Annotated in this window: 55 protein-coding genes (2 of these 55 cut by a window edge); 26 read left to right on the top strand and 29 right to left on the bottom strand. The window is 57.2% G+C overall.

The features are described 5' to 3' along the window. The 4 genes in view from RLW41_RS05490 to RLW41_RS05475 are tightly spaced (at most 14 nt apart) and all read right to left on the bottom strand, a layout consistent with a single transcriptional unit that may run on beyond the window. Positions 1-684, bottom strand: the 5' portion of a protein-coding gene (locus RLW41_RS05490) for a metal ABC transporter solute-binding protein, Zn/Mn family (protein WP_409560927.1). The gene continues 216 nt to the left of window position 1, outside the view; 684 of the gene's 900 nt are visible here — the first part of the coding sequence; it begins with the start codon at positions 682-684; the stop codon falls past the left edge of the window. Between the two features lie 14 nt (positions 685-698). Continuing rightward, entirely contained in the window at positions 699-1,571 is an 873-nt protein-coding gene (locus RLW41_RS05485; protein ID WP_414463833.1) for a metal ABC transporter permease, read from the bottom strand. Further along, a complete protein-coding gene (locus tag RLW41_RS05480) occupies positions 1,568-2,320 on the bottom strand; it encodes a metal ABC transporter ATP-binding protein (RefSeq protein WP_414463832.1) in 753 nt (250 codons plus the stop codon). Before RLW41_RS05480 ends, RLW41_RS05485 begins: the two co-directional genes overlap by 4 nt. Continuing rightward, positions 2,317-2,442 (bottom strand): hypothetical protein, encoded by a 126-nt coding sequence (locus tag RLW41_RS05475; protein WP_414463831.1) that lies wholly within the window; start codon positions 2,440-2,442, stop codon positions 2,317-2,319. The genes RLW41_RS05480 and RLW41_RS05475 overlap by 4 nt, the downstream gene beginning before the upstream one ends. Positions 2,443-2,836: 394 nt before the next feature. On the opposite strand from RLW41_RS05475, the gene efeU reads away from it, so the two are divergent. The 6 genes from efeU (at position 2,837) to RLW41_RS05445 (ending at position 10,885) form a co-directional block, all read left to right on the top strand. Continuing rightward, complete coding sequence (efeU, locus tag RLW41_RS05470) at positions 2,837-3,694, top strand: iron uptake transporter permease EfeU (protein WP_414463830.1); 858 nt, start codon at positions 2,837-2,839, stop codon at positions 3,692-3,694. Continuing rightward, the gene (gene efeO / locus RLW41_RS05465) at positions 3,681-4,883 is read left to right on the top strand and encodes an iron uptake system protein EfeO (RefSeq protein WP_409560923.1); all 1,203 of its coding nucleotides are present in this window, start codon (positions 3,681-3,683) and stop codon (positions 4,881-4,883) included. Before efeU ends, efeO (RLW41_RS05465) begins: the two co-directional genes overlap by 14 nt. Then, complete coding sequence (efeB, locus tag RLW41_RS05460; protein WP_414463829.1) at positions 4,873-6,204, top strand: iron uptake transporter deferrochelatase/peroxidase subunit; 1,332 nt, start codon at positions 4,873-4,875, stop codon at positions 6,202-6,204. The genes efeO (RLW41_RS05465) and efeB overlap by 11 nt, the downstream gene beginning before the upstream one ends. A 39-nt stretch (positions 6,205-6,243) precedes the next feature. Beyond that, positions 6,244-7,065, top strand: coding sequence for an iron uptake system protein EfeO (gene efeO, locus RLW41_RS05455; RefSeq protein WP_414463828.1), 822 nt, complete (start codon positions 6,244-6,246; stop codon positions 7,063-7,065). Between the two features lie 318 nt (positions 7,066-7,383). Further along, positions 7,384-9,687, top strand: coding sequence for a TonB-dependent receptor domain-containing protein (locus RLW41_RS05450; protein WP_414463827.1), 2,304 nt, complete (start codon positions 7,384-7,386; stop codon positions 9,685-9,687). Positions 9,688-9,793: 106 nt separating this feature from the next. Beyond that, on the top strand, positions 9,794-10,885 hold the full coding sequence (locus RLW41_RS05445; protein WP_414463826.1) for a TonB family protein: 1,092 nt from the start codon (positions 9,794-9,796) through the stop codon (positions 10,883-10,885). On the opposite strand, the gene cydX is transcribed toward RLW41_RS05445, so the two are convergent. The 5 genes from cydX to cydD form a co-directional block, all read right to left on the bottom strand. Beyond that, entirely contained in the window at positions 10,873-11,016 is a 144-nt protein-coding gene (cydX, locus tag RLW41_RS05440; protein WP_081741001.1) for a cytochrome bd-I oxidase subunit CydX, read from the bottom strand. The genes RLW41_RS05445 and cydX overlap by 13 nt on opposite strands. 24 nt (positions 11,017-11,040) lie before the next feature. Continuing rightward, a complete protein-coding gene (gene cydB / locus RLW41_RS05435; protein WP_414463825.1) occupies positions 11,041-12,198 on the bottom strand; it encodes a cytochrome d ubiquinol oxidase subunit II in 1,158 nt (385 codons plus the stop codon). Between the two features lie 4 nt (positions 12,199-12,202). Further along, positions 12,203-13,780, bottom strand: coding sequence for a cytochrome ubiquinol oxidase subunit I (locus tag RLW41_RS05430; protein WP_414463824.1), 1,578 nt, complete (start codon positions 13,778-13,780; stop codon positions 12,203-12,205). A gap of 73 nt (positions 13,781-13,853) precedes the next feature. Then, entirely contained in the window at positions 13,854-15,542 is a 1,689-nt protein-coding gene (cydC, locus tag RLW41_RS05425) for a thiol reductant ABC exporter subunit CydC (protein WP_414463823.1), read from the bottom strand. Then, positions 15,539-17,248 carry a thiol reductant ABC exporter subunit CydD gene (cydD, locus tag RLW41_RS05420; RefSeq protein ID WP_414463822.1) on the bottom strand — a complete coding sequence of 570 codons (1,710 nt, stop codon included), beginning with the start codon at positions 17,246-17,248 and terminating at the stop codon, positions 15,539-15,541. Before cydD ends, cydC begins: the two co-directional genes overlap by 4 nt. 281 nt (positions 17,249-17,529) lie before the next feature. Here cydD and RLW41_RS05415 point away from each other — a divergent pair, with 281 nt between their 5' ends. Both RLW41_RS05415 and RLW41_RS05410 read left to right on the top strand, forming a co-directional pair. Further along, positions 17,530-18,564 carry a hypothetical protein gene (locus RLW41_RS05415; RefSeq protein ID WP_414463821.1) on the top strand — a complete coding sequence of 345 codons (1,035 nt, stop codon included), beginning with the start codon at positions 17,530-17,532 and terminating at the stop codon, positions 18,562-18,564. 215 nt (positions 18,565-18,779) lie between these two features. Continuing rightward, positions 18,780-19,088, top strand: coding sequence for a hypothetical protein (locus RLW41_RS05410; RefSeq protein ID WP_414463820.1), 309 nt, complete (start codon positions 18,780-18,782; stop codon positions 19,086-19,088). A gap of 12 nt (positions 19,089-19,100) precedes the next feature. On the opposite strand, the gene RLW41_RS05405 is transcribed toward RLW41_RS05410, so the two are convergent. From RLW41_RS05405 to RLW41_RS05390, 4 genes are all read right to left on the bottom strand, one after another. Continuing rightward, on the bottom strand, positions 19,101-19,991 hold the full coding sequence (locus RLW41_RS05405; RefSeq protein WP_414463819.1) for a dienelactone hydrolase family protein: 891 nt from the start codon (positions 19,989-19,991) through the stop codon (positions 19,101-19,103). A gap of 102 nt (positions 19,992-20,093) precedes the next feature. Then, positions 20,094-20,996: an efflux RND transporter periplasmic adaptor subunit gene (locus RLW41_RS05400; protein WP_414463818.1), complete on the bottom strand. Its 903-nt coding sequence runs from the start codon at positions 20,994-20,996 to the stop codon at positions 20,094-20,096. After that, positions 20,993-21,202 carry a DUF1656 domain-containing protein gene (locus RLW41_RS05395; protein WP_013949329.1) on the bottom strand — a complete coding sequence of 70 codons (210 nt, stop codon included), beginning with the start codon at positions 21,200-21,202 and terminating at the stop codon, positions 20,993-20,995. Before RLW41_RS05395 ends, RLW41_RS05400 begins: the two co-directional genes overlap by 4 nt. Further along, positions 21,199-23,226: an FUSC family protein gene (locus RLW41_RS05390; RefSeq protein ID WP_414463817.1), complete on the bottom strand. Its 2,028-nt coding sequence runs from the start codon at positions 23,224-23,226 to the stop codon at positions 21,199-21,201. The genes RLW41_RS05395 and RLW41_RS05390 overlap by 4 nt, the downstream gene beginning before the upstream one ends. Positions 23,227-23,423: 197 nt before the next feature. On the opposite strand from RLW41_RS05390, the gene RLW41_RS05385 reads away from it, so the two are divergent. Then, positions 23,424-24,095 (top strand): TetR/AcrR family transcriptional regulator, encoded by a 672-nt coding sequence (locus RLW41_RS05385; protein WP_409560908.1) that lies wholly within the window; start codon positions 23,424-23,426, stop codon positions 24,093-24,095. A gap of 28 nt (positions 24,096-24,123) precedes the next feature. Here the strand turns inward: RLW41_RS05385 and xrtE are convergent, their stop codons facing one another. Both xrtE and RLW41_RS05375 read right to left on the bottom strand, forming a co-directional pair. Next, complete coding sequence (gene xrtE / locus RLW41_RS05380) at positions 24,124-25,785, bottom strand: exosortase E/protease, VPEID-CTERM system (RefSeq protein WP_414463816.1); 1,662 nt, start codon at positions 25,783-25,785, stop codon at positions 24,124-24,126. A gap of 45 nt (positions 25,786-25,830) precedes the next feature. Further along, a complete protein-coding gene (locus RLW41_RS05375; RefSeq protein ID WP_409560906.1) occupies positions 25,831-26,010 on the bottom strand; it encodes a hypothetical protein in 180 nt (59 codons plus the stop codon). 182 nt (positions 26,011-26,192) lie between these two features. Between RLW41_RS05375 and RLW41_RS05370 the strand changes: the two genes are divergently transcribed. Together RLW41_RS05370 and RLW41_RS05365 are read left to right on the top strand one after the other, a co-directional pair. After that, the gene (locus RLW41_RS05370) at positions 26,193-27,230 is read left to right on the top strand and encodes an LLM class flavin-dependent oxidoreductase (RefSeq protein ID WP_414463815.1); all 1,038 of its coding nucleotides are present in this window, start codon (positions 26,193-26,195) and stop codon (positions 27,228-27,230) included. A gap of 72 nt (positions 27,231-27,302) precedes the next feature. Further along, positions 27,303-27,617 (top strand): EthD family reductase, encoded by a 315-nt coding sequence (locus RLW41_RS05365; protein ID WP_414463814.1) that lies wholly within the window; start codon positions 27,303-27,305, stop codon positions 27,615-27,617. Positions 27,618-27,642: 25 nt separating this feature from the next. On the opposite strand, the gene RLW41_RS05360 is transcribed toward RLW41_RS05365, so the two are convergent. Then, positions 27,643-28,821, bottom strand: coding sequence for a hypothetical protein (locus RLW41_RS05360; RefSeq protein WP_414463813.1), 1,179 nt, complete (start codon positions 28,819-28,821; stop codon positions 27,643-27,645). A gap of 671 nt (positions 28,822-29,492) precedes the next feature. Between RLW41_RS05360 and RLW41_RS05355 the strand changes: the two genes are divergently transcribed. Continuing rightward, positions 29,493-30,317 (top strand): ABC transporter permease, encoded by an 825-nt coding sequence (locus RLW41_RS05355; RefSeq protein ID WP_414463812.1) that lies wholly within the window; start codon positions 29,493-29,495, stop codon positions 30,315-30,317. 22 nt (positions 30,318-30,339) lie between these two features. Then, positions 30,340-31,599: an ABC transporter ATP-binding protein gene (locus RLW41_RS05350; protein ID WP_414463811.1), complete on the top strand. Its 1,260-nt coding sequence runs from the start codon at positions 30,340-30,342 to the stop codon at positions 31,597-31,599. A 21-nt stretch (positions 31,600-31,620) separates the two neighbouring features. On the opposite strand, the gene RLW41_RS05345 is transcribed toward RLW41_RS05350, so the two are convergent. Then, positions 31,621-32,736 carry a THUMP domain-containing class I SAM-dependent RNA methyltransferase gene (locus tag RLW41_RS05345; RefSeq protein WP_414463810.1) on the bottom strand — a complete coding sequence of 372 codons (1,116 nt, stop codon included), beginning with the start codon at positions 32,734-32,736 and terminating at the stop codon, positions 31,621-31,623. A 169-nt stretch (positions 32,737-32,905) separates the two neighbouring features. Between RLW41_RS05345 and RLW41_RS05340 the strand changes: the two genes are divergently transcribed. Continuing rightward, entirely contained in the window at positions 32,906-33,358 is a 453-nt protein-coding gene (locus RLW41_RS05340; RefSeq protein WP_414463809.1) for a cupin domain-containing protein, read from the top strand. Between the two features lie 20 nt (positions 33,359-33,378). Here the strand turns inward: RLW41_RS05340 and RLW41_RS05335 are convergent, their stop codons facing one another. The 3 genes from RLW41_RS05335 to RLW41_RS05325 form a co-directional block, all read right to left on the bottom strand. Further along, positions 33,379-33,666, bottom strand: coding sequence for a hypothetical protein (locus RLW41_RS05335; protein ID WP_409560899.1), 288 nt, complete (start codon positions 33,664-33,666; stop codon positions 33,379-33,381). 113 nt (positions 33,667-33,779) lie between these two features. After that, positions 33,780-33,983 (bottom strand): hypothetical protein, encoded by a 204-nt coding sequence (locus RLW41_RS05330; RefSeq protein WP_414463808.1) that lies wholly within the window; start codon positions 33,981-33,983, stop codon positions 33,780-33,782. Positions 33,984-34,001: 18 nt separating this feature from the next. Beyond that, on the bottom strand, positions 34,002-34,133 hold the full coding sequence (locus tag RLW41_RS05325; RefSeq protein WP_256380088.1) for a hypothetical protein: 132 nt from the start codon (positions 34,131-34,133) through the stop codon (positions 34,002-34,004). Between the two features lie 701 nt (positions 34,134-34,834). Here RLW41_RS05325 and RLW41_RS05320 point away from each other — a divergent pair. Both RLW41_RS05320 and RLW41_RS05315 read left to right on the top strand, forming a co-directional pair. Continuing rightward, positions 34,835-35,419, top strand: coding sequence for a c-type cytochrome (locus RLW41_RS05320; protein ID WP_414463807.1), 585 nt, complete (start codon positions 34,835-34,837; stop codon positions 35,417-35,419). A 192-nt stretch (positions 35,420-35,611) separates the two neighbouring features. Beyond that, positions 35,612-36,649: a zinc-dependent alcohol dehydrogenase family protein gene (locus RLW41_RS05315; protein WP_409560896.1), complete on the top strand. Its 1,038-nt coding sequence runs from the start codon at positions 35,612-35,614 to the stop codon at positions 36,647-36,649. Positions 36,650-36,716: 67 nt separating this feature from the next. Here RLW41_RS05315 and RLW41_RS05310 read toward each other — a convergent pair whose 3' ends face one another. The 4 genes from RLW41_RS05310 to RLW41_RS05295 all read right to left on the bottom strand — a co-directional run bounded on the left by RLW41_RS05310 (position 36,717) and on the right by RLW41_RS05295 (position 40,636). Then, on the bottom strand, positions 36,717-37,016 hold the full coding sequence (locus RLW41_RS05310; protein ID WP_409560895.1) for a hypothetical protein: 300 nt from the start codon (positions 37,014-37,016) through the stop codon (positions 36,717-36,719). Between the two features lie 188 nt (positions 37,017-37,204). After that, complete coding sequence (locus tag RLW41_RS05305) at positions 37,205-38,365, bottom strand: HlyD family secretion protein (protein ID WP_414463806.1); 1,161 nt, start codon at positions 38,363-38,365, stop codon at positions 37,205-37,207. A gap of 7 nt (positions 38,366-38,372) precedes the next feature. Beyond that, positions 38,373-38,576: a DUF1656 domain-containing protein gene (locus RLW41_RS05300; protein ID WP_414463805.1), complete on the bottom strand. Its 204-nt coding sequence runs from the start codon at positions 38,574-38,576 to the stop codon at positions 38,373-38,375. Then, positions 38,573-40,636, bottom strand: a complete 2,064-nt coding sequence (locus RLW41_RS05295; RefSeq protein ID WP_414463804.1) for an FUSC family protein — start codon at positions 40,634-40,636, stop codon at positions 38,573-38,575. The genes RLW41_RS05300 and RLW41_RS05295 overlap by 4 nt, the downstream gene beginning before the upstream one ends. A 537-nt stretch (positions 40,637-41,173) precedes the next feature. On the opposite strand from RLW41_RS05295, the gene RLW41_RS05290 reads away from it, so the two are divergent. After that, entirely contained in the window at positions 41,174-42,274 is a 1,101-nt protein-coding gene (locus tag RLW41_RS05290) for a transglutaminase-like domain-containing protein (RefSeq protein ID WP_414463803.1), read from the top strand. A 330-nt stretch (positions 42,275-42,604) separates the two neighbouring features. Here the strand turns inward: RLW41_RS05290 and RLW41_RS05285 are convergent, their stop codons facing one another. Next, the gene (locus tag RLW41_RS05285; protein WP_414463802.1) at positions 42,605-43,099 is read right to left on the bottom strand and encodes a hypothetical protein; all 495 of its coding nucleotides are present in this window, start codon (positions 43,097-43,099) and stop codon (positions 42,605-42,607) included. Between the two features lie 76 nt (positions 43,100-43,175). On the opposite strand from RLW41_RS05285, the gene RLW41_RS05280 reads away from it, so the two are divergent. From RLW41_RS05280 to RLW41_RS05240, 9 genes are all read left to right on the top strand, one after another. After that, positions 43,176-45,509 carry a TonB-dependent receptor gene (locus RLW41_RS05280; RefSeq protein ID WP_414463801.1) on the top strand — a complete coding sequence of 778 codons (2,334 nt, stop codon included), beginning with the start codon at positions 43,176-43,178 and terminating at the stop codon, positions 45,507-45,509. Positions 45,510-46,542: 1,033 nt separating this feature from the next. Continuing rightward, entirely contained in the window at positions 46,543-47,469 is a 927-nt protein-coding gene (locus RLW41_RS05275; RefSeq protein ID WP_409563297.1) for a formylglycine-generating enzyme family protein, read from the top strand. A 15-nt stretch (positions 47,470-47,484) separates the two neighbouring features. Continuing rightward, on the top strand, positions 47,485-48,573 hold the full coding sequence (locus tag RLW41_RS05270) for a DUF3300 domain-containing protein (RefSeq protein WP_409560888.1): 1,089 nt from the start codon (positions 47,485-47,487) through the stop codon (positions 48,571-48,573). A 77-nt stretch (positions 48,574-48,650) separates the two neighbouring features. Beyond that, positions 48,651-49,667, top strand: a complete 1,017-nt coding sequence (locus RLW41_RS05265; RefSeq protein ID WP_414463800.1) for an HAD family hydrolase — start codon at positions 48,651-48,653, stop codon at positions 49,665-49,667. Between the two features lie 400 nt (positions 49,668-50,067). Beyond that, entirely contained in the window at positions 50,068-50,568 is a 501-nt protein-coding gene (locus RLW41_RS05260) for a hypothetical protein (RefSeq protein ID WP_414463799.1), read from the top strand. A 6-nt stretch (positions 50,569-50,574) separates the two neighbouring features. Continuing rightward, positions 50,575-51,048: a YidH family protein gene (locus RLW41_RS05255; protein ID WP_414463798.1), complete on the top strand. Its 474-nt coding sequence runs from the start codon at positions 50,575-50,577 to the stop codon at positions 51,046-51,048. 110 nt (positions 51,049-51,158) lie between these two features. Further along, the gene (locus tag RLW41_RS05250; protein WP_409560885.1) at positions 51,159-52,736 is read left to right on the top strand and encodes an arylsulfatase; all 1,578 of its coding nucleotides are present in this window, start codon (positions 51,159-51,161) and stop codon (positions 52,734-52,736) included. A gap of 76 nt (positions 52,737-52,812) precedes the next feature. Next, positions 52,813-53,184: a hypothetical protein gene (locus RLW41_RS05245; RefSeq protein ID WP_409560884.1), complete on the top strand. Its 372-nt coding sequence runs from the start codon at positions 52,813-52,815 to the stop codon at positions 53,182-53,184. After that, positions 53,168-53,422 carry a hypothetical protein gene (locus RLW41_RS05240; protein WP_414463797.1) on the top strand — a complete coding sequence of 85 codons (255 nt, stop codon included), beginning with the start codon at positions 53,168-53,170 and terminating at the stop codon, positions 53,420-53,422. The genes RLW41_RS05245 and RLW41_RS05240 overlap by 17 nt, the downstream gene beginning before the upstream one ends. Positions 53,423-53,436: 14 nt before the next feature. Here the strand turns inward: RLW41_RS05240 and RLW41_RS05235 are convergent, their stop codons facing one another. The 4 genes from RLW41_RS05235 to ctaD all read right to left on the bottom strand — a co-directional run. After that, a complete protein-coding gene (locus tag RLW41_RS05235; protein WP_414463796.1) occupies positions 53,437-54,696 on the bottom strand; it encodes a cytochrome c oxidase assembly protein in 1,260 nt (419 codons plus the stop codon). Beyond that, positions 54,690-55,058 (bottom strand): hypothetical protein, encoded by a 369-nt coding sequence (locus RLW41_RS05230; RefSeq protein WP_414463795.1) that lies wholly within the window; start codon positions 55,056-55,058, stop codon positions 54,690-54,692. The genes RLW41_RS05235 and RLW41_RS05230 overlap by 7 nt, the downstream gene beginning before the upstream one ends. Positions 55,059-55,133: 75 nt before the next feature. Beyond that, on the bottom strand, positions 55,134-55,733 hold the full coding sequence (locus tag RLW41_RS05225; RefSeq protein ID WP_409560880.1) for a heme-copper oxidase subunit III: 600 nt from the start codon (positions 55,731-55,733) through the stop codon (positions 55,134-55,136). Further along, on the bottom strand, positions 55,726-56,490 hold the 3' portion of the coding sequence (gene ctaD, locus RLW41_RS05220) for a cytochrome c oxidase subunit I (protein ID WP_414463794.1). The gene runs 1,173 nt beyond the window's last position; the window shows 765 of its 1,938 coding nt (coding positions 1,174-1,938); its start codon lies off the right edge, out of view — the gene reads right to left on this strand; the stop codon is at positions 55,726-55,728. The genes RLW41_RS05225 and ctaD overlap by 8 nt, the downstream gene beginning before the upstream one ends.

Raw genomic sequence — 56,490 nt, 5'->3', positions numbered from 1 at the left:
CAGCTTGGCAACGTCGGCGGCAGATGCTTCAGTTTCGGTCGAGAGGCCAATAGGCGAAAGAAACGTCACGCCGTATTCCCGCCCGAAGTAGCCGAATGCATCGTGGCTGGTTAGGATTTTGCGCCGATCCTTCGGCACCGTCTCAAGAACCGATTTAGCGTACGTATTCAACGCATCGAGCTTCTTGGAATAGGCCTTGGCATTGGCCTTGAAGTCGGCAGCGTCGGCCGGGTCGGCCGAGGCAAGCGCCTTCTCAATATTGACGACCCAGATCTTGACGTTGACCGGGCTATTCCAGACGTGCGGATCGGTGACGGTCTTGCCATCCTCTTCCATGGTTCGTGTCTTGATGCCGTTCGATACAACGATTGGCTTGCCATTGTAGCCCGATGCCGTCACCAGCTTTTCGAACCAGCCTTCGAGGCCTTCGCCGCTGATAAAAGTGATGTCCGCTTCTTTCAGAGATTTCGCATCGTCAGGCGAAGGCTCGAATTCATGTGGATCGCCATTCGGCGGGACAAGGCTTTTCACGTTTACGTGGTCGCCGCCGACTTGCTTCACGACGTCGGCGAGCACCGTAAAACTGGCCACGGTATTCAGCGTCTTTGCCGACGCGGCCGCCGAGAAGCCGACGGCGACGCCGGAAGACACCAGTAGTCCGAGGACGAGGTTAGAAACCCTCATGATCAATCTCCTGTCTATGCTTTGAGGTGAGGACGCGAATAGAGACGCCGCGCCATGCCCGAAGGGCTGAGAATGAGCGAGACGCCATAGATGCAGCTTGCGGTAAGGATGATCGTGGGGCCGGAGGCCACGGCGAAATGGAACGACGCGACCAAACCGAGATAGCCTGAGACGACCGCCGTCCCCGCCGCGACCGCGAACATGGCTGGAAGTGATTGTGCCCAAAGACGCGCGACAGCCGCGGGGAGCATCATCAGACCAACGGCCATAAGCGTTCCAAGCGCTTCGAAGCTCGCGACCAGATTGATCACGACGAGCAGCAAAAACAGAAAGTGAAAGAGGGAGCCGTGACCCCCAACGGCCCGCAGAAATCCGGGATCGAAGCATTCGGCGACGAGTGGCCGGTATACGACCGCGAGGATAATGATTGTCAGCGAGGCAATGCCGCCGACGAGATAAAGCGCATTCGAGTCGATCGCCAGGATCGTCCCGAACAAGACATGCAGCAGGTCGATGTTCGAGCCTCGCAGCGAAACGATCAAAACGCCGAGCGCGAGCGATGTCAGATAGAAACTAGCGAAACTCGCATCTTCACGAAGCGAGGTCGTCCTGCTGATAACGCCGGATAGAAGCGCAATGCTCAATCCTGCCACCAGGCCGCCGAAACCCATCGCCGGCAGAGAAAGACCGCCGGCAATCAAGAAGCCGACCGCCGCGCCGGGAAGGATCGCATGGCTCATGGCATCGCCGACAAGGCTCATGCGCCTGAGCATTAAAAGCACGCCGACAGGCCCCGAGCCGAGCGCCAGGGCGAAGCACGCAATGAGCGCGCGGCGCATGAAACCATAATCGATGAACGGCGAGATGAAGATGGCGTGCAGGCTCATGCGGCGGCCGTATCCTTCTCGCAAACCTCAGCGCCTTCGTCCCAGCTTTCCGCCATCGCTCGGGCGCGCAGCAGGTTCCGCGACGACATCGCGACACTTGTTGGCCCCCACCCGATGGCCTCGCGGGCGAGAAGGAGAGTGTCGGGAAAGTGGGCGCGGACCTGATCGAAATCGTGCAAGACGGCGATGATCGTCCGTCCCTCCTTGTGCCAGCGGCAGACGATATCCAAGAGGTCGCGCGTGGTGCGTGCGTCGATCGCCGTAAACGGTTCATCGAGAACGATGATCTTCGCATCCTGAAGCAATAGCCGCGCGAATAGCACGCGCTGGAACTGCCCTGCCGAGAGCGAGCCTATGATGCGGCCGCCAAAGCTGTCCAAGCCAACAGCCGTCAACGCTTTTCGTGCTTTCTCCATCGCACCGGAATCAACGCGTCGGAATGAGCCGCTTCGGTGCCAGGCTCCGAGCATCACCGTATCGGCGACAGACATCGGAAACTGTCGGTCGATCTCGGCGGCTTGCGGCAGATACCCGAAATCGCATGCTGCAAGACCAGGCCGCTCGATGGCGCCTTCCGCTAGAGGCAGCTCACCCATGATCGCCTTTAACAGTGTCGACTTGCCCGCGCCGTTAGGGCCGGTTATCGCCGTCATACTGCCTTCGTCGAACGTCCCCGATACATGATGGAGCGCCGGGTGACGCGCATAGGCCACCGTCACGTCTCGAAGCTTGATCAATGGTTGCCTCATGGAAGAGCCACCGCCCAAAAAATTGCGATCCACAGCACAACCAGGATGCCGCCCGCGCCGATCAGCCGTCGGTAAGCGGGCTGCGCCATCAAGGAGCGCTCGAATGGATCTCTGTTCGACATGGTTGTGATTTATCCGCCTAGTAGAAAATGTATAATATAACATCTAATGTGGAATGACTACGGCGGAATTGTGGGTCGCGGATTTGGTTGGGAGGATATTAGGAGGCGCGGTTGCCGGCATGACGGAGAGGGCGCCGGTCAAGGCGCGTGCGGCCGTGCGAAACTGCCGTCGCGCGATAAGGTCGTGGGGATTTGAGAGCGTGGTGCCGCTCACACGAAAAGGAAAGGCACTGGCTTAGCCAAGTGGCCTATGCCGCCCGTCACGCACGGCAAACATTGCGAAAAATTGATTTTGATCAAGGGCGATTGCGACATATGGAAACTTGATTTTAGAAGTCAAGTTTCCTATTTCAGGCGGCAATACCCTGAGACCAAAAGTGAAGGGAAAGAGAGCGTGCTCGCTCCGTTTCTGATCATGCTTCGCGAAGGCATCGAAGCAGCGCTCATCACCGGCATCGTTGCAACCTATCTCGCTCAGACGGGGCGATCCGAATGGATGCCTGCGGTGTGGATGGGTGTGCTGCTGGCTGTAGCCTTCTCTCTTTTCGCCGGCGCCGCGCTTCTGTTCGTCAGCGCCGAGTTTCCCCAGAAGGCGCAAGAGCTGTTCGAGGCGATCGTTGGCTTCATTGCCGTCGCGGTGCTGATCTCGATGGTGTTCTGGATGCGCAAGGCCGCACGCTCTATCAAGAGCGAGCTGCAGCATTCCGTCGAAGCGGCCTTTCATTCGTCGCACGGCGGGACGTGGGGGCTCATCGGTCTTGTATTCTTCGCCGTCGCTCGCGAAGGGCTCGAGTCGATCTTTTTTCTGCTTGCGATCTTTCAGCAGAGCAACGGCCTGGAAGCTCCGCTTGGCGCTCTTGCGGGTATCGCGGCCGCTGTTGTCGTCGGCTTGATCATCTATGTCGGCGGCGTTCGGCTCGATCTCCGTCGCTTCTTCCAATGGACTGGCGTCTTCATCATTTTTGTCGCCGCCGGCATCCTCTCTTCATCGGTTGGCGCCTTGCATGAAGCCGGACTTTGGAACGGCCTGCAGCAGCCCGCCTACGATATGAGCGCGGTATTGCCGATCTCGAGTGTCCTTGGAACCATTCTTTCTGGCGTTTTCAGCTATCAGGAAAATCCGACAGTCGGCGAGGTCATCGTCTACCTCGGGTTCCTTGCCATCGTTCTCTATCTCTATTTGCGGCCTGTTCGTCCGGGCAGTGTCTCAGTCGAAGCATACCAGGGTAACAATAAAAATGTCCGCGCCTGAGACCCGCCAAGGAAAGCCGAAAGCCCCATCGTCCGGCATTATGTATCTTGGCGTTGCCGGGGCGACGGTTCTCGTACTCGTCGCGGGTGCTGCGTTTTACGCGGCGACCAAGCAAACCCGTCATGACAACGTCGCGGCCGTGCCCGTTGCCGTGACGTCGAAAGCATGTGAGCCCAATTCGCTTTCGGTCCCCGCCGGCGAGCGGACGTTCGAGATTTCGAACAAGTCGGAACGTCCCGTTGAATGGGAAGTCCTTGACGGCGTGATGGTCCTGGCAGAGCGGGAAAATATTGCGCCGGGTTTCAAGCAGACGCTGAAAGTGCGCCTTGCCCCGGGCACCTACGAAGTCACCTGCGGGTTACTGTCGAATCCGCGCGGGACTTTGCTTGTCACCCCATCGCAGGAAGCGAACGCCGAGCCTCCGAAGGCGACGATGCGCGCGCTCCTTGGGCCGATGGGCGAATATAAATTTTATCTCGGCCGTCAGAGTTCGGCGGCATTGCGCGATGCCCAGGAACTTGCCGACGGCATCAAGGCCGGTGATCTCGCCAAAGCCCAGGCTCTCTATATCATAGCGCGGCAGCCCTATAAGCGCATCGAACCGGTCGTGCATCGCTTTGCGGATTTGCAGAATGCGATCGACCCGGTCGCGGACTATTTCGAGAAGCGCGAGAACGATCCGGCATTCGTCGGATATCATCGCATCGAACGTGGGCTCTTCGTCACGAAAAGCCTGGATGGTCTTAGCCCCATTGCCGACCGTCTCGTCGCCGATCTGACGACGCTCAATGAGCGTCTGAAGGCGATGAAAATGACGCCGGGCATTCTCATCGATAGCGCCGGCAATTTCACCACGCAGCTATCGCGTGATCGCCTGCCCGCGAAAAACGACAGCATTGCCGAAACCGACATGACCGATCTCGAAGCCAACCTTGATGGCATCGACAAGATCGTCGGTTTGCTTCGGCCGGTTGTGAAGCCGGTCAATCCGGACCTCGCTCACAAGATCGACGCTACTTTGACCGCCACGAAAGACGAAGTCGCCAAACAGAAGAGCGACGCCGCGACGGCCTCTTCGACGTCTGCCAGCCCGAGTCAACGCAAGGAGCTGACGGCGGCTTTCACAAACCTCGCGGACGCACTCAACGAATTACCGTCCGCTATTGGGATGAATTCCAATGGTACATGATCAAAAAAAACCGGCTGATCGGCACGGATCCGTAAGCACCGACCGCCGGAAAATTCTGCTTGGTCTCGGCGTTGCAGCTGGCGGCGCGTTGACATCGGGCCTCGCCGTTCAGGAAGCACGCGCGAACGACAAGCAGGTGACGGACGCGCCCGAAAGCCATCGCACAGACGTCGAGCAGAGAGTTCCGTTCTACGGCCTCCACCAGGCTGGCGTGGTTACGCCGCGGCCGGCCAATGGCATGTTGGTTTCACTCGACGTCATCGCCGATACCCCGGCCGACTTCGAGAAAATGATGCGTAAGCTGACCGAACGCATCGTGTTCCTGACACAAGGCGGCACCCCACCGGAATTAGACCCCAAACTGCCGCCGGCCGATTCAGGCATTCTTGGTCCTGAAATTCAGCCCGACAATTTGACGATTACGGTCGGCCTAGGCAACTCAATGTTCGAGACGCGCCCCTGGCTCAGACGACTGAAGCCGCGTCATCTCCAGCAGATGACGCAATTCAAGAATGACGCTCTCGACGCTGAGCTGTGCCACGGCGATCTCTCACTGCAGTTCTGCTCGAACACGGCCGATACGAACATTCATGCGCTGCGCGACATTCTGAAAAACATGCCCGAATACCTCGTACCGCGCTGGAAGCAGGAAGGCAGCGTTCCAACCGTACTGCCCGAAGCTGACGGCTCAGTGCCGAGCGCGCGCAACTTCTTGGGTTTCCGGGACGGCTCGGCCAACCCGAATTCCAATGACAAGCCGATGATGGACGAGATCGTCTGGGTCGGCCAAGGTCACGACGAGCCTGCGTGGGCTGTCGGCGGGACATATCAAGCCGTCCGCATCATCCGTAACTTCGTGGAACGCTGGGATCGCACCCCACTTGGCGAGCAGCAGCGCATCTTCGGTCGCAAGAAGATGTCCGGTGCGCCGATGGATGGCGTCAAGGAGATCGACGTCCCCAATTACACGAAAGATCCGGATGGAAAAATCACGCGCCTTGATGCGCACATCCGGCTTGCCAATCCACGAACTTCCGAAGCGCGAAAGAACCTTATATTACGCCGGCCGTTCAACTATTCGAACGGCATCACCAAGAACGGCCAGCTCGACCAGGGGCTGCTGTTCATTGCCTACCAATCAGACCTCGAAAAGGGGTTCATTGCCGTGCAGTCGCGGCTCGATGGCGAGCCGTTAGAGGAATACATCAAGCCAATCGGTGGCGGTTATTTCTTCGTTCTTCCAGGGGCGCGGGAAGCTGGCGACTATCTGGGCCGAAAGTTGGCCGAGGCCGCGACGGCGGATCCGTCGACACGTTCCTAGAAAACCCCCTTACCCAACTAAGCACCGGAGGGACGACCGATGAAACGACACTTGTTGGCTGCGACCGCGCTCGCAGCGGCGTTTGGATATGCTGGCTTGGCATATGCCGAAGACGACGATTCAAAACTCGTTGAGCCGCTCGCCGCGTACAAGAGCTTTGTGGCCGATCATACAGAGAAACTTCTCGAAAACACGACGAAGTTCACCGAGGCCGTCAAGGCTGGCGACATAGCCAAAGCCAAGGCGCTCTACGCGCCGACGCGCATGGACTATGAAACGATCGAACCGATCGCCGAACTCTTCTCCGATCTCGATCACACGATCGACGCTCGCGCCGATGACTTCGAGGCCAAGGAAAAAGATCCGAAATTTTCGGGCTTCCACCGCATCGAATACGGCCTTTGGGAACAGAAAAGCACGAAGGACGTCGCCCCTTATGCCGATCAGCTTCTTGCTGACGTCAAAGATCTCAATCACCGCATCGAGAATCTGACGTTCCCGCCGGAGACCGTTGTCGGCGGTGCTGCAGCCCTGATGGAAGAGGTAGCCGCGACCAAGATTTCGGGCGAAGAAGATCGCTACAGCCATACCGACCTGTGGGACTTCAAAGCGAACTTCGACGGCTCGAAGAAGATCTACGATCTTGTCCGGTCCCTCATCGATAAGGATCACCCCGACTTCGTGAAGAAGGTCGACGGTGACTTCAAGGTCGTTGACGACACGCTGGCGAAGTACAAGACGGCCGACGGCTACGAGCTGTACGACAAGCTGTCGGACGAAGACCGCAAGGTTCTGTCAGCCAAGGTCAACGCTCTGGCGACCGAACTTTCAACGCTTCGCGGCAAGCTCGGTTTGAACTGAGAAGCGCCGGTCGCTTTGATCTGACTACGGCCTCGGTTGACGTTCGCCTCGTGCGGATTTGCGACCGGGGCCGTAATTGCATTCATTTCTGCGAAACGCGGCATATTTGTCGCTGAAAAGACACAACTAAACGGCGTCTTATTGTTGACTAATAATGTAGACTTTCATATTCTCATCGTATACCCGGCAAACGTCGGGATCTTCATTGCGATCACCTCCGGGGGAGGGTTTCGCAAAGAGGAGGCAAGCCCGCCATTGTGCGCTTAAGCGCCTAGCCAGCCAGCCCCGTATCAACACGGAATAACGGGGGTCGATAGGATGGCTGTGCGCGGCGTTGATGATTCGAGTAAAGCGCGTTTGATCGCGTTGGGATTGCATCCGGTTCCCGCTTGCAAAAGCTTTGGCAAGGCGGCCTTGGCGCTGACCGTGTCGGCCGCAGCGCTGACGTTGGCCGGAACTGCATTCGCACAAGAAACACCGCTGCCGGGCATCGACGTTCAATCCGCGCAAGCGAAGAAAAGCAGCGCTCCGAAAAAGAAGCCACAGGCTGCTCCAGTCCAGGAGACTGCTAATTCGGCAACGCCTCCGCCGACGGCGAGCGAAGGAGGCAATCAAGCCGGATTGATTGACTCGCCCTATAGCACGCCGGCTGGTGTGAGCGTCGCGGGGCAAAGCGAAATTCAGACATTCGGGCAGACCAATCTTCAAGATGTGTTTCGTTCGATGCCCGGGGTCTCGACCGGCGACGATCCGAACAATCCCGGCATCGCAGTCAATATCCGCGGCTTCGAAGGCGAAGGCCGCGTGAATATGACGATCGACGGTGTGCGCCAGAATTTCAGATTCACTGGCCATACGGCATCGGGTTTTGCCTATGTCGATCCATTGCTTCTGGCGAGCATTGAGGTGCAGCGCGGCTCGGTTTCGACAGCTGGCGGTGCGGGTGCTCTCGCCGGCACAGCGGACATGCGCACACTTGATGTCGATGATGTGCTGAAGCCGGGGAGCAACTACGGCGCGACGGTACTTTCCTCGTGGGGAAGTAATGGCGTCGGCTTTTCGGAGATGGGTGCGGGAGCCATCCGCAGCGGGGCGATCAGCGTCATCGGCGCCATCAGCAAGCACGATCAGGACGATTACGATAATGGCTTGGGGCAACGCGTGCCCTACACAGATCAAGACCTGATCTCTGGTTTGGCAAAAGTCCACATCCAGATCGATCCGGAACAGCGGTTGTCGTTTGGTACAGTGCTCTACAACAACGACTTCACCGCAAATTCCTACAATCAGAATATCGATTCGAAGATCTACACTGCCCAGTATTCCTACGACCCCATCGGCAATGACCTCGTGCATTTTCGCGCCAATTTCTCTGGCAGCGACCTGACGATGAAGTACGGGAGCGGCATCGATGGCGCCTCTGCTGCCGAAGGCCGTAAGATCAATGATCTTGGCCTAGGTTTCACCCTGCAGAATACATCGCTATTCGATCTTGGTGGTATCCACGTCAAATCGAACTACGGCTACGAATACTTTCATGACAAAGTTGACGCCTCAAACGCTCTAGATCCGAGCGCCGGTGGTGGTGTCAATCCGTCCGGTAAATCAACGATCCGTGGCGCGTTTTCTGAAACGACTTTCTCAAAAAGCATCTTCGATTTTATCGTTGGTCTGCGCTACGACGACTATAACTTGAACGGCCACGGCGACGTGACGGAGCCCCATATTCCGCCATACTTGCTTCCCTACCTGCCACCCGGATACACGCCCGCGCTGCCCAATGGTCTTTCGCTCGGACCGTATTCGGTCGACAAAAGCGACGGTGGTTTCAGTCCGAAGTTGACGCTTGCCGCAAAGCCGGTCGAATGGTTCCAGCCATATGTGACCTGGTCGAATTCGTTCCGCGCTCCAACCATCTCGGAAACGCTTCTCGACGGCACGCATCCAGGCAGTGTCTTCGAGCCCAACTTTTTGCCAAATCCTCTTCTTCAGCCTGAATCACAGAAGGGCTGGGAGTTTGGCTTCAATTCAAAGATTAACAATATCTTCCATTCCGGCGATCAGTTTCGCTTCAAAGGCGATTACTACACGATGGACGTGGACAACTACATTACGGCCGCGTGCGACGACTTCGGAATTATCTGCACGTTCATAAACAACCAGGGCACTTCGAAAGTCGAAGGTGTCGAACTGCAAGGCACGTACGACGCGGGTTACCTCTTCGGGGGCCTGAGCTACAGCCATAACCATACGACGCTTCCATCGCAGATGGATGGCCTGGGACTGCACAGCTACCTGCCTGGCGATCTTGCGACCGTCACCGGTGGCCTTCGCTTCTTTGCTGAGCGTCTGACGGTCGGTGCAAGAGCGAATATCGTTTCCGACAGTCAGAAGGCTGATGTGAATGTCGGTTCCGACGGCGTCCTGACTTACGAGGGCTATACGACCTACGATCTCTTCTCGAGCTACAAGGTCACCGACGACATCGACGTCTCTCTCAACGTGACAAATCTCACGGACGTCGCCTACACGCCCGCCCTCAGCGCTCCTGCCACTGGCGATGCGCCGGTCGAAACAGGTCGTGGCCGCACGTTCCTGCTCACGACAAAGGCGAGGTTCTAGACCACAGCGCGTGATCGCACGGAGAAGAAGTTCGAGCGTCGGCGGAGGAATTCGCCGACGCCATCATGACAAAAGCCAGTTTGTTGTAAACCGGAGGCGAGCGAACGTGACGCTCATCGAACGCAATGACCACCCGCGCCGCGATGAACGTTCGCGAACGCCCGGGGGCCGCGCGCTCGATGCGTCGGCCGGATCCAATATCGTCGCGTTCGACTTTCCCAAGGCGCTCAATCGGGCGGCAAACATCGCCGGACGAGCGGTTGTGCTTCCGCCGTTCAAGATCGAAACGCCATTGGACACCGCAAAGAATGCTTCCCAAAAGCTTCTCTTTGTAGCCATCGCAATTTCGGTTGCATTGCACGGTGGAGTCATTGCCTCGATGTTTATGGGAAAATCTGGCGAGCAATTCGGCACGCTTTCCGATAACACCGACACCTTCAGCCTCTCAATGGAGCAGTCGGTCGTTCTCGAGTCGATCTCGACGGAAAGCGTGCAGATGGCATCAGCCTCTGCAGCGGCGTCTCAGGCCGGGAGCATCCGAGCTGCGGAATCGAAACCGCAAGAGCTTGCGGAGTTAGAGAACGATCCGCTCTCAGATGAACCGCCGCCGAAGCCGATTGATGTTGCCGACGTCACTCCGGCCGCGCTGACGCCGACGGACGATCCGCTGCCGGTTATTCGCGGTGGGGGTATCGAGCAAGCGGTAAGCGAGATCAAGGCCCATCAGATCGCTGAAACCGAGGTCACGGAAATGCCGGAGGCGGTCGAAACGAAGGAAGACAGCCCCGCGAAGGCAGAAAAGAAAAAGGAAGTCGAAAAAGAAAAGAAGACCCCGCAGCAGGAGTCGCATGCTCAGGTGGCTGGCAGTTCCACGTCGCGTTCTAATGCATCTCAAGCTTCGGTAAGTGGCCGGGTTTCGGCGAGCCGGGGAAATGCCTTGAGCTATGGTGCGCGTGTCCGCGCACAACTTGCACGCAATAAGCCAACAAGCATTGGCGTCCGCGGCACGGTCCGCGTTTCATTCGGTATCGCCGCCGACGGCGGCATTCGATATCTCAAGATTTCGGAGTCTTCAGGCAGCGCGACGCTCGATGCCGCCGCGCTGACTGTTATTCGTAAATCGGCGCCGTTCGGCGAGCCGCCGGCGGATTTGACGCCAACGCAGCTCGCCTACGTCATTCCGTTTTATTTCCGCTGAGCCGATCCTTTGGCCGGCGCCGTCTGCGCACGAGCAGCGGCTGAATCTTCCATCAGCTCGTACCACATGGCGTTGAGGACGGCGAAAGCGGCTGCCAGCGGAAGGCCGAGAAGCCAAGCGAAATACCACATGATAGTTCTCTCCTTTCTAGTGGCTTAGTAAGCGTGGCCGTGGCCGTCACGGATCGCCTTCTCGTCAACTTTTCCCCACATCACGTGATAGACCCACGTCGTGTATGCGATGATAATCGGCACGAAGATCACCGCGCAGACGAGCATGATGAAGAGCGTCAGGTGGCTCGACGATGCATCCCAAACCGTCAAGCTCGACCGCGGGTCGATGGAAGACGGCAGAAGAAATGGGAATATCGAAACGCCAACCGTCGTAATGATTCCGGCGATGGAGAGTGACGACGCCAAAATCGTCGCGATTTCCCGTCGGGTGTTCATGAAGACGTAGGTAGCGCCGGCGCCGATTATTCCGAGTACGGGTGCTAGGATCGTCAGCGGATACGAGCCATAGTTAGTGAACCACGCACCCGACGCTTTGGCGACAGTTTTTGCCAGCGGGTTAGACGGTCCTACCGGGTTGACCGTGCTCGTGATCTGATAACCATCGATTCCGAGCCACAGCACGACACCGGCGATAACGAAGAGTGCGATGGTCGCAAGTGCGGCGACGCTTCCAAAGCTGCGGGCACGGTCAGCGACCGGACCCTCTGACTTTAATATGATCCACCCGGCCCCGTGCATTACGAGCATGGCGACGGAGACCAATCCGCAGAGCAGGGCGAACGGATTGAGAAGCTCGAACAGCGTCGTGCCGTCATAGAAGATCCGAAGATCGCTGTTGAAGTGGAACGGCACGCCGCGCAGGACATTGCCGACCGCGACGCCGAAGATCAACGCCGGAACGGCACCGCCGACAAACAGCGCCCAATCCCACGTTTCGCGCCATCTGGTACCTTCGAGTTTCGAGCGGTACTTGAACCCGACCGGCCGCAAGATCAACGCGAACAGAATGGCGAACATCGCAAGATAGAAGCCGGAGAACGAAACCGCGTAGAGCGGCGGCCAAGCGGCGAAGATTGCGCCGCCTCCGAGGATCAGCCAGACCTGATTACCTTCCCAAGTCGGTCCGATGCTGTTGATCACCACACGGCGTTCGACGTCTGTTTTGGCAACGAACGGCAACAGAGCCGCGGCACCGAGGTCGAAACCGTCCATGACGGCAAAACCGATCAGCAGAATGCCGAGCAGCAGCCACCAAATGATACGGAGCGTGTCGTAATCTATGAACTGATGCAGGATCATTGATCTACTCCGCAGCGACGAGATTGGGAGAAACAAGAATGGCTTCCGGATTGTCGTCGGGTTGGGGACCGGCGCGAACCGCACGAACCATGAGGCTCATCTCGACGATGAAGAGAACCGAGTAGAGCGCAATAAAACCGAGAAGCGTTAGGAGTACGGTGAATGCACCGAGGCTCGAAACGGCGGCGGCGGTCGGGAGAATGCCCTCGATGATCCACGGTTGCCGCCCGAACTCGGCAACGACCCATCCGAGTTCCGCCGCGATCCACGGCAGCGGAATGGCGAAGGTCGCGATGCGAAGCAGCCAGGGATAATGGTCAAGCCGCCTGCGCGCCGACAGGTAGAAGAACGTCGCCATCAAAACGATGAAGAAGAAGCCCAAGCCGACCATAATGCGGAACGCCCAGAACAAGGTCGGCACGCTCGGTATCGTATCAATGGCGGCTTGTTCGATCTGCGCATCGGTCGCTTTGCGAGGATCATCGACATAACGCTTCAGCAGAAGCGCATAACCCAGATCGTTGCCATTCTTCTCAAGTGCGTCGCGCGCCGCCGGAGGAATCGTGGACGGATCTCCAGCTGCACGTATTTGCTGAAGTGCATCGTATGCCAGGATGCCGTTGCGGATCCGCGTTTTGGCGCTGTTGACGAGTTCGTCGATGCCCGGAATTTGCGTCGTCAGTGAGCGGGTGCCGATCAGGCCCATGACCCACGGGACACGGACGGCGTAGTGCGTCTCACGGGTTTGCTGGTCGGGGAAGCCAAACAGTGTAAAGGCTGCGGGCGCAGGTTCCGTTTCCCACATCGCCTCGATGGCTGCGAGCTTCATTTTCTGATGTTCGCTCGACAGGTAGCCGCTTTCATCGCCAAGCACGACGACTGAAAGCGCCGCCGCTAGGCCGAACGAAGCAGCGACCGTCATGGATCGCTTGGCGAGCGCGACATGGCGACGATTGTATAGGTACCAAGCGGAGACACCGAGAACGAAGACGGAAGCCGTAACGTAGCCGGCCGAAACCGTGTGCACGAATTTCGCCTGCGCCACCGGATTGAACACGACATCGAAGAAGTTCGTGACTTCCATACGCATCGTCTGCGGATTGAACGATGCGCCGACGGGATTCTGCATCCAGCCGTTTGCGATCAAAATCCAAAGCGCCGAGAAATTCGATCCGGCCGCGACGCACCATGTCGCGACGAGATGGCCGACCTTCGACATGCGATCCCAGCCGAAGAAGAAGAGACCGACGAATGTTGCTTCCAGGAAGAAAGCCATCAGACCCTCGATCGCGAGAGGCGCGCCGAAGATATCGCCGACGTAATGGCTGTAATAGCTCCAGTTCATTCCGAACTGGAATTCCATGACAAGGCCGGTCGCAACGCCGACCACGAAGTTGATGCCGAACAGCGTGCCCCAGAATTTCGTCATCTGTCGCCAGATATGGCGACCGGTCATCACATAGACCGTCTCCATGATCGCGACGATGATCGAAAGTCCAAGCGTCAACGGGACGAACAAGAAGTGATAAAGCGCCGTCGTCGCAAATTGCAGGCGCGAGAGCGCCACTATGTCAAGTTCCATCTGCTTTCCCGACTCCCGGTCGGCCTCCTTCCGAAATGACGGCGCTGAAGAAACGCCGCCGGAACAATTGTCGTCAGTCCTGTCTCAGGGTCGAGAGCAGGGCTTCGAATTGAGAATCTCCGCGCGACGCTTGACCGATCACCCGCCCGTCCTTCATTGCAATAAGACGATCGGCGATTTCTGCTTCCCTGCGGATATGCGTCGCAATGAGCAGTGTGCATTGCACCGCGTTTGCCGACAGCCGCCCAAGGACGTCACGTGCTGTCGCGTCATCAAGGCCTTCGGTCGGTTCGTCCAAAAGCCAAAGTGGTGTTTTCCGAAGAAAAAGCCGCGCCAACGCCAAGCGGCGGCCCTCGCCACCCGAAAGCCCGAGACCGTCCTCGCCTAGGCGCGTGTCGAGACCGTTCGGAAGGGCGTCGAGATAAGGCTTTAGTCCGGCGGACATCATGGCGCGTCTCAGGCAATCATCATCGGCGGTGGCATTCGCAAGTCGAAGATTGTCGCGAAGGGTATCGGTGAAAAGTTCGGTGCGTTGTGTGAGAAGCGTCGAAGGGACACTTCGAACCGAACCATGATCGGGAGCAAGTTCGCCCGCTATGACGAATATCAAAGTCGATTTTCCAGATCCGCTGCTCCCGATCAGAGCAACGCGTTCGCCAACCCGGAGTGATAGGGTGATATTTTGGATCGCAGGCCGGTCCCCATGCCCGTAATGGACCGAGACCGCATCCAGCACGCATGCAGTGCCTGACGGTGGCGATGCCACAGAAGCATGAGCAGGCGGCTTGAGGCGAACTGCGACACGGCGCGCGGCAACGCAGGTCCGTCCAAGCTCGATGGCACCCCGACGCAAGGCGGAGAAGGGCTCAAGCGCCGCGATCGTGACAAGGACAGCGAGCGCCATTATGGGCGCACCGATTTCGGCATGCCGGGCAAGAAAAAGCGTGACAAAAAGCGCCGAGGCGATGAGAGTGGCGCTGACGATGCCAAGCGCTGCACCGGACGCGACCTCCGCAAAATTAAGCTCGCTGTCGGCATCTGAGAGTTTCCGATCCGCCTCGGCGATGGCACGGCGCTGTGCTTCAATCCGCCCGGACATGACAAGGTCGGTTTGCCCCGAGACCAAATCGATAACGCGAGATCGTAGTGCTTCAAGCGCAAGAACGCGCCGTTGTGCGGGGCGTTCGGCAACCCGCGCAGCGATCAGCGGAATGCCGAGCCCGGCAATGACGAGAAACGCCCCAAAACCAATGCCGGCGGCAGGGAGTATCGCGCCGAAGCACAAGCCGATGGCCAATGCGGCGGCGATGGCAGCGGCGGCCGGAACGACCACGCGTAGATAAAGGGAGTCGAGCGCATCGATATCGTGCGTTAGACGAAACAAGAGCGCCGCGGGGCGCATACGCAACTTTTCCGCCTCCCGCATGGCCGCTGAGCCGCGAAAGAGCCGTTCGCGAAGTTCCGCCAAAATGCTGAGCGTCGCGTCGTGCGTAACGAGGCGTTCGCCATATCGGCTGACCGTCCGCGCCAATGCGAAGAACCGGATGCCGGCAGACGGCGAAAAGACGTCGAAGGCCAAAGCGGTCGCTGCACTCAGTCCAGCAATCGCCGTTGCCGTGATGAACCAGCCTGAAAGACCAAGCAGCGCCAGACCGCATAATGTGGTTGCAGCGCTGAGGCCCAAGCCGAACAGAAGCTTGCCACGCGGTCCACGCCAGAAAAGCGAAAGTATAGGCGCTAGGTCCCGCGAAACTCTGCTCATGCCGCTCTCTCCAGCGGCCGGTTACCCAAGCGCACGATGCGATCCATGCGCCGCGCCAATGTCAGATCATGTGTCGCGATGATCATTGTCTTGCCGCGACTAAGTGCGATCAGGCTGTCCACTATGTCGTTTGCTGTTTCGGCGTCGAGATGCGCCGTCGGCTCGTCGGCAAGGACAATCCCGGCATTAGGGCGAGCGGCGATCCTGGCAATGGCGAGCCGGAGAGCTTCGCCGCCGGAAAGGCCGACGCCGTTCTCGCCGATGGCATGTGCGCCCCGCGCGACGGCGAGCGCGCCGAGCTTTGCGAATTTCAATGCGTCGGCGATGCGCGCCCTATCGATATTCCGGCCAAGCGCGACGTTGCTTGCCAGCGTTCCGGCGAAGATGTGCGGCCGCTGACCGATCCAGGTCATACCGAAGCGCAGGTTTGCGGCGGTATTGTCGGTAAGACTTTGGCCGTCGATCAATATTGTTCCTGCTGCCGGACGCGCGAGGCCCGCTATCAGCGCGAGGAGTGTCGACTTTCCGGTGCCGCTCGGACCGAGCAGCGCCACATGTTCCCCCGGTGCGATGGACAAGTCGAAGCGATCGAAGACCAATCCATCGTTGTCGCCGTACCGAAATGACAGTTTGTCGATCCTAATGGCGGGAGCGCTGGTCAGATCTGCCACCGCGGCTTTCGAATGGGTGATCGAACCAGGGATCGTACGCCCGGATGTCGACAGTCGGTTAAGTTCGTCGATCGCGGCGCGCCCTGCAGCGCGATCGTGCCAGACGGCGGACAGCTCGCGAAGCGGCTCGAAGAACGCCGGCGCCAGAAGCAGAATGGACAAGCCTCCGCTCAAGCCGAGATGCACACCCCACGTGCCGAAGCTCAGCTGCCCGAGAAGATAGAAGCCGATGTAAACGGCAACCATCGCCACGCCGAGCGCCGCAAACAGTTCAAGCACGGCTGAAGACAGAAAGGCGATGCGCAGCACGGCCATCGTCCGTGTGCGCAAGTCTTCGGCATTGGTGCGAAGCCGTTTCGCCGTCGCGTCGACTGCTCCAAGCGAGCGGATCGTAGTGATGCCACGCAACCTGTCGAGAAGGAAGGCATTCATGTCGCCTGTCTTCGCGAGTTGCGCTTCGCTCGCTTCCTGCGCGCGCCAGCCGATCAATGCCATGAAAACCGGAATGAGTGGCGCCGCGAACAGCAGCACGATGGCAGCCGCCCACGACAGCCACAGGACGACAGCAAAAAGCACGATGGGCACGACTACGGCGCGCAGCTTGGCAACCTCGAAGCGCGCAACGTAAGGCACGATCATCTCGGCTTGCTCGGCAATAACGCTCGCAGCTTTGCCAGCTTCAGGACGTTCGATATCGAGTGGTGAACGTTCGGCGAGCGCAGTGACGGCCTGTTGCCTCAGTCGGCTCGCTACGCTGCGCCCCGCACGAAAGGCCATGCGGCTTCCAAGGCTATCGAGTACGGCTCTTAGAATTCCTATCGCGAGAACTCCGAAAGCTGCCCACGCACTGCTGGTTGATGCGTCTCCGTTCGCCACGTCGCCAATGGTCATGGCAATAAGGGCGGCCTGAGGTACCCACAGCAGCGAGGCCGCAATCTGCAGCGCCGCGCTTTTTCCATGGACGGTCGTCTTTAAGCGTGCCGGCTGCGCCGATTGACGCGCGTTTTCTCCAGCGACGGCGGCTTCTGACGCCATTCCTTTGGTCTTTCCCCGGAAAAGTATCTCGATCAATAGAGTGCAATCAGGCGACGATAATTGACTAATATCAAAACTTGGCTACCAGATTTTACATTCAAAAAAACCTTTATCGACGAGAATATCTCTTCTGGAGCCGCCAATGAAAGCGGTCCTCGTCGCACGATCGCAATTGAGCTAAAATTTACATCGCTGATTGACGCGCCAGTTCAAACAGTCTGCTAGCGTCATAAGAGATCAGTCGGAAAAGAAGAACGATTTAGAAAATGCGTCTAACGAGCGTGCGCACCTTTGCAATTGCACCCGTGATACTCTCGATGATATCGGCGGCATCAGCCCAGGAACCGAATTTTAGCGCTTATGCGCAAGCCGCATTTCTCCCGTTTTTGAACGCAAACGATGGAGAACTCCGCCGTTCGCCGTCACTGGGTATTTCGTTTGGAGAGCGCTTCCATAGAGCCACGTTGGACACCGGATCTACAGGTGTGGTCGTTGGCGCGACTTCGATACCAAACATCGATCAGCTACCGAGAATTTCAGAAGGCCAATTGACCTACACCAGCTCGGGCCGCGTCATGCGAGGCCATTGGGTTCGCACCGCATTTACGATCGTGGGAGGCCGCGATAGCGCCGTTCAAGTGGAAGCGATGCCGGTGCTTGCCGTTGAGCGCGTTGATTGCTTGCCGCGGGCAAGAGATTGCGATCCAAACGAAGATGTCAGCCGAATTGCAATGATCGGTATTGGCTTTGCGCGCGAGGGAGACAGGCAAAGTCAAAGTACGCCAGACAAGAACCCGTTTCTGCATGTCGTCTCGAACAATTCCAGGCAACGGCATGGGTATGTTTTGACGGCCAGGGGCGTCTACGTTGGTTTGTCGGCCGTCAATACAAGCGGCCATTTCGAGTATGTAAAGCTCGACCGCAACAACGAAGATACCGATTGGTCGCCGATACCGGCTTGCATCTCGATTAATGGGAAGACGCCGCCGGCTTGCGGAACCCTTTTAGTGGATAGCGGGGTTGGTTCGGCATTTATGACGTTGCCACCGTGGCAGTCGTCCCAAGCAAAGCTTCAGCCCGGGGATCAGGTTGCCGTCGCGGTTTCGCGCGGACAATCCTCTCTACCGCTTTACAGTTTCAAGATTGATGATGGTCATCCGCTTACTCCCGAAAAAGTTCACCTGAGATTATCGCCGGATCGCACGTTTCTGAACACGAGTTTCCATTTCTTAAACGGCTTCGATTTTCTCTACGACGCTGACGGCGGCTATGTTGGATTTCGCCGACGTAGCACCGGAACTCAGGCAATTCGGTAGGCGAGGAACCATAAATGGGTGTGATGCATCGTTTCAGCTACGCTTTGATTTGTTCCGCTTGGACGATTATTCCGCAGATCGCTCTAGCGGACACCAGTCAAGTGATCAAATCCTGGCGCACAGATGCAGGATGGTTGACAGAGCTGCGGCAACACACCGATGGGGCTCGCGTGTGCGCGACCGGAAAAGCCTTCAAGGAGGGCCGACCCTTTGGTTTGTCGATTGTCAAAAGCGGTCCCGTGACGCTCATCACATTGGTAGATGAAAAGCAGCCGCCGAGCCGTGGGGGCAAGATGACGTTCTCCGATCAGGGTACGACATTTGGAGATTTATTCGTTACGCCTGCGGGTCCCGCTTTCGCAACGACGGAAGGCGAGAGCGAGCAGACGTGGAATACCATTAACAGGCTTCCAGCACAGCCGCTGTCGATCGGCATAGACGGTAGCGAGTACTCAGCAGATCTTACCGGCATCGACCAAGCGCGCGAGCAGCTCAAAGTATGCGAAACGGAAGCATCGCGTTGAACTGCGATGGCGTCAGTCCAGAACAGCCCAACGCTTGAACCAGGACGTCATCTGTTTCCATGCGTCCTTGGCGGCATCGGGCGTATAGCTTGGGCGGTAATCGGCATGAAAGCCATGTGGTGCGCCGGGATAGATCTTGAACTCAGCCGTTTTTCCGGCAGCAGAAAGCGCGGCCTTCATGGTTTCGACTTGCTCATGCGGAATACCCTGGTCGGCGCCGCCGTAAAGCCCGAGGACAGGGGCTTTCATTTCCGACGCAAGTTTGATTGGACTTTTCGGCCAGATCGCTTTTTGCGCGGCAGGATCGACAAGTGAGCCATAGAAAGCAACCCCGGCTTTGACGTTCGGGTTCGTCGCGCAATAGACCCAGACCGTTCGTCCGCCGCGGCAGAATCCGGCAATGCCGAGGCGCGAAGTATCGCCGCCTTGGCTCTTCGCCCAGCGGACCGTTGCGTCGAGATCGGAAATGAGCTGCGCGTCGGGCTTTGAATTGACGAGCGGGATCAGAGCCTGGATGTCGCTGATTTTCGCGAGATCCCCCAACCTGAAATAATAGTCGGGTGCGACCGCGAATGCGCCGAGCTTCGCCAACCGACGGACGACATCCTTGATGTATTCGTGCAGACCGAAGACTTCCATCGCGACCAGAATGACAGGCGGATTGGCAACGCCAGCAGGTTTGGCGAAATATGCCGGCATCGCACCGTCCGCTGTTTCGATCGTTGCGGCTCCGGCGTCGAGCCCTTCGGTGTCAGTGACAATCGCGGCAGCGCTGACCGGGCCGGCTGCGAGCGTGTAACCGGCGGCAGCGGCGGCCGACGTTGTCATGAAGCGGCGGCGGGAGAGCTTCGCGCGCCGGATGAGCCCGATTAGGTCGGATGCAAGATGATCGCTGGCGCGCATAATGGCCTCCCTATCGAGATGCGACGGCCCGATGGCTCGGTGTCGCGATGATATATCGATCTCGATGAAGGGGAAACGACGTCCAGCGCCACGGCTATCGGCTTATTTCTGTGCCGTGTCGCGGGGATGCTTGCCGTCTTCCGGCGTGATCACAACCGTCGACGTCCGTCCGGCGACCAGACGGACGCCCTCTGGCACGTGGTCAAGTGCAATGCGCACGGGAATACGCTGCGCCAAACGAACCCAGCTGAATGTCGGGTTGACGTCGGCCAGCAAGTTCGAGCCGGCACTACGGTCGCGATCCTCGATGCCTCCGGCAATGCTCTGAACATGGCCCAGGATCGGTCTGTCCTCACCCATCAGGTGTACGACGGCTTTGTCGCCGACTTGGATGAGCGGCAACTTAGTTTCTTCGAAGTAGCCTTCGACGCGCAGGGAATCATTGTCGATCAGGGCCGCCACGCCCTTGCCCGCGGTGACATAGTTGCCGGGCTGCAGGTCGAAGTTCGTGATCGGGCCGTTGACCGACGCGCGGACTTCCGAACGCTCCAGGTTGAGCTTCGCGAGGTCGCGATCCGCTTCGGCTTTATGTAAATCCGCTTCAGCCTGCGCCTGCGTAGCGATCACCTGTTCGACCTTCTGATCCGAGACAGAAAGATTCGTCAGATTTTTATAGCGCACCAGATCCTTTTGCGCGGCTTCGAGTGCCGCCTTGCGGCCCTCGACATCGGCTTCAGCCTGCCTCAGCGCAAGAATATAACGGTCGCGGTCAATCTGAAACAGAACGTCTCCCTTGTGGACGATCTGGTTGTCGCGAACCATCACTTTGGTCACGAGCCCGGAAACGTCCGGTGCAATCTCGACGACGTCGGCGCGAACGCGGCCGTCGCGTGTCCAGGGTTCGAGTTCATAATGAACCCAAAGCAGCCAGCCGGCGAATACGGCAGCCCCGACGAGCGCAAGTGTCGTGCCGTAGCGTATGAAGGTTTTTAGGCGTGGGTTCATGACTGAGCCTGAAAGAGGAAGAGGACAGTCGCGCAAAGAATGCAAACAAACATTGAAAGATTGAAGAGCGACCTATGCCAGATGTACTGATATGCGCCGACGGCGCGGAGGACGCGCGAGACCGCCACCATAACGACATACGAGATGACGGAGCACGCGAGAACGGACGGCACGAAGATGCCAAACAGACTGATTTCCTCGTTCATTGCGCAGCCTCGAGCAAGACCGGAGCGTGGGGCAAATGAGGAGGCGAGCGGTCCGGGAAGAGGCTGCGCCGCAGGCCGACGAGGCCAAGCAACGCCGAGCGCGCAGACGCGCCATGCTCGTTTCGAACGACCGCCAGCGCGCGATTGACCGCAGCAAGAAGCAAGTCCGGCGCCGGCACCGTGGACTTGTTCTGATAATAGCGCTTCAGCATGAGAAGCACGGCATCGATGCGGCGCCGCGAGTAAGGCGTAAGCCCGATACGCGATCGCCGGAGATCAAGAATGTTGAAACCTTCTCGCAACTCTCCGATCGCGCCAGGAATCCGGTGTCCTGCAGCTTTCGCTCGCGGTGCGAGAAGAACAAGACGGTCGAGCATGACGCCGGTCAGCCGCGCCTCGTCGCGTGCGGTCTGAGCATCTGCGATCTCCGCCAGCGTCTCCTTGTTGGCGACCGCGAGTCGGCGAATACTCCATTCGGCGCCAAGTGTACGCAGCATCGAAGCCGTCGTCGCGGCAAGGATGACGCCAACAGACGTAGCGATGCTGCTGTTCCAGAACGTCGACGTGTCGACCGCAAAAGTCACCTGCAGGCCCATCATCGCAGCCACACAGATTGCCAAAGCGAGCCCCATGAATAACGTTTCGGGTTTCGAAATGCATAACCCGAAAAAGACGAGAGCCGGAGCCAGCACAAGCGCGAGCGTTTCAAAGTTGTGAACGTGAGGAAGAATGCCGAAGACGTATAGCGCTGCAATGCCGATAGAAACGACGGAGCACTTCGCGAACATGACGATAGACGGCACCGGATTATCTTGCGCCGAGAACAGATTGCCGGCCACGGCAGCCATCAACACCGCATAGCCGCCCTCCGGCCAGGATAGCAGGATCCAAAACGTGCAGCAGACGGAAATCGTCACGAAGCTGACGATCGCAGACAACATCGCAAGGCCGTGATCGTAATGATGGACCAGCGCCGCCCGCTCAGCGATAGGATAGGTATACGGTCTCGATATATGATCGGGCGCCTGCTCAACGCTCCTTAGAATGTCGAGGCAATCCCATCGGATCGCGGCAAGGTCGCCCAACCGGATAAGAAGGCTAAGCTCCACCAGGTCGTGCCAGCTGCGATGAGCGCGGGTTGAGTCGACGCAGGCCTCCATATCGCTTCTCAAGCGATCGAGCTCTTCGGCATCGGTTCCGCCGGCGGCAAGCCATTTATCCATCCGATCGACAAGCTGCTGTGCCGCGCGCGATGGGCCACCTAGCAAGGAAAGCTCATGAAGTCGGTCCGCGATCGAGGACAGAATGGGAATAAGCATCAGCATGCGCGGCCGGACATCACGAATGAGTCGCAGGAACTCCGGGTGACCACCCGCATCATAAATGAGGTGCGTGCTGAGATTTTCGATTTCGCCTGTATCACCTGCGAGCTTCAGCCGGTGCCGGTCGGGCTCGGCTCCGGTCCGCAACTGCAGCGCATCGCGGGCGCTCAAGTCCGCGTTGGCAAGCCAGGCCTTGAGTCGCTGTGCGATTACCGGCGCAACAGGGCGCGGCAAGATGATGCTTGAGACGACAGCGGCACATAGAATGCCCACGATGATCTCTTCGGTCCGCGCCAGCGCCACGTCGAAAATCGTGCCCGGTACGTCCACCGTCGGAAAGCCGATCAGCGCTGCAGTGTAGCCTGCAAGCATGAAGATGTAGCTTCGCGGCGTGCGGTCGAGCATGGCGATATAAAGACAGCCTGCGGACCAAAGACCCAGAGCGATGATCAGCAGGATCGGGGTGTTGACGAGATTGGGCACCATCGCGATAGCGGCTGATGCACCAAGCAACGTACCGATGACGCGAAAGATAGCTTTAGATCTCGTCGCGCCCGATAGCGGGTTTGATGCGATGTAAACCGTTGCGATCGACCAATAGGGATTAGGCAGCGGAAGCCACAGTGCGATCAGCAGCGCCAGTAAGGCGGCAATCGTCGTCTTAAACGAAAAAATCCACTGCTGTAGAGCCGGGAAGGCCATCGCACATCCTGTTTGAGAGCAACTAAAACGAGGTTTGACGAATTTCGATCTTGAACATTGCCCTCAACTAGGTATAAATGACTTCGCGGTCACTTTTGTCAAGACAAACGCTCAACGCTGATAATGCGTGGGGCGCATAGGTATCCATCCAAAATCGAGTGCGTGGCCGCATAAGCCGATTCACGAAGTGAGGCGACATGCAAAAAAGTACACAATCCGCCGTCACCAATCTTGTCCGCAACGACCCGCCGGTCATTCGCCGACGCGGAGCCAGCCCGGAAAAGACCGCCATGACGCGACAGTCAATCGTCGATGCGGCGCTGGCGGAGTTTCTGGAAAAGGGGTTTGCGAACACCACCATCGAGACTGTGGCGAAGCGCGCAGGCGTCGCAAAGGGCCTGATCTATCGCTATTTCATCGCCAAGGAAGCACTGTTCTCGGCCGTCGTGCAGCAAGAAATTGTAAACGCTCACATCGATACGGACGACGCCAAGCGCGCGCCGAACGAGAGTGTCGAAGATTTTCTCCGCCGGACGCTTGTCGTTTCGATCCACCAGATCGAGAAGAAGAGCCGTGCGGATATCGCCCGTATGGTCATCACGGAGGGTGTGCGTTTTCCGGCCATTGCCGAGATCTACCGGCGCGACGTCATCGAGCCGCTCCTTCAGAAGGTGAAGCGGCTGGCCATGGCTGCGCGGAAATCAGGCGAACTCAAGGATGATCGTCTAGTCAAAAACCCGTACTTGCTTTTGGCGCCGGTCTGGGCCGGTATCGTCATCAACAAGTTTCTCGATCGGGCGCATCCGGTCAATATCGGTGAATTGTTCGAGACGCAGCTCGACTTGATCTTCGCGAAAGAGGCGGCTTGATGAATGGGGGCCGCCTTGCAGCGTTGTGTTAAAGAAGCGACCACTGTCCGGCGACTACCGCCCACGTGAAAATGACTGCATTGGTTGTCATGTGTGCCGCGATCGCGTCGCCGATCCGGCCTCGGCGGATCATCAACAGCGCGTAAAGCGCACCGGCCAATGCTGCCGCAAGCCACCGGTCGTGCATCAGACCGAACAAGCTCGAAGAGACGACGAGGGCAACGAGTCCGAATGCCCGAAAATCGACTGTCTCGAATTTTGCCGCCTGTAGGACGCGGTAGACATATCCGCGGAACGCCAGCTCTTCCGCGATCGGAACCATGATGATGGTGCCGAGGCCTCTGAACGCGAGCCAGAGAGCGACCATGATCGGCGAGAATTCCGAAAGCGACTGCTCCAGCGGCGTGTGGCTGCCGGCACCTGGGTCAGTCGCGATCCACAGCACACCCGCCATCCCGCCAATCAAAACCGAGACAGCATCCGGAGTGCTCAGCAGCTGCTTATAGACGTTCCGGAAGGCATACAGCGCCGCAAACACTGCAATGACTTTAATAGGATAAAGCAGATAGTCGTGAGGCGCCGCAATGCGCGTCACGATTTGACCGGCCATCAGCGCGATAAACGGTGCAAGAAAGATAAGCGCTGGATTGGAATCGGCGGCTTGTCGAGCACGCGCCGCGTTTGCTGCATTTGACATCGCCGCTGCCATGATCGGTGATCTCTTACCGAAGAAAGCGAGCTTCTGCGCAACCGTCATGATCGTGATTGCGATGAGTAAGAAGCTGATCCAGCCGAACTGCGAATGAAATCCTCCGAGCGCGATATCCGGCGAAAAGTTCGCTCCAATGAAGACCAGCAGCGCAATCCGCAGGCTGTTGAGGAGCCAGATTGCGCCCATCGCCAACGGGAACAGCAAAAGGACGTTGGGAAATTTCAGCGAGCGACGGAAGATCAGGATATATCCTACGACGAACAGTGCGATCAGCATCATGCCTTCGTAACCGGAACATGCCGCAAAGATCCTGACGCTGAAATCGCCGGCGCCGAGAATGCGCGTAGCCGGGTCCATGAAAGCGCTGTGATCGAAGTGCTTGAGGATCCAGTACGACAACTGCAGGGTGGCGTCAGAAAGCTCAGCCCAATTGTCTTCCGATAATAAACTGCCGCGCTCTCTATCGAGGGTTGCGCCAGTGACATATCCCAAGAGACCCAGTCCGAGCGCCAGCATCAGTTCCGGTTTGCAAAACGTTACGATCTCTCGCCAAAAGCCTAGCGGCGCAGCGACAAGGACGAGCGACGTTATCGCCGTCAGGAATAACGCCGAATAGAGATAAGCAAGAAAGGCATCAGCGCCTGGAGGAGCCTGGGCGAGGAGTCCGCGCGCGAGAAAAGCGGCCAACATCGCAGCCGCGCTGATTGCAGCTGTCGCTGATATCTGCACCGGGTCTGCATCTTGATTGAAGGCTGCGAGGATCGCGCTGCGCTTGGACCAGCCGACAACCACAAAAATTGCGGCCACTAGCAGAAGTATTTTCGGAACAGCTTGGACAACGCCGACAACTGGCCAGATGCCCCAGACATCCGGAAGAGGTGTAAAGAGTCGGATCGTCAGCATTTCGACGACGACAAGCGCCATCGTCGACACAATTCGAACCGAGGGCCAAGCGGGATGAGAGGCAGCTTTCAACATGCGAAGCATGCCTGCCATGCGATGGCAGAGGCTGCCAGATTATCGCTACTGTGTTTGCTGCATGCGGCGATAGACAATGGCGCCGACGCTAAGGAGAAGCGCGATCGCCGCGACACTGCTGGCGGCATTGATTTCCGGAGCCGGGTGCGGGCCTCCGGGATCGCCTGCACCGCCACCGCCGACGCAGTGCCAAACGACGATGAAACAATCGACCACAAATTGCATGGACGTCTCCTACGCAAACACATGTTGAAGCGACTAAAACGGGTGCCGTGCTCCATCAAGAACAACGTAAACAGGTGGTTAATGTCGCGGCGGAATTGTCCCATGATAGGAGTCTCGACGTCGCCTTCGCTCGTTGAAATCCGCCTCTGCATTGCACAAGAACTCGTTCCGAAAGGGCCTGAATGGAAATTGGCGTAGACAGTTTTGCAGCAATCATGCCAGAGGCTGCGACCGTCGGGACTTTGTCTCCGACAGACCGATTGGCGAATTTACTGGAAGAAATTGAAGTCGCGGATCGCGCAGGCCTCGATGTCTTCGGCATTGGTGAGCACCACCGTCCCGAATTTCTCGATTCGGCTCCCGCGATCATCCTTGCGGCCGCCGCATCTCGTACCAAATCGATACGACTGACCAGCGCCGTAACAGTGTTGAGCGCCGCCGACCCCGTTCGCGTGTTTCAGGAATTCGCCACGCTCGACCTGATATCGAAGGGACGCGCCGAACTCGTCGTCGGGCGCGGGTCCTTCGGAGAAGCCTATCCGCTCTTTGGGATGCGCTTTGAAGATTATGACGCTCTTTTTGCTGAGAAGATTGAACTGCTCCTGAAGATACGGGAGAGCACAAATGTAAATTGGTCGGGAAAGTTCCGCCCGGCGCTTTCCGGCCAAGGCATCTATCCACGCCCCCACCAAGATGTGCTGCCTGTGTGGATTGGCGTCGGCGGTACGCCGAGATCGTTCACCCGCGCCGGAGAACTCGGTCTGCCGTTAATGGTCGCTATCATTGGTGGCGAGTTTCGTAGATTTCGCCCGCTCATTGATCTTTACCGCCAAGCCTACGCGCGCGCCGGCCATCCTCCACAACATCTGCGTGTCGGCGTCCATGCGATGGGCTTCGTTGCGGATACCGCAGACCAAGCGAAAGATACCTTTTTTCCGGGCTGGGCGCGGATGTTCACGGACATTGGACGGGAGAGGGGCTGGTCACCGGTTTCGCGCGCGCAGTTCGAAGCGATGTGTGGACCGGGCGGCGCTTTCCTGATTGGTGATCCGGCCACAGTCGCAAAGAAAATCGTCGAGGCGAGCGAGGTCCTCGGTCGCGTCGATCGTTTCACATTTCAAATGAGCTCTGCATCGGCGGAATACGTTGCGATGAGGAAATCGATCGAGCTTCTCGGGACGGAAGTTGCGCCGGTGGTTCGTACCTCACTCGCGAAGTAAATGTGATTAAGCGTGGTCGCGATGGTGTGCCCGCGTTCGTTGAAGACAGTGAAAAAATGAAAGGAACGCCCTTTGATCAAAGTCAGCGTCACGTATCCGAACACGCCAAATGCCCGGTTTGACCACGACTATTATCGCGACAAGCACATGCCCATGGTGAAAGCAAAGATGGGCGATACCTGCAAGTACTATACGGTCGATAGAGGCATTGCTGGCGCAGCTCCCGGTACGCCGCCCACCTACATCGGCATGTGCCACATTTTCTGTGACTCCGTAGAGGCGTTTCAGTCAGGCTTCGGGCCGCATGCGCGTGAAATCCTGGCGGATATTCCCAATTACACCGATCTCTCGCCGGTTCTGCAGATCAGCGAAGTCGAGGTTGGGTAAATAGCGCCAGCGGCGCGGGCTTTAGTCAGTAAGCGTCCTTGAAGACGTCCGAAAGCGAATTCGGAACCCACGGCTTGTTTGCCGGTGGTGGGGCTGGCGGCGGCGCCTTGGTCGCCGCTGGCGCTGGCGCAGCTGACGGCGGTGTCTGCACCGGCTGTGCAGACTGCGGCGGCGGCGCTCCAAGAAAAAACAAGATAGGCGGCGGCGGCAGATTGGGTTCCCCAGGAACGCCGGTCGGTTGTGGTGCCGCGGCCGCCGTCATCTGATTGTTCTGCGGTGCTCGCCGTTTCTGCGCGACGGCTTTCTTCCGCTTTGTGGGCTTGTCCTGTTTTACTTTTGGTGCCACTGCGGCTGACGCATCCTCATTCTCGTTCTCAGCGATGCTTGCCCGATTGCTTCTGTCAGTCATGACATCCGACATCGCGAGTTCGGCACGAAACGAGCCGTCTGGCGATCGAGGCAGGCTGCCAGCAACATAGGGCTGGCTATCGAATGGGAAACGCCACTTCGCATCGTCATCGGCAGCGATTTGTGGAACTGCCATCCTGCTCGTCTCTTGATCGCCGCCAACAGTTGGTGTTTCAGATTGCTCGGCCTCGGTTGAAATTTGGCTCGCGTCGCGATCGATCGGTAAAGGCGCGAGCGTGGGCAAAGGTGGAAGAGCCGGCGTCGCCGTCTGCATGCTGAGAGTGATGGCATTCGAGAGCAGCCTATCGCGAAGGTTCTGTGCAAAGGCGAGTCTTTGATCGAGGTCGAATGCCGGTGGTGGCGGCTCAGGTGCGACAGCTCTAGCGTTCTTTATTGGCTGTTGCGGACGGTCGAGCGTCGAAAGAAGAGCGAGCGAGACGAGGAATGCGGCGACCGCGAGCTTTGTAATTTGTTCTTTGACGCTATAGCGCCGCCAAAGAGCGGGAAGATCATAAAGATGTGTGCGAAGGCCGGCGAGGTGAGCTTTGATTGCGTTGGCGTACGGTGCCAGCGCTGCAGCCGATTGTGCATAAAGCAGCGCAAGCTTGGCGCGGAAGTCGCGCTCCGGTTCAGGCTCTTCCGTAAGCTCTGGAAAGCGCGTTGGATTGACGAGAAAGACCGGCAGATCGTTCGTGTGCACTCCAGTCGGACGCTCATTCTGATGCCGCAACAAACGCGTCTTACGCAATCGTCGCGCCGCAATCGCAATATCGTGAGTATGCGTTTCGCCAACCACGACCGAGGCGTCCCCAGTTGATATAAATGCTCAATTCGCGAACAAATTAGGAGAAAATTCGAGGCTCTCTCTTCAGCCTTAGACAGACGAATTCTCTTGCGCAGACGAAATCTGGAACAAAGTTGATAGATCGTTTCTAAACGTCCGACAAAGATCGCACACTGATTTGAAGCGTCGAGTACCGAGCCTGTATCAATCTTTCGTCGGTTATTTTTTTAGACCCCAAACAAGAGAAAGATCCCTCGGGACCGAAGAGGGAAAACAGAAAACGTACACTGATAGTATGTATTGTATGTATTTGTTTTACGAGGCTCGATGCATCGACTTGGTAAATGCGGTCGGGCAGCAATGCTCACAAAATATGATCTCGACGTATAGCGATAGCGGCGTAGCGTATGCGCCGCGATAACTGGTAAATTGGTTAAAAAAATCGTTGACGCTGGGCGCGACGCTCTGCACAAGTGCATTTGCAGGCGCGGTCCGCGTTTCAGCTATTGGAACGGACGATGCCACTTTTGTCTGTCAGGTGAAGCGATTCACCCGCAGTTCGGTAGATTTTTCTCTTTCACATTTCGAAGACGTCACCAGCTTTACCCGCTGAACGCGATTTGATGCGTGCGTTCTCTCTCACACAAACATCGAAGAGACACCCGATTTCGCCAGCCGATCGAATGCCGCGTTTGCTCGTCCTCGAAGCAGGGCGCGCTGAGCGCAACTATTGGTCCGACCTTTGGCATTATCGCGAGCTGTTCGCCATCCTGGCGTGGCGCGATATCGCGGTCAGATACAAGCAAACCGTCATCGGTATTGCTTGGGCGATCATTCGTCCACTTTTGACGATGATCGTTTTCACCGTTGTATTCGGAAAGCTGGCAAAGCTGCCGAGCGACGGAGGCGTTCCCTATCCGATCTTTGTATTCGCCGGAATGCTGCCCTGGTTCTTGTTTTCGAGCGTGCTGAGCGAAGCATCGAACAGCCTGATCACAAGTGCGCACGTTATCAGCAAAGTCTATTTCCCGCGGATGATCGTTCCAGCTTCCGCCGGAGTCGTGGCACTCGTTGATTTTCTCGCAAACTTGACAATCCTGTTCTTGCTGATGGCTTGGTACGGCTATCTGCCGAACTGGCACATCATATTCCTACCGTTCTTCATGCTTTTTGCAGTGGCCGCGAGCCTTGGCCCGGGGCTCATGATTACGGCACTCAACGTCAAATACCGAGATATGCGATACATCATTCCGTTCGTCATTCAATTCGGACTCTATGTATCGCCGGTCGGCTTCTCGAGTGAGGTGGTGCCCGAGAGTATTCGCGTTTGGTACAGTCTCAATCCTGTCGTTGGAGTGATTGACGGCTTCCGATGGTGTCTTCTGGGCGATGCCAGCAGACTTCACCTCTCAGGCCTGTCGGTAAGTCTCGGTGTTACCGTGCTCATGCTTTGGATCGGCATCAGATACTTCCGCCGAACCGAGCGCTCATTCGCTGACCTCGTCTAAGATCGCAGGAAGAGCTACCGAGATGAGTGATGTTGTCATCCGTGCCGATGGCCTCGCAAAAAAATATCTGATCGGCCATCATCGGCCGGAGCGCTACACGGCCCTGCGCGATGTCGCCGTAAAGGCCCTGAAACATTGGGCGCGGACAGGAATGGATGTCGCGCGCGGGCGGCAGCTCGTTGCCGGTGATCAGGTCGAGGATTTTTGGGCGCTGAAAGATGTCTCGTTCGAACTGAAGCGCGGCGACGTCGTAGGTATCGTCGGGCGCAACGGCGCGGGGAAATCGACACTGCTCAAAATCCTGTCGCGGATCACCGAGCCGAGTGCAGGACGAGTTGAGATCCGGGGCCGCGTCGCAAGCCTCCTTGAGGTGGGAACGGGCTTTCATCTTGAGTTGACGGGGCGCGAGAATATCTATCTGAACGGCGCCATCCTTGGCATGAAACACGCCGAAATTCGCCGAAAATTCGATGAAATCGTCGCCTTCTCGGAGGTTGAGAAGTTTCTCGACACACCGGTAAAGCGCTATTCCAGCGGTATGTACGTTCGTCTCGCATTCGCCGTCGCGGCGCACCTGGAGCCGGAAATTTTGGTGGTCGACGAAGTTCTCGCCGTCGGCGATGCTGAATTTCAGCAGAAGTGCCTCGGTAAGATGAAGCACGTAGCCGGACAAGGACGCACCGTTCTCTTTGTCAGTCACAATCTCTCAGCGGTCAGGGCATTGTGCAATCGCGGCCTGTTGCTCGAAGGCGGCAAGATCACAAGCGACGCGTCCGTGGAAGTTGTTGCCCGGCGTTACATCAACGCCAGCAGCTTGGCTGACTCGATTTCTTTCACCGCAAACCTCTCGCATCCCTCGATTACTTCGATCATCGTGAACCGAGAGGCGCTCGTTGACGGCGAATTAATCGCCGACATCCGGTTCGTTTCCCCGCGACCGATCTCGAAGCCGGTCGGTGGCGTCATGCTTCGCGCCGACACTGGCGAGCCTCTTTGGGGCTCGGACAATCGCTTCCACGCATCCGACGAAGTCACAAAGGGAATGACTTCGGGAACGCTCCGATGCCACGCGCGGGCATTGCCGCTCCGGCCCGGCACATACCATCTGTCAGCGTCGCTAGCAGATTGGCATGAAGAACTCGACGCCAAGCAGGATGTTCTGAGCATTCAGCTTGGCGACGAAACGGCCGATGTTCTGCGTCCGTCGGCTTCAGCCGTGGGCCACGTGGAATGGCCCGCGACGTGGCAGTCCTATCCGGTTGAAGACGCATCGGCGGCTTAATCTATCTCCTGCGTCCGTGTGTCAGAGTGGGGCGGTCAGGTACAGCGAAACGCGCAGGCCGCCATGCGAGATTGGCCCAATCGGTTTCGAAAATGGCAGACCGGTCGCTGTCGCGAGCGCCGCCTCGTTCGTAATGACGCCCACGCGCCAGCCGTTAAAGCGCGCCTTCAATGTCTCCCCCAGTGAGCGATACAAGGCGTGCAACTGTTTCTTATTGCCGATGCGGTCCCCATACGGCGGATTGACGATAACGAGTCCGGGTGGCCCCACTGGCACTGTGAGATCGCTGATCACCTGCTGACGAAATTCTGTGAACTCTGAAACGCCCGCGCGCTCGGCGTTGGCGCGGCTCATGTTGATCGCCCCGGCATCGCGATCGCTACCGTAAAATTTCACCGTCGGCACTTTCGGCTTTCGCGCGTCGCGCAGTTTCTGCCACGTTGCGGCGTCGAAGTTTGCCAACTCTTCGAAGGCAAAATGACGTGTGCGTCCCGGCATTAGGGCCGCCGCAATTTCCGCCGCTTCGATGACGAACGTGCCCGATCCGCACATGGGATCGACGACAGGCTCACCTCCATCAAACCCGCAGAGTCGCAAGAACAGCGCCGCGAGCGTCTCGCGCATCGGGGCCTTGTTCACGGCCTGCTTATGTCCACGTTTGTGCAGGAGATCGCCCGAAGTATCGACGCCGATGGCGCAGATATCGTTTTCGATCCGCGCTCTGACGCAAACGGCGGCATCGGGATCGAATGGCGCGCCGAGTTCCTCGCGGATTGCGCGTTCGATGCGCTGTTCGGCAGCACCCGAGTGGTAGATCTTCGAACTTTTGCACGAGGCTTCGACGCGGAAAGGCCGGTCTCGGCGCAGGACACCGCCCCACGCCACCTTACGCGCACGCTTATCAAGCTCGGAGAGATGCGAAGCCCTAAACGTCGCGATGCGTGCGATAATGCGCGTTGCGCCTCGGAGTTCGAGATTGGCGCGCCAGACGTCCGGCCAACCGCCCCGCACGGTCACGCCGCCTGACGTGATTGCGGCCTTCTTGAAACCGTTCGCCCGCGCTTCGTCGCGCAGTGCGGCCTCAAGCCCAGGGGGGACGACAAGGAAAATTTCGAAATCGCTGTCAAACGCCGTCATGCGGCCTCATTATCCGGAAGCAGTGAGCGTATCGACATATTTTTGAGACCTCGGAAAGTTCAGTACGATCATTGCGGGAAACAACGCCGGATGGGGGACTGGAAAATCGCTGAGACCCCATAAATTCAGCATTAGCCGGCGGGCCTATCTCGACAAGGAGATGATTGGGATGAGCGACGTTTCGGAACAGATTTGCCACCTTGTGCGCCCCGACGATACCTATGACGGCAAGCAGGGTCTAACCTACTTCTGCGGCATCGCCGCTGAGACGGTAGGCTCGAAAAGCATTTGCATGCACTTGCTGACCATTCCGCCAGGCGGCCGGGCCAAGGCACACATGCATGCCAATCATGAGACGGCGATCTACGTTCTGGAGGGTGAAGCCATCGCCCTCTACGGCGATAAGCTTCAGTATCATGCCGTTACGAAAGCCGGTGACTTGTTCTACATCCCTGCGGGTGTTCCCCATCTTCCGATCAATCTGAGCAACAAGCCCATATCAGCGGTCATCGCCCGCACCGACCCGAATGAACAGGAAAGCGTTGTGCTTCTCCCGGAGCTTGAAACGTATGCCGACTCGGCGATCGCCCGCCTCATGCAGACATCGCCAGCGGCTGAGTGAATCGGCAAGCCGATGGACGGCTAAGCTTCTGGCCGCAACGGCGCCGGTGGGTGGCTCGGTTCTTTGTGAAAGTATCTGAGCGTAACATAGGCGCCTATCCACGACCCGACGACGGCGAACGCGACATACACCCAATTGTTCGTATAGCTGATGACCGCGAACGACGACAGCATATACCAGATGCCGCTCCAGTTGGCCGCGGAAAGCGGTCGACGCGAGACCACCGACGCCGTGAACATGACATAGGCGGCGTCAGTCGCGGCCGTCGCGAGCAGAACCCCGGCGCCGATCCATAAATCGATAGTCATCGAAAACTCCATGCGAGCGAGGGAGGCTGGCTAGTCGCTTATACACCCGTTCAGAACAACATTTTTGTTGGGAAGCGGCAAATGGATCGGAAATCGCGCGAGAGGCTTTGCGGTTAAGCTTTATCGATTTGGCTACGATGGATGCGACGCTCTTCACCGCTATCGCCGGAACGTTGCTTGGTATCGGCTTCGGCCTGACGATTCCACTCGTCAATCACATGACCGTTGAACACAGCTCCTACGCACAGGTCATAAAAGGACACCGGCAGGGTGCAGAACGCACCTGCCGGTGTTTGATTTGCCAAAATCGCGGCCAATGAGAATTGTGGATGGCGTTAGTTGCCACCATACGAATTGCCGCCGAAAGCGCCGTGGACTGAGAGAGAGCTGTTATCAACGGGCGAAGCAACGGCTGCGGTGCTGATTGCCGAAACTGCAATGACGATTGCGAGTGCGATGGTCTTCATGATGATGTCTCCAGTGGGGGTGCTAAGAAGATTTTCGGATTGTGAGAGCAGCGCTCTCGGTGTTTCCGAAATTCAATTCGCAACGACGCTGCGAAACGTTACCCGCGACAAACCGACCGCGTCAGCGCCGACCGATGTTCATGGCGCGATGCGCACCGCGAAGCCGGCCAAAATTTAAAGCTCCTCGAAGGCCAACATTCAAATGCGCGGGCTTGCGGGTCCCGGACTTTGCTGTTGGCTCGCTCCATCCGGACGGCGCGCATCCGCTAAAGGCGGTTCGGCAGAAATATCGCCATAGCGATTCGCCTGCGCATCAATAGTGATCACCGATCGCGTGAGGTCGAAGATCGGCAGCTACATCTGAACAGTTGGCGAAAACACACGCCCACCTACAACCTATAGGCGAATGCCAGCTTTTGCTGCGGGAGAAAGCGCCGCGTGTTTTGGGTGGGGTGATGCACAGAAATGACGGTGCATAATCACTGTTGCGCGGAAGCCTCGTCAAATTTCAACATGGCGCGACAACGTGATAAAGTCACTTTATAAGGGCTCACCCGAAGTTGGCAAAAAGAGGATGACCGAGCGATATGAGCGGTCACACAAGAGACATGAACCCATCTAACCGTGGTCAGGAAACACCCGAAGTGCTTGCTACATATCGCAATCGTTCAACACGCTCACGTCTGTTTAAGTTTGCACTGATGTCATCGATGTTGGCGCTCCCGTTCGTCTGGGGACCGCACGCGGCCTTGGCTGATTCGGTAGAGGATGCCGCCGCGGTCTGTTCGGGCTGCCACGGCGAAGCCGGCGTTCCGATGGACAAGACGATACCGAACATCTGGGGTCAACGCCGCGAATATATCTTGAAGCAGCTTTTGGACTTCAAGGACGGCCACCGCAAGAACGACACGATGTCGGCAATCGTTGACTCTCTGACGAAGACCGACATGGAAGCTCTCGCCACCTATTTCTCGGAAAAGAAATGGCCGAACCTCGGTCAGCCGGCTGCTTCCGGCAACATTAAAGACCAGGCGATCGACACCATCGTCCAGTTGAACTGCAAGGGCTGCCATCAGGAGCACTTCCAGGGTGACTATGTGCGACCGAGACTTGCCGGCCAGCAGGAAGAGTACCTGCTGAAGACGATGACGGACTTCCATACCGGCGAGCGTGCAAACTTCGCACCGATGGAAGCGCTGATGAGATCGCTGAGCGAAGATCAGCTGAAACCCGTAGCTGCCTACCTCGCTGGTCTGACCGAACCAGCGACAGTCGGACAGAAATAACGCCACGCTGATATAAGACTTAAGTGCCTCGGCGCTTAAAGAGAGATCCACATTGGGCTCGCCGCAAGGCGGGCCCGATTGTTTTTGGGCGGCCGTTTTCGAGATGTTGCCATGTGACTTAGGTCAAGGGCCAGTCCAAAGGTGATCGTACCTTGCGCGCCATCATTGATGGAAAGCCGAGTGGGTACACAGATGAAAGCTCTTGTTTACAAAGGCCCAGGCCTGAAAGCCGTCGAGGATCGTCCTATCCCCGAAGTACAAGCCGCAACCGACGCGGTCGTTAAGATTTCGAAAACTACGATTTGCGGTACGGATTTGCACATCCTGAAAGGCGACGTCCCGACTTGCACGCCTGGACGAATTCTCGGACATGAAGGCACGGGCGTTATCGAGAAAGTCGGCGCCGGCGTCACGTCCTTCAAACCGGGAGATCGCGTGCTGATTTCGTGCATCTCAGCATGTGGCCGCTGCGAATATTGCCGCAAGGGAATGTATTCGCATTGCACGACGGGCGGCTGGATTCTCGGCAACTCTATCGATGGTACGCAGGCCGAGTACGTACGCATTCCGCATGCCGACACCAGCCTTTATCTGCTCCCCGAAGGCGTCGACGAAGAAGCATTGGTGATGCTCAGCGACATTCTTCCGACCGGCTTCGAATGCGGCGTTCTCAATGGCAAGGTCGCGCCGGGAAGCACGGTTGCGATTGTCGGCGCAGGTCCGATCGGAATGGCAGCGCTATTGACCGCGCAATTCTATGCCCCAGCCGAGATCATCATGATTGACCCTGACAGCAAGCGGCTGGAAGTGGCCAAGCGTTTCGGCGCAACCAAAACGGTCGCCGCTACGGGAAGCAGTGCGACGGAAGCCGTCATGAAGCTCACCGGAGGACGCGGTGTCGATACGGCAATTGAGGCGGTCGGCATTCCGGCGTCTTTCGCGACCTGCGAGGAAATCATCGCGCCGGGCGGGTCGATTGCAAACGTCGGCGTTCACGGAACCAAGGTCGACCTTCACCTGGAACGCCTTTGGAGCCAGAACATCAGCATCACCACACGTCTCGTCGACACTGTAACGACACCGATGCTTCTCAAAACGGTGGAAGCCAAAAAAATAGATCCGACCAAACTCATCACGCATCGATTCAAACTCGGTCAGATCCTGGACGCTTACGACACTTTCGGCCATGCTGCCCAAACGGGCGCCCTGAAGGTCATTATCGCCGCTTAACGGCATCTGAAAAAGGTAGAAGACCCAAGGATTGAAAAGGGCGCCTTAGGCGCCCTTTCCATTTTTATTATTTGCCGTTGTTCTCGTTATTATTCGGAGTGCGATCGGAAGTACCTTCCGGTGTCTGCGCACCTCCCGCTCCTGGAGCACCGGCCTTCGTAGATCCGGGCAAGCGATCCGGTGACGTGTCTCCAGGCGTGCGGTCGGAGGTTTTTCCTTGCTCGCCCGTCGATGCACCACTCGATGCGCCAGTGTTCATGTTTAGGTCGGATTTCATTTTGCTCGACTGTTGGTCGGCGATTGCCGGTCCTGCCACCGCAGCGAACGCAATCGCACCGGCCAACACTGCTGAAACTTTCAGGTTCATATTCGTTTCTCCTCGAGGCTATTGTTTTGTTTGGCGGGCTTTCGCCTGCTATCGAGGAAGACTCTCGCGTGCCGTATGTTCCCGCATTTGTGGTCAAAGTTTACCGCGGGAGGGAATGACTCGCGAATTTGTGATGATGCGCCCGGCGAGAATGGAAGCGGCGCGGTTCTCGTTTCGCAGCAGCTTGCCTAGCGTTTGCCGTCTTGAGCGGAGGCTGGCATCGTCCGGCTGTCGATCTGAACAGTCGCGGTAAGACCTGCGACCAGCATTACGCCGTCCGGAAGCTTATCAATTTCGATGCGGACCGGAACTCTTTGCGCCAGTCGCACCCATGTGAAGATCGGATTGACCGTCGCCAGTCCCTGCGAGCCGGGCTGTGCATTGGGAATGTTGATGCCGCGTGCCATTCCATGAACGCGGCCCTCGATGATCTGGCTATGACCCATCAGCTTGATCTGAGCGCGGTCGCCTTCATGGATGGAGGCCAGAACATTCTCGGTGAAGTAGGCGTCGACCCAGAATGAATCGGCATCGACCATCGTGATTTCGCCTTGCCCGACGTTGGCGTAATCACCGAGCTGAGCCAACAGGTTCGTCACCCAGCCGTTGACGGGAGAGTGCACCTCTACGCGCTTGAAATTGGCTTCGGCTTGATCGAGTGCCGCTTTGGCTTGCGCAAGCGACGCGACTGCGCTGCCGCGCTGGGCGGTTAACGCATCGATCTGCCGTTTGGAAACGACAAGGGCTGCTTCAGCGTTCTTGAGAGACGCCTGGCTTTGACGTAGTGCAGAAGCGGTCTGCTGCGCCATCTGCACACTGCCAAACTCCTGCTGAGCAAGTTCACCATATCGCGATGCTTGTTGTTTTGCGAACGCGAGCGCGGCCTGGGCGTCGTCAACTTGCGCTTGGCTGGCACCGATCTGCGCCTGTTGGACCGAGATCTGGCTATCCACATTCTGGATGTTGGCTTGTGCCTGTTGCACGGAGGCCTTCGCGGAATCGACGGCGATCCGGTAATTGGTCGGGTCGATCACCATCAGCAAGTCGCCCTTATGTACGAACTGATTGTCGGTGACATGCAGTTCGACGATCCGTCCGGCGACCTCCGGCGCGACCGTCACGACGTAGGCGCGTACAGTTCCGTCGCGGGTCCACGGTGTCTCCATGTACGCGACCCACATCTTCCAGCTTAGCGGTAATGCGATCGCGACGGCAATGAGCGTGAGCAGATAGGGCACGAACCGCGGATGCAGCTTGGCGCTGTCGCCTTCCGACGGCGGGGCTGCATTCGCAAACACCTCGCCGCGATCGTCTGTGCGCGTTTTCAATTCGTCGCTGACGTTCGACATAAAAATTTCACCGATCGGCGATCAAAATCATGGACGATAGGATGATCATGTAGATAGCAAATACGAAAAGCGCAGGATGCCAAACATAGCGCAAGCCATCATATTTAACTGCGAGCCTGCGAACGCCGATCATGAGAAACCACGCCGCGATCATCATCAGAGAAATCGGTGCCACATAGACGCCGAAGATGTCGATCTCGCTGAACCTCATGATGCGGCACCAAAGTAAGAGGGATGTTGGTTAAGCGCGCCTGCTATCGCAAGTATGCAGCTTCGGGCGCGCAAGAAATCAGGCTGCAAGCCGTTTTGTGCCGGAAGCAATTCAAAATACCGATCCACCTCGCCCAACTGATGTATGGTCTGCCCGATTTCTCCGCGCGCCAGATGACCCAGAGCGACGTCGAATTGGTGCCGCGGGCCATGGGCACCGACGATATGGCAAAGTTGGATAATTTGCTCTCCCACAGACAGCGCCGCAAGCAATCGCGCCCTCTGTATCGGCTCTGCCGCGGACGGCATCGCGACGAGGCGCGCATACATGCGCCGATCCCAGTCATCCGTTTCGCCTGGCACTCCAAGACGCGCCATGCGGCGAAGATCGTTCAAGGTCAATGCTAGTAGCCGTCGTGTTTGCGTGGCGGGGGCGAGTGGTGGCAGCACACGGAAGAAAAATGCGCCAAGGCCAGTGCCACCCACAATGGCCAGCGCATTGTTGTAGAAATTGACGGTGTTGTAAGTCATTTCGTTCGCCGGCATCAGAAGCGGAATGAATAGAGCGACGACCGCAACCAAGACGGGCGATTGCCACTTTGACATCGCAGCGCCGGCTGGCACCAGAAAGAGGCCGAGAACGACACAAAGCCCTGCGAACGTGTCGATCTGAGGCAGGATAGCGAAGGCGATGATAGCAGCAAAAATTGCACTGATCACGGCTCCGATCATGAAAGCCATGACGAACGAATAAGCTTCCTCGGCTCTTGGCGCAAAAATCGTGACGGCAACCGCCGCCCAAGTGATTGCCGCAGCGCCGTTCGGCCAGGATGTTGCAATCCAGAAGATCGCGATCGCCATAATCGCGAGAAACGCGCGGGCGCCGTTGATCAACGCAGGCAACCAGTCAGGCACAGAAACGTGAACCGTCTTGCTTTGCTCGTTTCGTCGAGGAGCGGCAACCAGGAGCGCCAACCCGCCGATGGCTTGGGCGATTCCAAAGAGGGCTTTCGCTGTCTGATCGGCAATCAATCGCGTCGACGGCGTGTCGAACGGCGAGGAGCGAAGCGTTTCTCCTACGCCGCGATACTGCCGCTGCATATCCACCGGGTCGGAAAGCCAACCCCCGGAGCGGCCCTGCTGTGACATGTCGCGAAGCTTGAGTGGAATTTCATTCAGCACCGCATCAGCGTCTTTCCTGGCTTCTGTTTCGGGGGCGTTGGCAAGACGAGCTGCAATCCCACGCCAAGCGGACAAAGCGGCAAACATGCCGACCATAGTTCCACGCAATACCGATGAGTGGTAACGAAGCCCAGCCGACTCCCCGATCGCCTCGTCGATCACGGGATCTAGCGCAATAACGCGCCGTGTGAGATCTCGCCGGATCGGCTGGAACGGCAAATTTTGTGCACCGGCCCTCAGTGTCGAGTCGATGCCGGTCGCGATATCTGCCGTCAACGATGCTAGCGACGCGGCAAGACGCCTGCGGGCGCCACCGAAATCTGTTGCTGCGAGAATGACACCAGCACAAACGATGCCGAGAATGATCTCCGTCGAGCGCTGGATAGCCAGCATGAACGCATCGCCGTTGAGGCCTCCGACAGCGCCGAGCTGGTCGGTGGCGATGACGGCTGCGGTAAAGCCGGACAGCGCCGCCGCGTAGGAAGCAAAATTGCGTAGTAGTGTCGCCACGAATGCTGAGGCCCCGCACCAAAGTGCGAGTGCGGAGAGGAATGCGATCCGGTCCTGGGGGAATAGCGCTGTCAGGATAACGATTGCCACGGCTCCAACCAGCGTGCCCAGCATTCGGAACCACCCCTTACGGAGCGAGGCGCCAAGATGCGGTTGGCAGACAATTGCAGCGGTGGTTCCGGCCCAAAACGCGTTATCCAGCTCCAGTCGAAACGCGACATACAACGCCAGGCACGTCGATGCCCATAAACGAAGCCCAAAGAGGAGCGCAGGCAATGACTCGCGAGCAAGGTTCTCCGTTTGCGTAACGATCTGTGACGAGTGTTTGCGGAAATGAATGAAAAGGGGATGAGAGAACCCGGCAAGCACTGAGGAGACCTCTGGTCACATCCGCCAAGAAATAACCGTCCTGGAACGTCGCGACATTATGCTTTTGGGAGCGTGCCCGTAAACGGCTTATTGGCGGCAGGATGGAGTTTGCCGTGCGATTGCGAAATGCGGGGCTTCGGCCGTGCCCACTGCTGGCTCGGGTCGGCTGCGCTTTGTTATGAGAATGCACGAGGGCGCACAGGATCGGTCTGCTGATGGCGGTGGCGCCGTGCCTTTGGCAAGCCGATAGAGGACGGTTGCAATTGATTATGACGCGCGCCTGAGCGTATGTTGCGATCCAGATGAGACGCATCCTCGCTCCCGAGTTTCGGGGCAAAATTTGTAGGTGCCTTGTCCTTCCCTCGCTGAGGGCGGGACCGAGCGTCTTGATCATAGTCTTCACCGCTTTTGTCGCCGCTGAACGGGGATCGGATCGCCCGTTCGCAGCAGGTTGCGCTGTCAAGCCAGTGCCGGCGACAACATGCTGAACATGGACACCGCTTTACGAAGTGCTGGATGCACAAAGGAGTTCAACCAATGGTTCTGTCTCGACGCGACGTTCTGAAAGCCGGCGCTGCAGTCTCAGCCATCGCAGCGCTGCCGAGTTGGCCCGCGCGAGCTGGGTTCGCACCGCAAACCGGAAAATGGCGCAAATTCGAATTATCGACACGGTTGGCGATTGAGAACGCCTCTGGCGTAACGCAGGCGTGGATTCCGCTTCCGGCATTCTCCGAGCCGTCCTGGATCAAGCCTGAGGGCAGTAGCTGGCGTACGAACGCCAAAAGCGTCGAAATCGTAAAAGATCCGAGATACGGTGCTGAGTTCCTGCACGTCGTGTGGAATGAGGGCGAGAAGGCCCCCTCCATTGAGGTGAGCAGCAAGGTTGCAACTCAGAACCGCGCCGTCGATCTCTCCAGGCCGCTCGGAACGCAAACGCTATCGGACACTGAGCGTCATCTTTATCTGATGCCCACGGATCTCATCCCGACGGACGGCATCGTGAAGGAGACGTCCGATAAGATCGTGGCCGGCGCCAAAAGCGATACGGATAAGGCGCACGCAATCTATCAATGGATCGTCGAAAACTGCTATCGCGACGCCAAAACCCGCGGATGCGGTATCGGCGATATCGCCAACATTCTCAAATCCGGAAATTTTGGTGGTAAGTGCGCGGATATTAATGCGCTGTTTGTCGGCCTCGCCCGCGCCGCGGGGCTGCCGGCCCGCGATCTTTATGGGCTGCGCGTGGCGCCGTCGGCGTTCGGCTACAAAAGCCTCGGCGCCAAGAATGATATCGTTACCAAGGCTCAGCACTGTCGCGCCGAGGTCTTTCTTGCGGAATTTGGCTGGGTCCCCATGGATCCCGCCGACGTGCGCAAAGTCATGCTCGAGGAGCCACCGGGAAATCTACCGCTGACGGACGAAAAGGTCGCCGAAGCGCGCAAGACGCTGTTCGGCGCGTGGGAAGGGAACTGGCTCGCGTATAACACAGCCCATGATTTGGCGTTGCCGGGTGCAACTGGACCCAAGGTCGGCTTTCTGATGTATCCGGAGGCCGAAGTCGCAGGCGAGCGGCTCGATTGCCTGAACGCTGACACGTTCAAATACGTGATTACGGCGCGCGAACTCGCCGTTTAACCGCAATAAATCGTCGGTCGTCCGATGCTCTTGTTCGCTCCATCGTGTGGTGATGGAGCGGATGGGCATTGGCCGTTTTTATCTATCAGTTTTTCGAAAATGCGGCGCCGACAACTTTCCCGCTTACTTCCAACATGTGCCGCGAGACAACCAGAACCGTGCAGCCGCCGCAAGTCGTTGTTGCCAGAGGCATCATGGGCGACAATAGAAGAGGGGCGCCAGCAACGATGCGAATGTTCCGGCTGGCACGCCCGAGGGGATACGCTGACAACAATTAAAACACCTAGACAGATGGGGGCTAATCCGAATAACGAATCGGATAGAATGCCCCTACAAACAAAAAACCCGCGGATGAGCTTCGATTAAATAGCGAAAATGCGTATTTGCAGAAGTCATGATCGAGGGAGGAGCTTTAATCGCCGGCGCCACGCGCTCGTCTCGGCAGCATTCGCGCTGCTGAGTGTTTTTCATTTTGCATCTCTTCTGCCTAACCATGTTGTCTCCGAACTTCGGCACTTTCTGTTCGCAGCCGATTACGGCAGCTTCGCCGATTTCATCTGCGAAAGCGGCAAATCCCGCTCTGAACAACCAGGCGGCAAGACGTCGAGCTGTCCGTTTTGCAAAGGTCTCGCTGCGTTCCAACTCGCAGTGACCTCGGCGCCCATAATCGTTCGGCCGCCCACTCAGAAAAGCCAAAAGATCGCCGCGAGCGAAGCGGTGCTCCTTGCGATTGTTTTCCTTGTAAACGCCCGTAGCCGCGGCCCCCCACCGCTTGCCTGATAGCGATTGGATCGCTCTGTATATCTGCGATCCGACACCAATCATTCACAACGTATATCAGTTCCAGTGTTGACCAGCGTCGTCGCTGCGCGATGACCCGCGGTCAAATGGGGGAGCCTTTATGTTTCGTAGTCAGCCAATGCAGCTGCTGGGCGCAGCGGCAACGACCGTCCTTGTGCTTGGATCGCAGGCACAAGAGAGCTTTGCACAGGAAACGCCAAACGGGGATAATTCGATGCCGCCCGTGGTTGTTCAGCGTGAAAGCCCTGAAAACAAGTCTGAGACGGCGAAAACCCAGAGGTCTATCGGAATGAATGGCAAAGGCGATGAGGTGCGATCCTCGCAGCAACAATCAATTCCGGTTGCCATGCCGATCGAGATGGAGAGCGCCGGGAGCAGCACAAAGAGCTTGGCCCAGCCCCTTAATTCCACGCGTCTATCTCGCAATCAGATCCAGTCGCAGCTTCCGTCTACGAGCGATACGGCTCAGCTTTTGACCAAGGTTCCAGGCGTCAGCGTCTATACTTCGGGAGGGATTTCAAGCTTGCCCGCGATCAACGGGCTGAACGGCGACCGGGTCAAAGTGTTGGTCAACGGCATGGTCATCTCGCCCGCATGTACCAACCAGATGAACCCACCGCTTTCATACATCGATCCATCGCAGGTCGCCGTCGCGGAGGTAATCGCCGGCATAACGCCGGTCAGCAAAGGTGGAGACAGTCTCGGGGGAACGGTGATTGTGGATTCGCGTCCGCCAGAATTCGCGGTTGCTGAAGAAGGCGTGCGCACCTCGGGGAGCATTTCCGCCTTCTACCGCAGCAATGGCGACGGGGTCTCAACTTCCGTGCACGCCGAAGCGGCAACGCAAAACGTCCGCCTCGGTTACTCGGGCGCTTGGACAAAGGCTGATGATTACGCTCGCGGCGACGACGGAGCTATCGTTCGCTCGACGCTTTATCAAGCTTACAATCACGCTCTCACGCTCGGCATAAGGAACGGCGCCGATATCTTCACATTTCAGGGTATCTATGCGTCCGTCCCATATCAAGGGTTCGTGAACCAGCGGATGGATATGGTCGACAACGACGCGTGGCTCTTCAATCTGCGCTCCTTCACGCATCATGATTGGGGAACGCTCGACTTCCGTGCGTATTATCATCAGACCGCGCACCGTATGGATATGCTAGCGGATAAATCCGGCGCTATGCCAATGAACGTCGATGGAACGGATGCGGGTTATTCAGTCAAAGCCGAAATCCCGTTGACCACCGTCGATATCCTGCGCGTCGGCAACGAGTTCCATCGCGAGACGCTGAACGATTGGTGGCCGCCTGTGGCCGGCATGGAACCGATGATGGGACCGAATACGTTCATCGATATCAATCATGGCACGCGTCAGCGACTTGGCACATTTGCCGAGTGGGAGCATCGCTGGGATAGCGCATGGAGCACGTTGATCGGACTCCGCAATGACATGGTCTGGATGGATACCGGCGATGTCCATGGCTATAGCACCATGTATGCAGCTGATGCTGCGGCGTTCAACGCGCAAGACCACGATCGCATCGATGCCAACTTCGACGTAACGGCGCTCGTCCGCTATCAACCGTCCGCAAATGAAACCTACGAAATAGGCTACGCGCGCAAGACACGCTCGCCCAATCTCTACGAGCGCTACGCCTGGAGCACTGGCAACATGGCGGCCGACATGATCGGCTGGTACGGTGACGCCAACGGCTATGTCGGTAACCTCGACTTAAAGCCCGAGATTGCCAACACCGTAAGCTTCACGGCAGGCTGGCACGATCGGACGCGGAGCGCGTGGGATATCAAGGTCACGCCTTACTACACATACGTGCAGGACTACATCGATGCCAATTTCCTGAAGTCGCAGAGCAGTATGGGCGAAATGGGCGGCATGAACATGGGGGGCATGGCGATGCCGTCCAGCGAGTTCGTGACCTTGCAGTTCGCCAACCACGCCGCCCAACTCTACGGCGTCAACGTGTCGGGCAGCCTCGATCTGTGGAATAGCGCCGTCTATGGCCAGTTCGGCATCGCCGGCATTATTGGTTACGTCAATGGCGAGAACCTCGACACCGGCGATACCCTCTATCATATGATGCCGCTCAACGCGCAGTTGACGCTCAGCCATCAACTCGGCAATTGGTCGAACGCGGTGCAATTGACTATGGTCAACGCTAAGGATGACGTCAACGCGTTGCGACACGAGCCCACAACGCCAGGCTACACGCTTGTCGATTTGCGGTCCAGTTATCAGTGGCAGAACGTTCGCTTCGATTTCGGCATCTCAAATCTTTTCGACAAGCTCTACTACCCGCCACTCGGCGGCGTCGATTGGGCCGACTACGCTGCCGAAGGACAAACCGGTTTGATATCGCCTGTTCCCGGACAAGGACGCTCCTTCAACGCTGGCGTCACCGTTACCTTCTAGTCCGTGTGATGCCATGTCGGCCGGTCATCGAGTTGATGGCCGCGCCGCCACTTCAGCCTGCCGGGGTGAAAATGCCAGCTAATGACAACAAGGTTCTAAAAGCTCACCCGATGCGCTCAACCAAGGCTTGGCGAGGCTCGTTGACCTCAATTTGTGCAGCAGTGATGAGCCTGCTACAGCCAATCTGATTTTTCCAACTTAGGATTACGAATTATCGTTGCGTTTTCGGAGATGGGGGGTCTCGGAATGCGGACGAAAATCCAATTTGTTGTTTGCATTTTGCTTTCTGCCTCCGCGGTAACAGAGGCGCATGCTGACGAATATGGCTTCTCCACTTACGGACTGGGAAGCGCCGCATTCGGGGCTGGCATCACTTATAATTTCGAGAACACGGCCAGGGACTATTAAAGCGGCACGAATTTTCACTACGAGTGCGCCGCGAGGCCGCGAAGGGATTGGTCATCGGCGTCGTAGCCTATGAGTATCGCCAATTTCAGGATCCGGCGCCCGCCTAGGTCCGCTTGAGGGCAGCGTCGACGCGATTGGCGGCGGTGTTCAATATACGACGATCGCGAACGGCACCGTCCTGATTCTCAACGCTCGGCACTATGAAGAGGACAATGTCGAGAAGCGTTGGGATGGAAGCATGACGATTGTTTCTGGCACCTTCCGCTATTGATCCGACTATCGAATGACCAACCTCTTATCATTCGAAATAGGATTTTAATCAGTACGCAGCAGTGATTTTCATTCTGTCCTAACGCAGCGCAGCGACGTATTCGTTTGACTATCGGCAAAAGCCACTAGACAGTCCGCGCTGGGTAGGCGGTCACTACGCGTCAGCGAGCGGCTGGTTATGCTTAAGCAATTTTTGGCTAACTTTCTTCGAACGCATTTTCGTTCCCGCGCGCGATAGCTATCATACGCCTCCAGCTTTGTTGGCAAGAATTCTCCGTCGCACGGGGAGACGATGATCGTTCATCCGGACATCTACTCGAGACCTCAAGCTGAAGTCCCGACGGAACGACCGGGTATGGTCTTCGTGCCCGGCGGGACATTCCGAATGGGGTCGGACAGGCATTATTCCGAAGAATCCCCGAGCCATCGCGTAACTGTCGATGGTTTCTGGATCGACGAGACGCCTGTGACGAACGCCCAATTCAAGAAATTCGTCTCGGAAACTCGCTACACGACGTTTGCCGAGATCCCCCCCAAGGCCGAAGATTATCCCGGCGCGCTTCCTCACATGTTGAAAGCCGGTTCTCTCGTCTTTACGCCGCCCAGGCATGCGGTCGACTTGAGAGATTGGAGCCAGTGGTGGGATTTTCGCTTCGGCGCGAATTGGCGTCATCCGTATGGAAGAGGTTCGTGGACGAAAGGGCTCGATGAGCATCCGGTCGTCCATGTCGCGTATGCTGATGCGGAAGCCTACGCGATGTGGGCCGGCAAAGAACTCCCGACCGAAGCTGAGTGGGAATATGCAGCACGCGGCGGTCTCGAAGATGCGGAATTTGCCTGGGGGGACGAATTCACACCTCAGGGTCGGCACATGGCCAATACCTGGCAAGGCATGTTCCCGCTCGAAAATCTGAAGGAAGACGGTTACGAGCGTACCTCGCCAGTCAGAGCCTTTCCCGCAAACGGCTTCGGCCTATACGATATGATCGGGAACGTCTGGGAATGGACATCTGATTGGTACTCGACGAAGCATGCGGCCGACGCTCCAAAAGCCTGCTGCGTTCCGGTTAATCCGCGCGGACCGGCGAGAGAGCAAAGTTTCGACCCGTGCCAGCCAAACATCCGTATTCCTCGCAAGGTGTTGAAGGGCGGGTCGCACTTGTGCGCACCAAACTATTGCCGCCGCTATCGCCCTGCGGCGCGCCATGCCGAACCAATCGACACGTCAACCAGTCATGTCGGATTCCGATGTGTCGTTCGAAAACGTCCTGACGAGGAATAAGCGTTGCGAGGAAAAATGAGAATACTCTTGAAGACTTGTGTTGCCTTCCTAATGCTGTCTGTTGTTGTGCCGGCTGCCTCTTATGCCGATGAGCAGAAGTTTTCCAAGCAGCAACTCGACCAGATGCTGGCGCCAATCGCGCTTTATCCAGATGATCTTCTGTCCAACGTTTTAATGGCGTCGACCTATCCCCTGGATGTCGTGGAAGCGGCGCGATGGCGCAGCGATCCTGCCAACGCCAAATTGCAAGGTGATGCGCTCGTCGATGCCCTGAAAAGTAAAAGTTGGGACCCAAGCATTAAGGCGCTCGTCCAGTTCCCGGACGTCTTGAACATGATGAGCAATCAACTCGACTGGACGCAGAACCTCGGTGACGCATTTCTTGCACAGCAAGACGCTGTCATGAATGAGGTGCAGTTCCTGCGTCAGAAAGCCGATTCAAGTGGCCATCTCAGAAGCAATTCCCAGCAGACCGTCACGCAGGACGATGGATCCTACGTCATCCAGCCTGCCGAGCCCGATACGGTTTACGTGCCGGTTTATGAACCGTCGGTGGTCTACGGGCCGTGGTGGTATCCGGACTATCCGCCGTATTATTGGGGGTATCCGGACGCGACGTTCGTGGACGGATATTTTTGGGGGGCGGCCGGTGTCGCCATCGCCGGCGGCATCTGGGGCTGGAACCACTGGGATTGGCGTCACCGTCGCATCGACGTTAACGTGAACCGCTGGAATCGTATCGACGACAACCGCCGCCGCATCAAGAGCAATGTCTGGAAGCACGACGCGCACCATCGTGGGCATGTCGTGCGCAATAAAAATTTCAACCGCGCCAACGTCGAACGACGCCTCAAAAATACCGACCACAGGGCGCTCGACAATAAGGTCAATCACGGCGCGCAATTGCGCCATAACGGCCGCAATTTCAATAAGGCAAGAGGCGGCAAAAACAGGGCAGCACATGTTCGTCGCTCAACGGGTGGCAGGAAATTCGTAAAGCCGAACCGGCCGCGGCACATGCGCGCTCGTCCTCATGCGAAGCGACCAGCATTCCACGCTCATCGCGGCGGCGGGAGGCGCGGTGGTTTCAGAAGGCGCAGATAGCGTTCTGATTCCGAGGCGGATTGAACAAAATGATCGATGAGAGACTGCAACGAGTTCAGTAACTCCTAGAGCCTCACATGATGGTTGCGGTGGCACGCATACACATCGGCTGGATGCTGGGTTTCCTGGCATGCATGCTCGTTGTCTCGGCCGCAGCCGGCGCGCTATCTGATCCATTGCCCTCCTGGGAGGAAAGCCAAGCCAAGCGGCAGATCCTCGACTTCGTTGGAAGGGTGACGGCGAGGGGCGGAGCGCACTTTGTGCCCGAGACGCAACGCATCGCTGTCTTCGATAATGACGGGACGCTGTGGGCGGAGAAGCCGATTTACGTCCAGGCACAATTTGTCATCGACAGAATTCGAAGTCTCGCCCCGCAGCATCCCGAATGGAAGGATAAGGAGCCGTTCGCCTCGATCCTGAAAGGCGATATGAAAGGTATCGCTAAATCCGGAGAGTCCGGCATTGCGGCGGTTATGGCCGCCACGCATGCAGGGATGACGACGGACGAATTCGATAAAATCGCCGAAGACTGGATTAGCACGGCCAAGCATCCGACGATGGGCCGGCTTTACACCGATCTAGTCTATCAGCCGATGCTGGAATTATTATCCTATCTCCGCGCCAACGGTTTCAAGACGTTTATCGTCTCCGGTGGCGGTATCGAGTTCATGCGGCCTTGGACGGAGCGCGTCTACGGCATTCCACCGGAGCAAGTCATCGGCAGTTCTGGTGGGCTGAAGTTTGAAATGCACGACGGCAAGCCGTTGATCGTGAAGTTGCCGACTCTCGTCCTCAACGACGATAAAGACGGAAAGCCGGTCGGCATCGAGCGCCACATTGGCCGGCGGCCGGTCGCCGCGTTCGGTAATTCCGACGGCGATCTTCAAATGCTCGAATGGACGTGCGATGCGCCGGCCACGCGGCTTTGCCTGCTCGTGCATCACACCGATGCCGAACGCGAATGGGCCTACGATCGCTCATCTCGCGTCGGCAAGCTCGACAAAGCACTTGATCAAGCGACCGCCAAAGGTTGGACGGTTGTCGACATGAAGCATGACTGGAAGACGATCTATCCCAAGGAGGTCAAGCCATGAACCAGGAAAAATGGGGTTCTCACAGGGCCCCCCGCGCCAATTTGAGCTCATGCCATTGGGCATGGCACGCCCGCACCGCAATAACAAATTACATTGACTACTGAATGATCTCGCAAGACAGTCTCGGTCGTAGATGGGTGGTCGCTACGCGTTCCCGGATGCCGGCTATGCGTATGTATTTGTTCGCACGATTAAAAGCCGCTCGCTGCCCAGAAACCGGCGTATGATCTCGATTTTTTTTGGCGCAGGAGCCAATTTTCCCTTCGCAGCGTTACGCCGAAATTTTAGCGCTGCCGGAGGATGGGCGATGAGTATCTCCGCTTCGCGAAGTCTCCTGGAAGCAATTCAAGAATCCACTTCAAGCAAATATCTCAACGCATCTCGTCAGGGAGCGCCATAGATGACCAGCCAAACCTCATCTGGCTCAAGCGTCCTGGCGCAAGCCGTGGTGCTGGCGTCCGCGGCACTCATCCTGCTCGGCTTGTTTTGGTACGGCGTGTCGAGCGAGGTTTTTAAAAGACAATGGCAAGACTTTACGGGGCGGCCCAGCGGACCGATGTCATTCCGGTTTATTTTGCAGCCGACGATGGCGATGATGGCTGCCCTGCACGATGGCATTAATGACGCGCGTCTCGGCCGGTCCCCTTATTTCTGGACGGTGCTCACGAACGCTCAGAAACGTCCGGAGCGGCTACGCGAAGGCATCGTCTCTACGGCGCGTATCATTCTTTTGGGACTCGTCATGGATGCGATCTATCAGTTCAAGGTATTGGGAACTTTCTATCCTGCTGAGGCCGTTATCATTGCCGTTGTTTTGGCCTTCGTCCCGTACCTGCTGATCCGAGGGCCTGTCGCCCGCATTGCGCGGCTATGGTGCGCTCAGAAATCCCGAGAGGCATGATCAGTTATGGCGCGCGATCCAAAATCCGGCATCACAAGTGCATCTGCGTCGGACGATATTTCGGTCGAGCTTTCGCTACGTCGTACTGGTATGTCGTTTCAACGCACGCGTATGAGCGCCGACCGGACGTTGATGTCTGTCATCCGCACCTCGCTATCGCTCATCAGCTTCGGATTCACTATTTTTCAGGTGTTTCAGAAGCTGCGAGATCAGGATGTGATCACGCATGCCGGAGCATCCAGAAATTTTGGTGTGGCGCTCGTTCTGCTCGGCATTATCATGTTGGTCGTCGGCATCATCTATCACGTGCAATTCATGTTGGGCTTGCGCCAAGAGCGCGAGATGATGCGCCAGGCCGGACTGGTTCACGGCGAGAGCCGCTTTCCTCCATCCTTCACACTTATCACTGCAATCGTCCTTTTGTTGATCGGCATCTTTGCGATCGTCAGCATGCTTTTCCAGATCGGACCATTTGGCTAGCGCCAACAACAGGAGGCAAGATGGATACGTAGGACGCAATCAGTACGGGCGAAGCGAATTTATTGGGGAAATACCATGGAGGGAATAGCAGAAACCAAAAGGAGCCTAACATGGCCAAGGAAGCGAAAGGCAGCAGCGGCGCACCCCGTAAATCCGACAAGCCCAATATCCTCGTCATCTGGGGTGACGACATCGGCATCTCGAATTTAAGTTGTTATTCGCATGGATTGATGGGCTATCAGACGCCCAACATCGATCGTCTCGCCAAAGAAGGCATGATGTTTATCGACGCTTACGGTGAGCAATCGTGCACCGCGGGGCGCTCTTCTTTCATCACGGGCCAAAGCGTGCTTCGCACCGGCTTATCGAAAGTCGGCATGCCTGGCGCGCCGATCGGCATGAATGAGAAGATCGTAACGATTGCGGGCGCATTGAAAAATCAAGGCTATGCGACTGGTCAATTCGGAAAGAACCACCTCGGCGATCTTAATCACATGCTGCCTACCAATCACGGCTTCGACGAGTTCTTCGGCAATCTCTACCATTTAAACGCCGAAGAAGAGCCGGAGATGTACGACTATTTTCCTGAAAAGGACTTCCCAAATTATCGCAAGAATTTTGGACCTCGCGGCGTCATCCATTCTTGGGCGACCGATAAAGACGATCCAACCGAAGAGCCGCGCTGGGGGAAGGTCGGCAAGCAGAAAATAGAAGACACGGGTCCATTGAACCGTAAGCGTATGGAGACCTGTGATGACGAGTTCGTAGCCGCGGCGAAGGATTTCATCAAGCGCGCCGAAGACGCGGGGAAGCCGTGGTTCGTGTGGCTCAACACCACTCACATGCACCTTTATACTCACCCCAAAAAAGAAAGCCTCGGTCAAGCCGGTCGTTGGCAGTCGCCGTATCACGACACGATGATCGACCACGATAAGAACATTGGCCAGATGCTGGATTTTCTCGATGAACTCGGCATCGCAGAGAACACGTTCGTCCAATACTCAACCGACAATGGTCCTCATCGCAACTCCTGGCCGGATGGCGGCATGACGCCATTCCGTTCCGAGAAAAATACGAACTGGGAGGGTGCCTTCCGAATTCCTCAGTTGGTGCGGTGGCCGGCAAAGATAAAGCCGGGACAAGTCTCCACGGAGATAGTTCAGCTTCACGACTGGTTTCCGACGTTTCTCGCAATGGCGGGCGATCCCGACGTCATGGACAAGCTGAAAAAGGGTTATCAGGCTTGTGGAAGGACGTACAAGAACCACATCGATGGCTTCAATCTGCTCCCGTTTTTGACCGGCGAACAAAAAGAGAGTCCACGCAAGCTGTTCGTCTACATCAGCGACGATGGCGATATTCTCGCGTTGCGCTACGACAATTGGAAATGTGTCTTCATGGAACAGCGCTGCAAGGGAACGCTCCAGGTTTGGGCGGAGCCATTTACGCGATTGCGCGTGCCAAAACTCTTTAATCTACGCACTGATCCCTACGAATTCGCCGACACAACGTCGAACACGTACTATGAGTGGTTCATTCGTCGCGACTATATTGTGTTCGCGATCAATATGGTTGCCGCAAAATTTGCCGAGACGTTCAAGGACTTCCCGCCGATACAGAAGCCCAACAGCTTTACGATCGATGACGCGATCGAAAAAATGAAGGCAACGGCGGTGGCTGGCGACTGACGCGCTATGCATGAGAGGGCGGCGAGGATCTCGCCGTCCTATCGCGCTTCAATTCAATCGCCTAGAAGCCGCGTGCGTGGGTGAGATTGATGACATGGGCGAGCGAGACGAAGGGCCTGCTGCAGGCTTCGTGATATTTGCCAGTCAAGCCACGAAAGCCGTGCGGATCGTTGCTGAAATGGACATGACGGACGCGTTGTCCATCGACCAAAGGCTCGTGGCAACTCGCACAGCGCGGTCCGCGCGGTTCATCCTCGTCACGCATTCCATCGAGTGGCATGAGACCTTCCCCCGAAAAATCCCCAGTCAGCATTCAGGGTGGCACGACATCGGGAGCGCTTCAAAGTCGAATTTGGTCGCAGCTTGTGGGCAAAGTCGTCAAATCTGTGAAGAGATGAAAAAAGCCGCGCTTATCCTTTTGGGAGGTCGTGATGCGTTTTTCGCCTGACGGCAAATACTTTTACGTCAATGGCATTGGTTTTCCGCTTTCGCATCATTTGGTCCTGACCGCCATCTTCCTTGCAGGACGGGCGCTGCAGCAGCTGAGGGCGGAGTCGTCGACCTCTTCTACAAGCCGGTCAACGAAACACCTCGACAATGAAATGCTCAGCTTGCCCTGCGCCTGCTCGCCCGACATTGAAGCGCAAACCCTTGCGTCGACTTCGGATGCGAGGGAACCGCCCTGAATCCATGTCCCTCGCTATTGATGCAGCTTTTCGAGATACGAAGCGATCGCTGCCGCATCTGTGGTCTTCAAGCCCATATCCGGCATGGCGTTCCCAGGGGCGACGGATTGTGGGCTGGCGATCCATTTGGTCATGTTTTCGATGTTGTTCTGCAATCTCCCCGCAATGAAAACGCGGTCGCCAATTCCCGCGAGCGGCGGGCCAACGCGCCCGTCGGCGTTATCGATGCCCGGAATCGTATGACACGATCCGCATCCATAGTGTTCTATGAGCGCTTTGGCATTTTCCGGTGCACCGGCGGGCTCGGCCTTAACAACGGAATTTCCTGACAAGACAGCGGCGACCAAAAGCACCAGCATTCGGGCTCTAGCCAAATGCGTTACTGTTCTGCGACGTTCAGCATTCTGGAGCGATTTGACGAACAACCAAGCAATCGGAGCCAGAAAAAAAATTCCGGCAGGGATCCACATGATCAAGCCCGCGATTTGCTGATCTTCAAGCGGCGTCATTCCCCATGCATAAGCCGCCATCCCGTGAGCCTTGAACAGGACAACCGGCGACAGGATCATCAGAGCGCCGGGGAGACCACTGAGAACCGCGATGGCGGCAACGAACAGCATGCTCGGAATAAATTCCATTCGACGCCGACCCGACGGTTCGATCACAAGCGTCCAGAACATGAATGAGGTGATGACGAAACTCAAATGCTCGAACGTGTGTACCCATTCATTCTGAAGGCTCCAGGCGTAGGGGCGAGGCAGATGCCAGAACGAAAAAGTTCCGAGGAAAAGCGCTGCCACCGACAACGGGTGCATCAGATGCCAAATACCTGATCGCAGCCAATGGACCGTAATGGAAGTGGCGACCTGCTTGCGGAAGCTGCGCGGCAACCCCCAGATCATTACGAGGATCGGGCGACTCCAGACGAGCAAAGGGGGTACGACCAGCATCAGGATCAAATGCTGACCCATGTGCGCCGAGAAAAGCGCGTCGGTGATTTCGTCAACTTGTGGGGACAGGACGATGACGAACAGGGCCATCGCGATTGCAAATGCGATAGTTTGCGACGCGGTTACGACGCGGCACTCACCAACCTCTCGCCGTATGCGAATGACGCCCGCTGCATATGCTACGACGGCGACTATGATAACGATTGTTTCGAGGTATCTGATCGTCTCAGACGATTGAGTGTCATTGGATACGGCGTGTGCGCTTGCTGCCGTAGCGCAGAAGGTCGTCAGCAACGGTAAAAGAGCGCAAAGTCTTTTCAGCATGGCGGCCCCACAATAGATCCCAGGGCATCAACTGCGATTGCGAACCCGAAAAGGGTGCTTGTTAGAACTCCGCACATGGCCATGAAGCGCGTTCGACCTTCTCCGGCATGGACGAGTGCGCGCGCCTCACCCACTTTTTCGTCTTTCGTTTTCTTCCAAAAGACAAATGCGACGTATCCTGCCGACACCGCCAACGCGAGCGAGGCGATGTCCACGAGAAGAATCATGGCCAGAGTTCCCGGCGGACCACGTAAAATGTCTTCCCGAGCTACGGCACCGATGCAACGTTGGCCTGCGATCGAATAGTTGATGAGCAGATGCAGAGCCCACGCAATTGGTGCGGAAAGAAGCCCGAATGCCAACGCCGACAGGGGGGCCTTCTCTCGGTGAGGGGCTGGATGGGCTGAGCCCGATATGGTTGCGCCTTGATGCATCGCTTAGCTCAAGTAAGGGGTGATGTAGAAAGTGAAGAATACTGTCAGCCAGACGGCATCGACGAAATGCCAATAGAGCGCGCCGATTGAGAGCGCGATGCGCCGGCGATCCGAAAGGAGCCCCGCGGCCATCCAGGAAATCAACGCGACGATCATCAGCAAGCCGGCAACGACGTGTGCCATATGAAATCCTGTGATCGTGAAATAAAGCGATCCGTACGGGTCGGACGAGACCGTGAAGCTCTTATTGTGCCATTCCAAAAGTTGAATGCCCAAGAACAAGAGACCTAGAAATGCCGCGAGCGACATGCCGAGGAACGCCTCTGCGCGGCGCCCTTGTTTGAACTGACGCTCGCCCCACCAAATCGCTACGCTGCTGGCGAGAAGAATGATCGTGTTCGGCAATGCCAACTTCAATGAAGGCGGATGTGTGGGCCACGTCGAATGTATTTCTATGGCCATGTAATAATAACTGAAGAGCAGATAGGCGAAGACCGCGGCTTCCGTCGCAATTACGAACAGCATTCCCCACCAGCCCGATGACCGATGAAGTCCGGCAGCGGGAAGGTGCACATCCGGCCGAGAGACGACAAGATCAGCCATGCGACACCTCAACGGGCCGGAACGTCACGCGCGTGGGCCAAAGCCACAGCAGTATCGAGAGAAGAATGGCGACGACGGAAAAAGCGCCGTAGGCGAGCGACTGCGCGAGCATCGAGACGAAAAGCGCGCTGAGACCTAATGCCAAGAATAACGGCGCATAGCTATCGTCAGGCATTTTTAGGATAGCTTCGGGCTCCGCGTCGATCGGGGTTGTGGCGATCGTCTCGCGGCCATGGTCGAGCGCCAAGCCGCTATTGATCGAAGAGCGCTCATCGGTTTCCCGGAGGCTATCTTCCCATAAAGGATGGCGACTTGCGACGATTGGAATGACTGCGAAGTTGTAAGCCGGTGGTGGTGAGGACGTCGCCCATTCGAGCGTCGGCGCGTTCCACGGATTTGGTCCTGCGAGGGCGCCCGAACGCAGACTGATGGCGATGTTGATGAGAAATAGCAGTATTCCGAAAGCGAGAATGAAGGCGCCGATCGTTGTGATCATATTCAGCGTCGTCCAGCCGAAGTCGGGTCCATAAGTGTAGATGCGGCGCGGCATTCCAAGAAGTCCGGTCAGATGCATCGGCAGGAACGCAATATTGAAACCGATGAAAGTTAGCCAGAAATTCCATTTGCCCAGGCGCTCGCTCAACATGCGCCCCGTCATTTTCGGGAACCAGTAATAGAGTCCTCCGATAACCGGAAAGACGTTGATACCGATCAGCACATAATGAATGTGGGCGACGACAAAATAGGTGTCGGTCAG

The organism is Hyphomicrobium sp. DY-1 (genome assembly GCF_047497105.1).
Taxonomy (GTDB): Bacteria; Pseudomonadota; Alphaproteobacteria; order Rhizobiales; family Hyphomicrobiaceae; genus Hyphomicrobium_B.
The sequence above is the reverse complement of the archived record's forward strand: the minus strand, read 5'-3'. Positions and strand labels throughout refer to the sequence as shown.

Excerpts from the sequence above, each read along its gene's own strand:
- efeO (WP_409560923.1), top strand. The coding sequence starts at position 3,681 with ATGTCCGCGCCTGAGACCCGCCAAGGAAAGCCGAAAGCCCCATCGTCC.
- RLW41_RS05350 (WP_414463811.1), top strand. The coding sequence starts at position 30,340 with ATGAGTGATGTTGTCATCCGTGCCGATGGCCTCGCAAAAAAATATCTG.
- RLW41_RS05370 (WP_414463815.1), top strand. The coding sequence starts at position 26,193 with ATGGAAATTGGCGTAGACAGTTTTGCAGCAATCATGCCAGAGGCTGCG.
- cydB (WP_414463825.1), bottom strand. The coding sequence starts at position 12,198 with ATGATCCTGCATCAGTTCATAGATTACGACACGCTCCGTATCATTTGG.
- efeB (WP_414463829.1), top strand. The coding sequence starts at position 4,873 with ATGGTACATGATCAAAAAAAACCGGCTGATCGGCACGGATCCGTAAGC.
- RLW41_RS05430 (WP_414463824.1), bottom strand. The coding sequence starts at position 13,780 with ATGGAACTTGACATAGTGGCGCTCTCGCGCCTGCAATTTGCGACGACG.
- RLW41_RS05320 (WP_414463807.1), top strand. The coding sequence starts at position 34,835 with ATGTCATCGATGTTGGCGCTCCCGTTCGTCTGGGGACCGCACGCGGCC.
- RLW41_RS05375 (WP_409560906.1), bottom strand. The coding sequence starts at position 26,010 with ATGCAATTTGTGGTCGATTGTTTCATCGTCGTTTGGCACTGCGTCGGC.
- RLW41_RS05340 (WP_414463809.1), top strand. The coding sequence starts at position 32,906 with ATGAGCGACGTTTCGGAACAGATTTGCCACCTTGTGCGCCCCGACGAT.
- RLW41_RS05280 (WP_414463801.1), top strand. The coding sequence starts at position 43,176 with ATGTTTCGTAGTCAGCCAATGCAGCTGCTGGGCGCAGCGGCAACGACC.
- RLW41_RS05240 (WP_414463797.1), top strand. The coding sequence starts at position 53,168 with ATGCGTTTTTCGCCTGACGGCAAATACTTTTACGTCAATGGCATTGGT.
- RLW41_RS05315 (WP_409560896.1), top strand. The coding sequence starts at position 35,612 with ATGAAAGCTCTTGTTTACAAAGGCCCAGGCCTGAAAGCCGTCGAGGAT.
- RLW41_RS05235 (WP_414463796.1), bottom strand. The coding sequence starts at position 54,696 with ATGCTGAAAAGACTTTGCGCTCTTTTACCGTTGCTGACGACCTTCTGC.
- RLW41_RS05400 (WP_414463818.1), bottom strand. The coding sequence starts at position 20,996 with ATGAACCCACGCCTAAAAACCTTCATACGCTACGGCACGACACTTGCG.
- RLW41_RS05450 (WP_414463827.1), top strand. The coding sequence starts at position 7,384 with ATGGCTGTGCGCGGCGTTGATGATTCGAGTAAAGCGCGTTTGATCGCG.
- RLW41_RS05405 (WP_414463819.1), bottom strand. The coding sequence starts at position 19,991 with ATGCGCGCCAGCGATCATCTTGCATCCGACCTAATCGGGCTCATCCGG.
- RLW41_RS05345 (WP_414463810.1), bottom strand. The coding sequence starts at position 32,736 with ATGACGGCGTTTGACAGCGATTTCGAAATTTTCCTTGTCGTCCCCCCT.
- cydC (WP_414463823.1), bottom strand. The coding sequence starts at position 15,542 with ATGAGCAGAGTTTCGCGGGACCTAGCGCCTATACTTTCGCTTTTCTGG.
- RLW41_RS05355 (WP_414463812.1), top strand. The coding sequence starts at position 29,493 with ATGCCGCGTTTGCTCGTCCTCGAAGCAGGGCGCGCTGAGCGCAACTAT.
- xrtE (WP_414463816.1), bottom strand. The coding sequence starts at position 25,785 with ATGTTGAAAGCTGCCTCTCATCCCGCTTGGCCCTCGGTTCGAATTGTG.
- RLW41_RS05335 (WP_409560899.1), bottom strand. The coding sequence starts at position 33,666 with ATGACTATCGATTTATGGATCGGCGCCGGGGTTCTGCTCGCGACGGCC.
- RLW41_RS05265 (WP_414463800.1), top strand. The coding sequence starts at position 48,651 with ATGATGGTTGCGGTGGCACGCATACACATCGGCTGGATGCTGGGTTTC.
- RLW41_RS05305 (WP_414463806.1), bottom strand. The coding sequence starts at position 38,365 with ATGTCGAACGTCAGCGACGAATTGAAAACGCGCACAGACGATCGCGGC.
- RLW41_RS05225 (WP_409560880.1), bottom strand. The coding sequence starts at position 55,733 with ATGGCTGATCTTGTCGTCTCTCGGCCGGATGTGCACCTTCCCGCTGCC.
- RLW41_RS05480 (WP_414463832.1), bottom strand. The coding sequence starts at position 2,320 with ATGAGGCAACCATTGATCAAGCTTCGAGACGTGACGGTGGCCTATGCG.
- RLW41_RS05285 (WP_414463802.1), bottom strand. The coding sequence starts at position 43,099 with ATGATTGGTGTCGGATCGCAGATATACAGAGCGATCCAATCGCTATCA.
- cydX (WP_081741001.1), bottom strand. The coding sequence starts at position 11,016 with ATGTGGTATTTCGCTTGGCTTCTCGGCCTTCCGCTGGCAGCCGCTTTC.
- cydD (WP_414463822.1), bottom strand. The coding sequence starts at position 17,248 with ATGGCGTCAGAAGCCGCCGTCGCTGGAGAAAACGCGCGTCAATCGGCG.
- RLW41_RS05475 (WP_414463831.1), bottom strand. The coding sequence starts at position 2,442 with ATGTCGAACAGAGATCCATTCGAGCGCTCCTTGATGGCGCAGCCCGCT.
- RLW41_RS05390 (WP_414463817.1), bottom strand. The coding sequence starts at position 23,226 with ATGGCCTTCCCGGCTCTACAGCAGTGGATTTTTTCGTTTAAGACGACG.
- RLW41_RS05300 (WP_414463805.1), bottom strand. The coding sequence starts at position 38,576 with ATGAGGTTCAGCGAGATCGACATCTTCGGCGTCTATGTGGCACCGATT.
- RLW41_RS05275 (WP_409563297.1), top strand. The coding sequence starts at position 46,543 with ATGGTCTTCGTGCCCGGCGGGACATTCCGAATGGGGTCGGACAGGCAT.
- RLW41_RS05260 (WP_414463799.1), top strand. The coding sequence starts at position 50,068 with ATGACCAGCCAAACCTCATCTGGCTCAAGCGTCCTGGCGCAAGCCGTG.
- RLW41_RS05395 (WP_013949329.1), bottom strand. The coding sequence starts at position 21,202 with ATGAACGAGGAAATCAGTCTGTTTGGCATCTTCGTGCCGTCCGTTCTC.
- RLW41_RS05290 (WP_414463803.1), top strand. The coding sequence starts at position 41,174 with ATGGTTCTGTCTCGACGCGACGTTCTGAAAGCCGGCGCTGCAGTCTCA.
- RLW41_RS05485 (WP_414463833.1), bottom strand. The coding sequence starts at position 1,571 with ATGAGCCTGCACGCCATCTTCATCTCGCCGTTCATCGATTATGGTTTC.
- RLW41_RS05270 (WP_409560888.1), top strand. The coding sequence starts at position 47,485 with ATGAGAATACTCTTGAAGACTTGTGTTGCCTTCCTAATGCTGTCTGTT.
- RLW41_RS05255 (WP_414463798.1), top strand. The coding sequence starts at position 50,575 with ATGGCGCGCGATCCAAAATCCGGCATCACAAGTGCATCTGCGTCGGAC.
- RLW41_RS05385 (WP_409560908.1), top strand. The coding sequence starts at position 23,424 with ATGCAAAAAAGTACACAATCCGCCGTCACCAATCTTGTCCGCAACGAC.
- RLW41_RS05325 (WP_256380088.1), bottom strand. The coding sequence starts at position 34,133 with ATGAAGACCATCGCACTCGCAATCGTCATTGCAGTTTCGGCAATCAGC.
- RLW41_RS05310 (WP_409560895.1), bottom strand. The coding sequence starts at position 37,016 with ATGAACCTGAAAGTTTCAGCAGTGTTGGCCGGTGCGATTGCGTTCGCT.
- RLW41_RS05250 (WP_409560885.1), top strand. The coding sequence starts at position 51,159 with ATGGCCAAGGAAGCGAAAGGCAGCAGCGGCGCACCCCGTAAATCCGAC.
- efeO (WP_414463828.1), top strand. The coding sequence starts at position 6,244 with ATGAAACGACACTTGTTGGCTGCGACCGCGCTCGCAGCGGCGTTTGGA.